The organism is Prauserella sediminis (genome assembly GCF_014195435.1).
GTDB classification, from domain to species: domain Bacteria; phylum Actinomycetota; class Actinomycetes; order Mycobacteriales; family Pseudonocardiaceae; genus Prauserella; species Prauserella salsuginis.
This window is the reverse complement of the sequence record NZ_JACIBS010000001.1, coordinates 1,180,515-1,235,876: the sequence shown is the minus strand read 5'-3', so window position 1 is coordinate 1,235,876 and position 55,362 is coordinate 1,180,515. Positions and strand designations below refer to the sequence as shown.

Sequence of the window (55,362 nt, the reverse complement as noted above, 5' to 3'; positions counted from 1 at the left end):
GATGCCGTGCTCGAGCGCCCACTTGCCGATGGCCTCGACCTGCTCGCGCGGGTAGACGGCACCGGTCGGGTTGGACGGCGAGTTGAACAGCAGGACCTTCGTCTTCTCGGTGCGAGCGGCCTCCAGCTGCTCGACCGTGACGAGGTAGCCGGTCGTCTCGTCGGCCGTCACCTGCACCGGAACACCGCCCGCGAGCGTGATCGACTCGGGATAGGTCGTCCAGTACGGCGCGGGCAGCAGCACCTCGTCGCCCGGATCGAGCAGTGTCGCGAACGCCGAGTACACGGCCTGCTTGCCGCCGTTGGTCACGAGCACCTGGGCCGGATCGCAGCGGAAGTCGGAGTCGCGCAGCGTCTTCTCGGCGATCGCCTCGCGCAGCTCGGGCAGTCCTCCCGCGGCGGTGTAGCCGTGGTTGACCCGCTCGCGGGTGGCCTTCGCCGCGGCCTCGACGATGTAGTCGGGCGTGGGGAAGTCCGGCTGCCCCGCACCGAATCCGATCACCGGGCGGCCCTCGGCCTTGAGGGCCTTCGCCTTCGCATCCACCGCGAGCGTCGCGGACGGCGTGATGCCCGCGATCCGCGCGGACACTCGGGAACGGGGACGGGTGGATGTGGTTCCAGGTGTGGGCATGGCTACAGTTTTCCACGCGCCCGTCCGTCCCGCGTCACCTGGGGCGACGCGGGTGCGCGGGGAGTGGTCGGCGGTGAAACGGGCCTCGGTTGCAGAGCGCGATCGGCCTTGCCGTAGACTACTGCACTTGGAACGTTCGACGGTTGTTCCTGCCCTCGTTCTCGCGGTCGGATAAGGGTCGCGATGGGATGGAGGCATGAACTGCGTGAACGTTCGAAGGGGTGTAGCTCAGTTGGTAGAGCAGCGGTCTCCAAAACCGCAGGTCGCAGGTTCGAGTCCTGTCGCCCCTGCGTTGATGTGTCAGGTTAGGCAGAGGAGTGGCTCGTGAGCGAGGACGGCGAGAAGGACCCGGGGGAGGGGCAGAAGAGCTCCGCCTCCCGTCCGAACACCGCCGCCGCTCGCCGCGAGCGGCGCCGCGCTGCCTCTGGCACGGGCAGTGACGCCAAGGCGGGCAAGTCCGCCCCCAAGGGGAAGGCGGGCTCCGGTCCCGGCAAGGGCACCACCGCCGGCAAGGACCGGCCCACGCCGAAGCGGAGCGGCACGACAAAAGAGAAGACCGAGAAGCATTCGCTCTTCGCCCGGATCGTGCGGTTCCTTCGCGAGGTCTGGGGCGAGCTGCGGAAGGTCATCTGGCCGACCCGCAAGCAGATGATCACTTACACCGGCGTTGTGCTGGTGTTCGTGGCCTTCATGATCGCCCTGGTCTACCTGCTCGACTTCGTCTTCCTCGAGGGAGTCGACTTCGTATTCGGCAACTAGCGCCTTGGCCAGGCCTCGCGGGTGGCGGGAGCGGATCGCCGCGCCCGTGACGACACACGCGATCAACTGAGAGGACGGAAAGTGACCTCCGAGAACGGCTCAGACGAGCAGGTGCTCGCGGCCACCGACGTGGACCCGGCCGAGGCCGCCGACACGCCTGCGCCGGCCGCCGAGACTGCAGAGGTCGACGAGCACGCGGAGGCCGGCACCGCCGAGACGGCCGGTGCTGACGAGTCCGCCGGTGAGGCCGACGCCGCGAGCGCCGACGACAACGCAGAGTCCGACGACAACGCCGACGCGGCCGAGGTCGCCGACGGTGCTGCGGCTTCGGCCGAGAGTGCCGACCAGGCCGGTGCCGACGCGAGCGAAGCCGACGACCCCGTGGCCCAGCTGCGCGCCGAGCTGAAGTCGCTGCCAGGCGAGTGGTACGTCGTGCACTCGTACGCCGGTTACGAGAACCGCGTGAAGAACAACCTCGAGACCCGGCGGCAGACGCTGGACGTCGAGGACTACATCTTCCAGATCGAGGTGCCGACCGAAGAGGTCACCGAGATCAAGAACGGCCAGCGCAAGCAGGTGAACCGCAAGGTCCTGCCCGGCTACATCCTGGTCCGCATGGAGCTCACGGACGAGTCCTGGGGCGCCGTGCGCAACACGCCCGGTGTGACGGGGTTCGTCGGTGCCACGTCGCGGCCGTCGCCGATCACGCTGGACGAGGTGCTGAAGTTCCTCGCGCCGCAGGTCGAGAAGGAGGCGCCCGCGAAGGCCGCGAAGGGCGAGTCCGCCGCGCCGGACACGCAGGCCGCGCCGTCGTCGTCCGGCTCCGCGGTGCAGGTCGACTTCGAGGTCGGCGAATCGGTCACCGTCATGGACGGTCCGTTCGCGACGCTGCCCGCGACGATCAGCGAGGTCGACGCCGGCGGCCAGAAGTTGAAGGTCCTGGTTTCGATCTTCGGCCGGGAAACGCCGGTCGAGCTGTCGTTCAACCAGGTCTCCAAGATCTGACGGCCGCTCCCGCAGTCGGGAGCACGCCGGAAGGCCCCCGCGCCACGGCAGGTGCGTGGGGAGAGCAACGCTGAACTAGGAAACGGAAATGCCACCCAAGAAGAAGAAGCTTGCAGCGATCATCAAGCTGCAGATCCAGGCGGGTGCCGCGAACCCGGCGCCCCCGGTCGGCCCCGCGCTCGGTCAGCACGGCGTCAACATCATGGAGTTCTGCAAGGCGTACAACGCGGCCACGGAGAACCAGCGTGGCAACGTCGTGCCGGTCGAGATCTCCGTGTTCGAGGACCGCTCGTTCGACTTCAAGCTCAAGACGCCGCCGGCAGCCAAGCTGCTGCTGAAGGCCGCGGGTGTCGACAAGGGCAGCGGCGAGCCGCACAAGAACAAGGTCGGCAAGGTCACGATGGACCAGATCCGCGAGATCGCCGAGACCAAGAAGACCGACCTCAACGCCTACGACGAGGACCAGGCGGCCAAGATCATCGCCGGTACCGCCCGGTCGATGGGCCTGACCGTCGTCGACTGAGTCTCGACCGCCTCGTCTCGAGGCGCACCGTGGAAGGGCCAGGCGCTGGCCCGCACCACAACTGATCCACTTCGCATGTAAGGACAGAGCATGACCAAGCGCAGCAAGGCCTACCGTCAGGCCGCCGAGCTCGTGGACCAGACCCGGCTGTACGCCCCGCTCGACGCGGTGAAGCTGGCCAAGGAGACGTCCGGCAAGAACAAGCTGGACGCCACGGTCGAGGTCGCGATGCGGCTCGGCGTCGACCCCCGCAAGGCAGACCAGATGGTCCGCGGCACCGTGAACCTGCCGCACGGCACGGGTAAAACCGTCCGCGTCGCTGTTTTCGCCACCGGTGACAAGGCCGCAGAGGCCGAGGCCGCCGGTGCCGACGTGGTCGGTTCCGACGATCTGATCGAGCGCATCCAGGGTGGCTGGCTCGAGTTCGATGCCGCGATCGCGACCCCGGACCAGATGGCGAAGGTGGGCCGCGTGGCCCGCGTGCTGGGCCCGCGTGGCCTGATGCCGAACCCGAAGACGGGCACGGTGACGCCCGACGTCACCAAGGCCGTTTCGGAGATCAAGGGCGGTAAGGTCAGCTTCCGCGTCGACAAGCAGTCGAACCTGCACCTGGCCATCGGCAAGGCGTCGTTCGACACGGACAAGCTGGTCGAGAACTACGCCGCGGCCCTCGACGAGGTGCTGCGTGCGAAGCCGTCCGCCGCCAAGGGCCGCTACGTCAAGAAGGTCACCTTCACGACGACCATGGGCCCGGGCATCCCGGTCGACCCGACGCGTACGCGTGACCTCCTCGCGGAGGACGCCAACGCCTGAGGCGTCACCGGACGCACAGCGCCGATACGGGGCGGTTCACCCATTGCGGGTGGGCCGCCCCGTTCGCATGTGTGCCGCATCCCGGCCGCGGGCGCTGTGCCGCATCCCGGCTCCTCGGCGCCCGCGGGGGCGGCGCCGAGCCGGGATGCGTCCGTGGGGAACGTCGAGGGCGCGGACACGGTCGCCGCGGCCGTCGCAGGTGGGGGAGCGTCCGCGGGAAAGGGCTCAGTTACCCGGTTGCGGGGCCGAGTCCGACGGCTGCTGCTGTGACGGTGCGGCCTGGCCGGGACACGTTTCCGGTCCGCGTTCGTGTCCCGTGATCAGCCACTGGTCTTTCTCCACCTTGTCCACGGTGAACACGCCGAGCGCCGGCCCGCCGCTGACGGTGAACGAGCAGGAGTCGATCCGCTCGGTCGTCGACGTCGGCAGGTAACCGCGCGGATAGATGGACTCGGCGTAGGAGTTGACGTGCGTGACCTGTTCGTGCAGCGCGTTCACGGCCTGGCGGCAGTCGCCGAAGCCGAGGTTGTCGGCGAACCGTTGTTGCGTCGCCTCGTCGAACCGCCCGCACGCCTTGTCCGCGTCGGGCATACCGGTATCCGGATCGGCCTGCGCGATCGCGTCGTACACCGATCGCACCGCCGAGTACGGATTGTCGGCCAGCAGTTCGGTCGCGTGGTACGAACCGCCGCCCCCGCGGGCGTACTCCTCGGTCGTCTGATCGCTGTCGCCGCTGCCGAAGAAGTGGTTGTAGGCCCACGTCGCGGCGAGCGCCAGTAGCAGGAACGCGACCAGCCAGCCGAGGAGCTTCTTGCCCAGCCAGGTCAGCCATCGCGGCGGGCGCCTGCGCGGGCGCTGCGGCGGTTCGGGCAGCCGTTCGCCCGTGCTGGCGAGCGCCGCGTGGTCGGCGGCGGGACCCGCGGGGGGCTGCGGCGGTGTGTACGGGGCGGGCGGGTACTGGGCCGCCTGCGGCGAGCCCGGCACGAGTGGTGCGCCGGGCGTTCCGGGCACGACCTCACCGCCCTGCTGCGGCTGCCCGGTCTGCTGGGCCTGCTGGAACTTGAGGAACTCCTGGAACTGCTGAAACTGTTGGAACTGCTGAAACTGCCGCAGCTGCTCCTCGTCGGCGGAACCGGTGGCCGAACCGGCGGTGTCGACGGAACCGGCGGCCGACGGCTGGAGGTCCGTGCCGGACGGCGGCGTCGGCGCAGCGTCGTTCATGGCAACAGCGTCGTTCGTGGCAGCAGCGTCGTTCGTGGCCGCGGTGTGGTTCGTGGCCGCGGTGTCGATCGCGCCCGTACCTTCGACAGCATCCGTACCGGCGGGCGGCGTCCCACCGCCCGCGTCCGTGCCGCTGACGACACCACCGCCGCGGGCGACCTCCTCAGAGGTGGGCGCGCCGCCGGACGCATCGCTCGCACCTTCGGGAGCGGCCGGGGCGGTTGCCTCCGGAGGGGAGGAGGCGTCCGGGGAATCGCCGGGCCGGTCCGGTTCGCCACTCGCCGGATCGGTTCGCTGTTCCGTCACGCGCCCATGATGCCTGCTCACGCTCCGCGTGCGGGAGCCGTGTGCGGACCCGGGTGTCGGGGCCGCCGCCACGTGGGCGTATAGTCGGCGACGGTTCTACCGAAGACCGCTGGTCTTCCCGGGGCTACCTCGGGAACGAAGGTCCGCCGAACGGGCGGCGACCCGCGCAGGGAGGAACGAGGATCGCCACACGGGTACCCGTGTGTATCGACGCCCCGAGCCTGCTGCGCTGGATTTCGCCGCGCGCGCCGGGGCGTTTCGTCGTTTCCAGGGTAGTCGCGGGCAAGCTCAGTGGTCACCAGCCAAGAGAGGAGGCGACCATGGCGAAGCCCGAAAAGGTGGAGGCGGTCGCCGAGATTGCGGACCGGTTCCGCAACAGCTCGGCCACGGTCATCACCGAGTACTCCGGCCTCTCCGTGTCCAAGCTCAGCGAGCTGCGCCGCGCTCTCGGCTCCACCGTGAAGTACCGGGTCGCGAAGAACACCCTCACCAAGCGTGCCGCCGAAGAGGCGGGCGTCGAGGAGCTGAACGAGCTCTTCATCGGCCCCACCGCGATCGCCTTCATCGAGGGCGAGCCGGTCGAGGCCGCGAAGGCTCTGAAGAACTTCGCGAAGGACAACAACGCGCTCGTCATCAAGGGCGGCTACATGGATGGCCGCACGATGAGCGTCAGCGAGATCAACAAGCTGGCCGAGCTCGAGAGCCGCGATGTCCTGCTGTCCAAGGCCGCAGGTGCGTTCAAGGCCAAGCTGTCCGAGGCCGCGTCGCTGTTCGAGGCGCCGCTGTCGAAGATGGCCCGCGCCGCCGCTGCGCTCGAGGACAAGCAGAAGTCCGAATCCGGCTCCGCGTCCGACGCCGAGAGCTGACCGACACCACCCACCCGACTCCCGAGTCGCAAGCAAGGAAGGAACGCCACCATGGCGAAGATGAGCACGGACGAACTGCTCGACGCCTTCAAGGAGCTGACGCTGCTTGAGCTGTCCGAGTTCGTGACGAAGTTCGAGGAGACCTTCGACGTCACGGCCGCCGCCCCGGCCGCCCAGGTCGTGGCCGCCGCCCCGGGCGCCGACGCCGGTGCCGCCGCCGAGGAGGAGCAGGACGAGTTCGACGTCGTCCTCGAGGACGCCGGCGACAAGAAGATCCAGGTCATCAAGGTCGTCCGCGAGGTCATCTCCGGTCTCGGCCTGAAGGAGGCCAAGGAGCTCGTCGAGGGCGTCCCGAAGCCGCTGCTCGAGAAGGTCGACAAGGAGGCCGGCGAGGCCGCCAAGGCCAAGCTCGAGGAGGCCGGCGCCAAGGTCTCGCTCAAGTGATCTGACGCCTCACGGCGTTTTCGATTACAGCGAAAGCGGGCGGACATCCCACGGGGTGTCCGCCCGCTTTTTCATGTTCTCGTGGCATCCCAAAGATGCCCTCCGGGGCATTCCGCGGCGGCGGGCGTTTTCGTATGTCGGAAGAATTTGCGGCGGAATTCGATCACGGCGCACACGGGGTGTGTCCATTCATCACATTCGTGGGTGTGGGCGGTCGTCGGGTGCGTGGGGCGTGGGTTACCTTGCACATCCACATCACACGGTCTGTGTCCGGGATTACTCCGGGCGCGCGAACCTGATGTGAACTAGTGAGTAACTTACGCGGGCTTCGGTCGTTGCTCGTAGAAGGAAGACGCTGCGGACATGGCGGTCGACACCTCCCGGGAGGTGCGGTCCGCCGGGCGCACCCGCTGGAACGGGCGGGGCACCGGCCGCGGCCGCGGAACCGCTCCGGGAGGGTGCGATGGGTGCCGAGGTGGTCATCGAGGGCTTGACCAAGTCCTTCGGTAAGCAGGCCATCTGGCGTGACGTGACGCTGAACCTGCCGCCTGGGGAAGTGTCGGTGATGCTCGGCCCGTCGGGTACCGGCAAGTCGGTGTTCCTCAAGTCGATGATCGGTCTGCTCAAGCCCGACAAGGGAAAGTGCGAGATCAACGGCGTCGACATCGCCAGGTGCTCGGAGCGCAAGCTCTACGAGACGCGCAAACTGTTCGGCGTGCTGTTCCAGGACGGTGCGCTGTTCGGGTCGATGAACCTCTACGACAACGTGGCGTTCCCGCTGCGGGAGCACACCAAGAAGTCGGAAACCGAGATCCGCAAGATCGTGCTCGAGAAGCTCGAGCTGACCGGTCTGTCCGGGGCCGAGGACAAGCTGCCCGGTGAGATCTCCGGCGGTATGCGCAAGCGCGCGGGTCTCGCCCGCGCGTTGGTGCTCGACCCGGAGATCATCCTGTGCGACGAGCCGGACTCCGGTCTGGACCCGGTGCGCACGGCGTACCTGTCGCAGCTGCTGATCGACCTGAACGCGCAGATCGACGCGACGATCCTGATCGTCACCCACAACATCAACCTCGCCCGTACCGTGCCGGACAACATCGGCATGCTGTTCCGCAAGGAACTCGTCATGTTCGGCCCGCGCGAGGTGCTGCTGACCTCGGACGAGCCCGTCGTCGAGCAGTTCCTCAACGGCCGCCGACTCGGCCCGATCGGCATGAGCGAGGAGAAGGACTCGGCGCAGATGGCGCTCGAGCAGGAGCAGGCCGACGCGGGCCACCACGACGGGTCCACCGAGGACGTGCGCGGCATCGTGCCCCAGCTGCAGCCCACGCCGGGGTTGCCGGAGCGGCAGGGTGCGATCCGCCGCAAGGACCGTGTCGTGAAGATCCTCCACACGCTTCCCGAGCCCGCGCGCGAAGGAATCATCGCCTCGCTGAGCCCCGAGGAACGCAGGCACTACGGCATTCCCGAACCGGCCGTCACCGCAGGTGGCCGGACGCCGGCCCATCGCGGCAATCTGCCCGCGGGCGAGGTCGCCGACCTGCCCGGTTCGCCCGCCTGGCCGGGCGCCGAGCAGTCCGCACCGACCCGGCCGCTGCGACCGCGGCGAGGCGGGGCATGAGCGCACGGACGGCCACCGTCCCCGGCATGGGGATGTTGCGGGAGACGGGCAAGCTGTTCGCCCTCGGTCTCGACATCGGCCGGGGCATCTTCCAGCGCCCGTTCCAGCTGCGGGAGTTCATCCAGCAGGCCTGGTTCATCGCCAGCGTCACGATCCTGCCGACCGCGCTCGTGGCGATCCCGTTCGGCGCGATCATCTCGTTGCAGTTCGGGTCGCTGGCGAGCCAGCTCGGTGCGGAGTCCTACACCGGTGCGGGCAGCGTGCTCGCCACCGTGCAGCAGGCGGCGCCGCTGGTGACGGCGTTGCTCGTCGCCGGTGCGGGCGGGTCGGCGATCTGTGCCGACATCGGCGCGCGCACCATCCGCGAGGAGATCGACGCCATGGAGGTGCTCGGCGTCTCCGCGGTGCAGCGCCTCATCGTGCCGCGCGTGCTGGCGTGCATGCTCGTCGCGGTGCTGCTGAACGGCATGGTCAGCGTCATCGGTGTGCTGGGCGGCTACTTCTTCAACGTCGTGCTGCAGGACGGCACGCCCGGTGCGTACCTGGCGAGCTTCTCCGCGCTGGCCCAGTTGCCGGACCTGTGGGTCGGCGAACTCAAGGCGTTGATCTTCGGCTTCCTCGCCGCCGTCGTGGCCGCTTACCGGGGCCTGCACCCGCCACCCGGGCCGAAGGGCGTCGGCGATGCGGTCAACCAGTCCGTCGTCATCACGTTCCTGCTGCTGTTCGTGGTCAACGTCGTCATCACGTTGATCTACCTGCAGCTCGTCCCGCCGAAGTTGGGCTGACCGATGGCCTCCGTGACCCAGCGCGCGAAAAAGATCGCGAACCGCCCGCTCGAGACGCTCGACGATCTCGGCGACCAGATGTCGTTCTACCTGCGCGCCCTCGCGTGGGCGCCGCGGACGATCCGGCGGTACATGAAGGAAGTGCTGCGCCTGCTGGCCGAGGTGAGCTTCGGCTCCGGTTCGCTGGCCATGATCGGCGGCACCGTCGGCGTGATGGTCGGCCTGACGCTGTTCACCGGTGTGCTGGTCGGTCTGCAGGGCTTCTCGGCCCTGGACTCGATCGGCACGTCGGCGTTCACCGGCTTCCTCACGTCGTTCTTCAACACCCGTGAGATCGCACCACTGGTGGCGGGTCTCGCGCTGTCGGCGACCGTCGGTTCCGGCTTCACCGCGCAGCTCGGCGCGATGCGCATCTCCGAGGAGATCGACGCGCTCGAGGTGATGGCGGTGCCGAGCCTGCCGTACCTGGTCACGACGCGGATCATCGCCGGGTTCGTCGCGGTCATCCCGCTGTACGTCATCGGCCTGATGGCGTCGTATCTGGCCTCCAGGGCCGTGGTCATCTACGTCTACGGCCAATCGGCGGGTACCTACGACCACTACTTCGACATGTTCTTGCCACCGCAGGACGTGCTGTATTCGTTCATCAAGGTGCTGATCTTCAGCGTCTTGATCATCCTCACGCACTGCTACTACGGCTACAAGGCCAGCGGCGGCCCCGCGGGTGTCGGTGTGGCCGTGGGCCGTGCCGTGCGGTTGTCGATCGTCACGGTCGCGGTGGTCAACTTCTTCGTCGGGTTCGCGCTCTGGGGAACCGACACGACGGTGAGGATCGCGGGATGACGGCGACAGGGATGTGGGCAACGCTGCGTCGCAGGCTGCTGGGACTGCTGCTGGTCGGACTGCTGGTCGGCGGCGTGGCCCTGAGCGTGGCGATCTACAACAAGGCCTTCAGCTCGTACGTCACGGTGACGCTCGAGGCGGACGAGCTCGGCAACCAGCTGTCGGAGAACTCCGACGTGAAGGTGCGTGGGCTGATCGTCGGTCACGTCGGCGAGATCACCCCCGTCGCGGGCGGCGCCACGAAGATGACGCTGAACCTCGACCCGGAGCACGCCGACCTGGTGCCGGCGAACGTCTCGGCCCGATTCCTGCCGAAGACGCTCTTCGGCGAGCGTTTCGTCAACCTGGAGATCCCGGACGGTGCCGAGGCGACGGCACTGCGGTCGGGGGACGTCATCCCGCAGGACCGCACCGAGAGCGCCATCCAGCTCGAACAGGCGCTGGAGGATCTGATGCCGGTGCTGCAGGCGGTGCAGCCGCAGAAGCTCTCGACCACCCTGAGCGCGATCTCGACGGCGCTGGAGGGGCGCGGTGAGCAGCTGGGCCAGACGCTGTCGGACCTCGGCAGCTACCTCGGCGAGCTGAACCCGCATGTGCCGAAGCTGCAGGAGAACCTGCGGGAACTGGCGAAGTTCTCGCACAACCTCTCCGACGTCACCCCGGATCTGGTTCAGACGCTCGACAACTTCACCACGACGAGCAAGACGATCGTGGAGAAGCGGCAGGCGCTGTCGAACATGTACACCAGCATCACGGGCGCCTCGACGGATCTGCACTCGTGGCTGAAGGCGAACTCGTCCAACCTCATCCAGCTCGGCGAGACCGCGAGGCCGACGGCTGAACTACTCGCCAAGTACGCGCCGTCGTACCCGTGCTTCCTCGGGCAGATGGCCGAGCTGGTGCCGCGGATCGACAAGGCGTTCGGCAAGGGCACCAACGAGCCCGGCCTGCACGCGACGATCGAGATCACCAACAACCGCGGTCCGTACAAGCCGGGGCAGGACGAACCGGAGTGGAACGACCACCGCGGCCCGCGCTGCTACGACTTCGCCGAGCGGCCGGATCCGTTCCCGCAGTACCCACCGGACGGGCCCGTCAAGGACGGCAGCACGGCGCCCCCGCCTGCGCGCTCGTCCAACAACGGCCTCAGCCAGGCCGACGACCAGGCGAACGCGGGCGGCTACAACAACAACGGTGGCGGCGGCGCCGCTCCCGGTATCGCGGGCGGCGACCCGGCCGGTTCGCCGGGTGAGCTGCGGCTGATCTCGCAGCTGACCGCGCCGCGGCTCGGCATGGACGCCGACGAGATGCCCGGCTGGGGCTCCCTGCTCATCGCCCCGATGTACCGCGGAGCGGAGGTGACGGTCGAATAATGCGCGGACTCACCGCACCACTGGTCAAACTCGGTGCCTTCATCGCCGTCACGGTGCTGGTCACGGGTGTGCTCGCGGTCAGCATCGCGAACATCAACCTGTCCGACACCGTGACGTACAAGGCCCGCTTCACCGACGCGACGATGGTGATCCCCAACGACGACGTCCGGATCGCGGGCGTGCGCGTCGGCCAGGTCAGCTCCGTCGAGATCGTGGACCGCAGGCTCGCCGAGGTGGAGTTCGAGATCGACGCCGCCCGCGAGCTGCCCGCGAACGTGCAGGCGTCGATCAAGTACCGCAACCTCGTCGGCCAGCGCTACATCGCGCTCGAACGCGCCGGCCAGGGCGAGGTGCAGCAGGCCGCGTACCAGGGCGGCGGCAATCAGCCGGGCGGCGGGAGTCCGCAGGGCACGCTGCAGCCGGGCGAGACGATCCCGCTGGATCAGACGACGCCCGCGCTGGACCTGAACGAACTGTTCAACGGGTTCAAGCCGTTGTTCCGGGCGCTGTCGCCGGACGACGTCAACAAGCTGTCGTACGAGATCATCCAGGTCCTGCAGGGCGAGGGCGGCACTGTCGAGAGCCTGCTGTCGCACACGGCGTCGCTGACGACGAAGCTCGCCGAGAAGGACCAGGTGATCGGCCAGGTCATCGACAACTTGAACACGGTGCTGACGACGGTCAACGAACGCACGCCGCAGCTGGACCAGCTGATCGTGCGGCTGCAGAAGCTGGTGTCGGGACTGGCCAAGGACAAGGAGCCGATCGGGCAGTCGATCGACGCGCTCGGTGGGCTGGCGCAGACCACGGCTGGCCTGCTGAAGGAGGGCCGCGAGCCGCTGAAGCAGGACGTCAAGGCCCTCGGTGAGCTGGCAGGAAACCTCAACGACCAGGAACAGGTCGTCGAACACTTCATCCAGTTCCTGCCGGAGAAGGCCAAGCGGATGGCTGCGACCGCTGACTACGGCTCGTGGTTCAACTTCTACCTGTGCAGTGCGAGCGGCGACGTCCGGATCCCGGGGCTGATGTCCGAGCCCGTCAACGTGCCGATCGCGCCGGTCAATAGGGAGCGGTGCACCAGCGAATGAAGAGCTTCCAGAAGCGCAACCCGATCCCCATCGCGATCACCGGCATCATCGTGATCGTGCTCGGCATCGTGGCGGCGCTGAACACCGAGGACCTGCCACTCATCGGCGGTGGCACGACGTATCAGGCCGAGTTCAGCGAGGCGGCCGGACTCAAGCCCGACGACGAGGTGCGCGTGGCCGGCGTGAAGGTCGGCAACGTCAGCGACGTCGAGCTCGACGGCGACCGGGTGAACGTGTCGTTCAAGGTGCGCGACGCCTGGCTGGGCGACCGCACCTCCGCGACGATCAAGATCAAGACGTTGCTGGGGCAGAAGTACGTGGCACTCGACCCGTTGGGGGAGAACCCGCTCGACCCGGGGTCGACGATCCCGCGCGAGCGCACCACGGCGCCCTACGACGTGCTCGAGGCGTTCCGCGACCTGTCCGGCACCGTCGACGAGGTCGACACCGACCAGCTGGCGCAGAGCTTCGACGTGCTGTCCGAGACGTTCTCCGACACGCCCGACGAGATGAGCGGCGCATTGGACGGGCTGTCGAAGCTGTCGAACACCATCGCCAAGCGCGATCAGCAGCTCAAGAGCCTGCTGAAGAACACCAAGCAGATCTCGGGCACGCTCGCCGGCCGCGACGAGCAGCTGGTGAAGCTGATGGAGGACGGCTCGTCGCTGCTGGGTGAACTGCAGCGACGCAAGCAGGCCATCACCACGATGCTGCAGGGCAGCCAGGAGCTGTCGACGCAGCTGCGGGGCCTGGTCGCCGACAACAACGAGCAGATCGGCCCTGTGCTGAACAAGCTCGACCGGCTGACCGGCATGCTGCAACGCAACGAGGAATCGTTGAGCGAGGGCATCCGCCAGTTCGCGCCGTTCGTCCGCGTCTTCAACAACACGATCGGCAACGGCCGCTGGTTCGACAACTACATCTGCGGCTTCCTGCTCCCGTCCGTCGGGCCGGTGAACGAAGAGGGGTGCAACGTCAAATGATCACCACTCGATTCGGTCAGCGGCTCGCCCAGGGCGTCACGATCGCCATCGTGCTCGCGCTCGTCGTCGCGGGCGGACTGTGGTGGACGCTCAAGGACGCGGGCAGCAAGCGGGTCAGCGCCTACTTCCCGAGCGCGATCGGCCTGTACGAGGGCAACACCGTCCGCGTGCTCGGTGTCGAGATGGGTGAGGTCACGAAAGTCGAGCCGCAGGGTGAGCGCGTGCTCGTGGAGATGACCTACGACCGTGACGTGCAGATCCCGGCGGACGCGAAGGCGATCCTCGTGGCGCCGTCGCTGGTCTCGGACCGGTACGTGCAGCTCGCACCCGCCTACACCGGCGGTCCGACGCTCGACGCGGGCGCGACGATCAGCCAGGACCGCACCGAGGTGCCGCTCGAGGTCGACGAGCTCGCCGAGAGCCTCAGCCGGGTGTCCGAATCGCTCGGCCCGAACGGCGCCAACAAGAACGGTTCGCTGTCGGACCTGCTCGACACCTCCGCCGAGAACCTCGACGGCAACGGTAAGGCGCTGCACGACACGATCACCGAGCTCGGCAAGGCCTCCGGCACGCTGTCGGGCAACTCGGGTGATCTGTTCGCCACGGTCGAGAACCTGGGGAAGCTGTCCACGACGCTCGCCGGCAGTGACCAGACGGTGCGCAGGTTCGAACAGCAGCTCGCCGACATCAGCGGCTACCTCTCGAGCGAGCGGGAGAACCTGTCGGCGACCGTCAAGCAGCTCGGCACGGCGCTGACCTCGGTCAAGGGGTTCGTCGAGAACAACAGGGGCAAGCTCAAGTCCAACGTGGACAAGCTGGCGAGTGTCACGCGGGTGCTCGTCGAACAGCGCGGCGCCCTCGCCGAGACGCTCGACATCGGTCCGCTGGCGCTGACGAACCTCGCCAACACCTACAACGCCTCGTCGGGAACCCTCGACGCCAGGGCGAACCTCAACGAGCTCACGCAACCGCCGGCGACGATGGTGTGCAACCTGCTGAAGCAGACACCGGACGCGCTCGACGCCGTCGGCAACGTGTGCCAGGGCGTGGCCGACGTCGTGGACAACAACGTGCCGCTGCCGTCGTTGGCGCAGTCGGTGCACGCGCTGAACAACGGTGAGCTGCCGCCGCTGCCGCTCCCGATCACGCAGCAGGTGCTGTCCTCGGGAGGTGGCCAGTGAAGTTCCGCAAGCTGCTGTCCGCGGGTGCGGCCGCCACGATGCTCGCCGTGTCCGGCTGCGGGTTCTCCGGCGTGTACGACCTCCCGCTGCCGGGTGGCGCCGACCTGGGCGACGACCCGTACCGCGTGAAGGTGCAGTTCCGCGACGTCCTCGACCTCGTGCCGCAGTCCGGCGTCAAGGTCAACGAGGTGTCGGTGGGCAGGGTCGAGCAGATCGGCCTGGCCCGCGACGGGTGGACGGCCGAGGTCACGCTGCTGATCAACAACGATGTCGAACTGCCGGCCAACGCGATCGCGAACCTGCGCCAGTCGAGCCTGCTCGGCGAGAAGTACGTCCAGCTGAGCCCTCCGGGCCAGGATCCGGCCGAGGCCGAACTGGCCGAGGGCGACACGATCCCGGTGGAGCGCACCGACCGCAGCGTCGAGGTCGAGGAAGTGCTCGGCGCGCTGTCGATGCTGCTCAACGGCGGCGGCGTGGAACAGCTGAACAACATCACCAAGGAACTGAACACCGCGCTGTCCGGCAACGAGCAGGACGTCAAGGGCCTGCTGCGCAACGCCAATCAGTTGGTGTCGGCGCTCGACGCACAGTCGGGCGACATCACCAGCGCATTGGACGGTCTGAACCGGCTGTCGATGAACTTGAAGGGGCAGAAGGACCGCATCGCGGGTGCCATCGACAACCTGGGCCCCGGCCTGGAGGTCCTGGAGCAGCAGCGCGGCCAGCTGGTGACGATGCTGCAGGCGCTGAACCGCGTGTCCGGTGTCGCGACGAGGACGATCAACCAGAGCCAGGAGGACCTGGTTGCGAACCTGAAGTCGCTCATGCCGGTGCTGCGCAAGCTCGGTGAGGCGGGCTCGGACCTGCCGAAGGCGCTCGAACTGATGCTCAGCTACCCGTTCACCGACCAGGCCGTGAAGGGCGCCAAGGGCGACTACTTCAACCTCTACGTCGACCTGGATCTGGACCTGCAGGAAGTGCTGGCCAACCTCGGCCGCAGCAGGCAGAACCCGCTCCAGGACGCCTCGTTGCCGGGCAACCTCACGTCACCGCGAGAGGGAACCGGCGACAACCCGCCGCCGCTGCCGCTGGGCGAATCGTCCGGACAACCCGGGTCGCAGCAGTCCGGGGGCCAGGACGGGCGGACCTCGCAACAGTCGTCGTCGGGCGTCGAGGGGATCTTCGAGAGCCTGTCAGGGGGCGGTAGCTGATGCTGGTGCGCAAGACCAAGATCCAGCTCGTGGTGTTCGTGATCATCTCGGTGGTCGCCGTCGTGTACGCGCTCGTGCGGTTCACCGACGTCGAGGAGACCTTCGGTCAGGGCGGCTACAGCGTGCAGCTGCAGCTGGCCGAGTCCGGCGGGATCTTCACCGGTGCCGAGGTGACCTACCGCGGCTTCAACATCGGTACCGTCGGCCCACTGAGCCTGACCGAGGACGGCACCGAGGCCGAGCTGGACATCGAAGCGGACGCGCCGCCCGTGCCCGCCGATCTGAAGGCCGTCGTGGCGAACCGGTCCGCGGTCGGTGAGCAGTACGTCGACCTGCAGCCGCGGAGTTCCGGTGGACCGTTCCTGGAGGCCGGTTCGGTCATCGACTCGCGGAACGCGACCACGCCCGTGCCGACGGAGAAACTGATCGGCGATCTGTCGTCGCTGGCCAAGTCGGTGCCGACCGATTCGCTGCGCACCGTCGTCGACGAGTCCTACGACGCGTTCAACGGCACCGGCCGCGACCTGCAGCAGCTGATGGACACCACGCAGGAGTTCACGAAGGTGGCCTCCGAGCATGTTCCGCAGACGGTGGAGCTGCTTGACTCGGGCACGAAGGTGCTGCGCACGCAGAACGAGATGGCCGGGTCGATGCGCTCGTTCAGTCGCGACCTGCGCAAGCTGTCGCAGACGCTGAAGGACTCCGACGCCGACGTCCGCAAGCTCGTCGACGTCGCTCCGCAGGTCGGCGACCAGGTGCAGCGGGTGCTGGCCGAGACCGGTCCGGGCCTGTCGGCGCTCACGGCGAACCTGCTGACGACGTCGAACCTGCTGGTCCCCCGGCAGGACGGGCTGGAGATGATGTTCATCGCCTACCCGATGGTGACCGGCGGCGCCTACTCGGTCACACCCGGTGACGGCACCGCGCACCTCGGCCTCGCGCTGAACCTGTTCAACCCGCCGTCATGCACCAAGGGCTACCGTTCGCCCGACGAGTACCGTCCCGGCAACGACACCTCCGAGCGGGATCCCAAGGGCGATGCGTACTGTGCCGAGCCGGTCGGCAGCCCGATCAACGTGCGCGGTTCGCAGAACGCGCCGTACCACGGCGTCCCGGTCAAGCCGAGCCAGCAACAGCTGGAGGAGAACTCGACGCGGGACGAGGAGGAGCTGGCCTCGCTGCGCGGCACCCCCGGCGTGGCCGGCAGCCCGGGGCTCGACATCACGAGCCTCGACCAGCTCGCAGGCCTGGCCCGGCCGTGAGCCGGTCAGGGCGACAAACAGCAAGCTGACACGACCGCAATACCCTGGAGCGTTATGAGTTCGGACGAGCCGGAGAAGGCCCGCGCCACCGGCGAGACGGAAGACGGCACCGGCGCGGCCGGGGCCGACGTTCCGGGGACCGCGGACGGCGACGTCGACGGTGCGGAAACGGTGGCGGCCTCGGAGTCGGCGGAGTCGGCGGAGTCGTCCGCCGACTCGGCGGCGGAGAAGCCGGCCGACACCGACGGCGATGACGACGTCGACAGCGGTGCCGACGACGGTGTCGCCGACGACGGCACCGAGGGCGGCAGCACCGAGGGCGACAGCACCGAGGGCGACGGCACCGAGGCCGAGGACGAGGCCGAGGACGAGGCCGAGGAGGGCCGGTCGGTGCCGCCGCGCTGGGCACTGCTGGGTGCGGCCGCGTTCGCGACGGCCGCGTTCATCGTGGCGGCGGTGTTCGGCGTGTGGTGGCTGGTGAGCGCGACCGGGGACGACGCCGAGGTCGCCGCGCAGCGGCAGGACGTCACGCGCGTCGCCGGACAGGCCGTCACGGCGTTCACCGAACTCGACCACACGAAGCTGGACGAGTACTTCAGCAGGCAGAAGGAACTCAGCACCGGCGAGCTGGCAAACCAGATCCAGCAGGCCGAGAAGACCTATCGCGAGGCGATCACCAAGGCGAAGTCGAAGGTGACCACGACCGTCCACGACGTCGCCGTCAGTGAGCTGAACGACCGCGAGGGCAAGGCGAGTGCCATCGTCGCCGCGAGCGCCGACATCAAGCGCGGCGACCAGGAGGGCATGAAGACCATGCGACTCGAGGTGCAGCTTTCGCGGGACGGCGAGGACGGCCCGTGGAAGGTGTCGCAGATCGGCGACGTGCCCGTCACCGGCGGCGGCCAGCAGTAAGCGCATCGCCCGGCGCCCACGAACCGCGCAGCAGCGCCCAGAACGGAGTCCTACCGTGTCACCGAACCGTCGTAAGCCCACCCCGCAGCAGCGGCCGACGCCGACGCGCCGTCCCAAGGTCGCGGGCCTGCGCAAGCCGGGTTCCACCGAGGACGTGGAGACATCTGAGCAGGCCGAGGCCGCCGACACCACCGACGCCACCGACGCCGCAGACACCACCGACACCGCGGAGGCCGCTGAAGCGGGCCAGTCCGCCGGGGCCGGCGACGCGGGTGGCGCCGGTCGAGCGGGGCGCGGTGCGTCGGCGGCATCGGAGCCGGAGGACGAGACGGGCCCGGTCGGTGACCGCGACAATGACAGCACCGACAGTGACAGCACCGGCGAGGACGGCGCCGGCGAGGACGCGGGGAAGCCGGCGCCGAGGCCGGGGCCGCGCCGGAAGGCCAAGGACGACGGGCGTGCGAAGCCGGCGAGTCTCGACGAGGCCGAGAGCATCGACGCCGAAGAGCCGGGAACGCCCGCGGTCGCGACGTCGGCACGCGGCAAGAACGGTAAGGGCGGCAAGGGCGGTACCTCGCGCAGGCGGCCGGGATACGCCGTGCTCGCGGTGCTGGTGGTCGCGGGCCTGCTGTTGGCGGGCGCCGCGGTGTTCTTCCAGATCAAGGGCAGTGAGGCGCGCGCGGCGACGTCGAACTCCGCACTGGTCGACGGTCCGGCCACGGCGGAGGTGAAGGAGGCGATGGGGAAGGCGGCCGAGCGTCTGTTCTCCATCGACCACAACAACCTCGACAAGACCGAGAAGGCCGCCGACGAGCTGCTGGCCGGTGGTGAGGTCAAGCAGAAGTACGACGCGCTCATGGGCGAGATCAAGCGGCTCGCGCCGGAGCAGAAGATCGTCGTCACGGTGCACGCCACGCGCAGCGCGGTCGTCAATCTCGACGACGAGCGCGCACGGGTCATGGTGTTCATCGACCAGGCGGCCACGCGGCCGTCCGACGAGCAGCCCGCCGTGGGCGGCGCGGCGATGTGGCTGGAGACACAGAAGCAGGGCGACACGTGGAAGGTGACCAACCTCGACACGTACGCCGCGCAGCAGCCGGCGCCCGCACCCGGACAGTCGCAGGACCCGTCCGGCGCGCCGCTGCCGGGAGATGGCCAGCAGGGCGGCCAGAACGGTGGTCAGCAGGGTGGTCAGGACGGCCAGAACGGCGGTGAGCAGGGCGGGAACTGATTCGGCTCGCTCCGGCGGCCGGACTGCCATACCGGTGGTCCGGCTGTCCAGAGCCGGGCACAGGTGATCTATTTCGTACTCGTCCGCCAGGCGCAACCGGCGTGTGAATGCTTGACTCAGCGCTCACGGGGGTTCACGCTTACAGGCAATGGCGAGCCTTGCGGGAGGCGAGCCGGAGACGAGCGAACGAGGCTGGGCCCCACGTCTTGGGCGTGCCCCCTCGACAACTCGCCGTCTTCCGGGCTAGACTGCTTCTTTGCGCTGCCCACTTTCAGGCTGCCCATTCGTGGTAGCTAGGATGGTCGGCACTACCGCACCCTTGACAGTTCGTGTTGCTCGTCGCTACGCGGCTGCTCAACCGCTTATGTCCCCGGAAGGACGCATCTTGGCAGTCTCTCCCGCGAATCAGGCCACTGCTGCGACCACCTCGACGCGCTCGTCAACGGGAATTCCAGGAGCACCGAAGCGGGTCTCATTCGCGAAGATCCGTGAACCGCTGGCTACTCCTGACCTGCTCGACGTGCAGATCCGGTCTTTCGAATGGTTCACCGGTTCCGAGGCGTGGTTCGAACGCGCCGTCAACGATGGCGACGAGAACCCGCTCGGTGGCCTCGCAGAAGTTCTGGGCGAGATCTCGCCCATCGAGGACTTCTCCGGTTCGATGTCCCTCTCCTTCTCCGACCCGCGCTTCGACGAGGTGAAGGCCTCGGTCGAGGAGTGCAAGGACAAGGACATGACGTACGCGGCGCCGCTGTTCGTCACCGCCGAGTTCGTCAACAACAACACCGGCGAGATCAAGAGCCAGACGGTCTTCATGGGCGACTTCCCCGTGATGACCGACAAGGGCACGTTCATCATCAATGGCACCGAGCGTGTCGTCGTCTCGCAGCTCGTCCGGTCGCCCGGCGTCTACTACGACCAGGCCATCGACAAGTCGACGGACAAGGACGTCTTCAGCGTCAAGATCATCCCGAGTCGTGGTGCGTGGCTCGAGTTCGACGTCGACAAGCGCGACACCGTCGGCGTGCGCATCGACCGCAAGCGCCGCCAGCCGGTCACCGTCCTGCTGAAGGCCCTTGGCTGGACGACCGAGCAGATCCGCGAGCGTTTCTCGTTCTCCGAGACGCTGCTCGCGACGCTCGAGAAGGACTCGACGGCCGGCACGGACGAAGCGCTGCTGGACATCTACCGCAAGCTGCGCCCTGGTGAGCCGCCGACGAAGGAGAGCGCGCAGACGCTCCTGGAGAACCTGTTCTTCAAGGACAAGCGCTACGACCTCGCCAAGGTCGGCCGGTACAAGATCAACAAGAAGCTCGGTATCGACCTGCCGTACGAGACCGGCACGCTGACCGAGGAAGACATCGTCACGACGATCGAGTACCTCGTCCGCCTGCACGCGGGCGAGGAGACGATGCAGCCCGGCGAGACCGAGGTTCCGGTCGAGACCGACGACATCGACCACTTCGGCAACCGCCGCCTGCGCACGGTCGGCGAGCTGATCCAGAACCAGATCCGCGTCGGCCTGTCCCGTATGGAGCGGGTGGTCCGCGAGCGGATGACCACCCAGGACGTCGAGGCGATCACGCCGCAGACGCTGATCAACATCCGCCCGGTCGTCGCCGCGATCCGCGAGTTCTTCGGCACCTCGCAGCTGTCGCAGTTCATGGACCAGAACAACCCGCTGTCGGGTCTGACCCACAAGCGCCGCCTCTCGGCGCTGGGCCCGGGTGGTCTGTCCCGTGAGCGCGCCGGCATGGACGTGCGAGACGTCCACCCCAGCCACTACGGCCGCATGTGCCCGATCGAGACCCCTGAGGGTCCGAACATCGGCCTGATCGGCTCGCTGTGCTCCTACGGGCGCGTCAACCCGTTCGGCTTCATCGAGACGCCGTACCGGAAGGTCGTCGACGGCCGGGTCACCGACGAGGTGCACTACCTGACCGCCGACGAGGAGGACCGCTACGTCAAGGCGCAGGCCAACGCGCCGCTGAACGAGGACGGTTCGTTCGCCGAGGAAGGCGTCCTCGGTCGCCGTAAGGGCGGCGAGGTCGAGCTGATCGACCCGCAGGACATCGACTACATGGACGTGTCGCCGCGGCAGATGGTCTCCGTCGCGACCGGCATGATCCCGTTCCTCGAGCACGACGACGCCAACCGTGCGCTCATGGGCGCCAACATGCAGCGGCAGGCGGTGCCGCTGCTGCAGTCCTCGTCGCCGCTGGTCGGCACGGGTGTCGAGCTCACCGCGGCCGTCGACGCCGGTGACGTGGTCGTCGCCGAGCAGGCGGGCGTGGTCGAGGAGCTGTCCGCCGACATGATCACCGTCATGCACGACGACGGGACGCGGAAGACCTACGGGCTCTACAAGTTCCGCCGCACCAACGCGGGTACGTGCTTCAACCACCGCCCGGTGGTCACCGAGGGCGACCGCGTCGAACAGGGCCAGGTGCTGGCCGACGGCCCGTCCACCGAGAACGGTGAGATGGCGCTCGGCAAGAACCTGCTCGTGGCGGTCATGCCGTGGGAGGGCCACAACTACGAGGACGCCATCGTCATCTCGCAGCGGCTGGTCCAGGACGACGTGCTCACCTCGATCCACATCGAGGAGCACGAGATCGACGCCCGCGACACCAAGCTCGGTGCCGAGGAGATCACCCGGGACATCCCGAACGTCTCCGAGGACGTGCTGGCCGACCTCGACGAGCGCGGCATCATCCGCATCGGTGCCGAGGTCCGCGACGGCGACATCCTGGTCGGCAAGGTCACGCCGAAGGGCGAGACGGAGCTGACGCCGGAGGAGCGCCTGCTGCGCGCGATCTTCGGGGAGAAGGCCCGCGAGGTCCGCGACACCTCGCTGAAGGTGCCGCACGGCGAGACCGGCAAGGTCATCGGCATCCGCGTGTTCTCCCGCGAGGAGGACGACGAGCTGCCCCCGGGCGTCAACGAGCTCGTCCGCGTGTACGTGGCGAAGAAGTCGAAGGTCCAGGACGGCGACAAGCTCGCCGGCCGGCACGGCAACAAGGGCGTCGTCGGCAAGATCCTGCCGACCGAGGACATGCCGTTCCTTCCGGACGGCACGCCGGTCGACGTCGTGCTGAACACGCACGGTGTGCCCCGTCGTATGAACATCGGGCAGATCCTCGAGCTGCACCTCGGCTGGCTGGCCTCACAGGGCTGGAAGGTCGAGGGTGCCCCCGAGTGGGCCGCGCAGCTGCCGGAGGACCTGTTGGATGTCGAGCCGGGCACCAACACGGCGACGCCGGTGTTCGACGGTGCGCGCGAGGCCGAGCTGATGGGTCTGCTGTCGTCGACCAAGCCGAACCGTGACGGCGAGCGCATGGTCGGCGAGGACGGCAAGGCGACGCTGCTGGACGGCCGTTCCGGCGAGCCGTACCCGTACCCGGTGGCCGTCGGCTACATGTACATGCTGAAGCTGCACCACATGGTGGACGACAAGATCCACGCGCGGTCGACGGGTCCGTACTCGATGATCACGCAGCAGCCGCTCGGTGGTAAGGCACAGTTCGGTGGTCAGCGCTTCGGTGAGATGGAGTGCTGGGCGATGCAGGCCTACGGCGCGGCGTACACGCTGCAGGAGCTGCTCACCATCAAGTCCGACGACGTGCTCGGCCGCGTGAAGGTCTACGAGGCCGTCGTCAAGGGCGAGAACATGCCGTCCCCGGGCATTCCGGAGTCCTTCAAGGTGTTGCTGAAGGAGCTCCAGTCGCTGTGCCTGAACGTCGAGGTGCTCTCCAGCGACGGTGCCGCCATCGAGATGCGCGACTCCGACGACGAGGACCTCGAGCGCGCCGCGGCGAACCTCGGCATCAACCTGTCCCGCAACGAGGCGCCGTCCGCCGACGAGATCGTCCAGGGTTAACGGCCCGCCATGGCCGCGGGGCGGTTCCACTGCGGATCCGCCCCGCGGCCGGCCAAAGGAAAGCCATGTGTCGTAACACTTTCTTCGTATTGCAACGTTCCGGAGGGGCGGACTAGTGCTGGACGTCAATTTCTTCGATGAGCTTCGAATCGGACTGGCCACCGCCGACGACATCCGCCAGTGGTCCTTCGGCGAGGTCAAGAAGCCCGAGACCATCAACTACCGCACCCTCAAGCCGGAGAAGGACGGGCTCTTCTGCGAGAAGATCTTCGGCCCGACCCGGGACTGGGAGTGCTACTGCGGCAAGTACAAGCGCGTGCGCTTCAAGGGCATCATCTGTGAGCGCTGCGGCGTCGAGGTGACCCGCGCCAAGGTGCGGCGTGAGCGCATGGGCCACATCGAGCTGGCCGCCCCGGTCACGCACATCTGGTACTTCAAGGGCGTTCCCTCCCGGCTGGGCTACCTGCTTGACCTGGCGCCGAAGGACCTCGAGAAGATCATCTACTTCGCGGCGTACGTGATCACGAGCGTGAACACGGAGCTGCGCCACAACGACATGCCGACGCTCGAGAGCGAGATCGGCGTGGAGCGCAAGAACATCGAGGCCAAGCGCGACTCCGACATCGAGGAGCGCGCGCAGAAGCTGGAAGCCGACCTGGCCGAGCTGGAGAACGAGGGCGCGAAGTCCGACGTCAAGCGCAAGGTCAAGGAGGGCGGCGAGCGTGAGATGCGCCAGCTCCGCGACAAGGCTCAGCGCGAGCTGGACCGCCTCGAGGAGGTCTGGAACACCTTCACCAAGCTCGAGCCGCGGCAGCTGATCGTCGACGAGCTGCTCTACCGCGAGCTCATCGACCGCTACGGCGAGTACTTCACCGGTGGCATGGGCGCCGAGGCCATCCAGAAGCTGGCCGAGGACTTCGACGTCGACGCCGAGGCCGAGTCGCTGCGCGAGGTCATCCGCGGCGGCAAGGGCCAGAAGAAGCTGCGTGCCCTCAAGCGGCTGAAGGTCGTCGCGGCCTTCCAGGCCACGGGCAACGACCCGCGCGGCATGGTGCTCGACGCGGTGCCGGTGATCCCGCCGGAACTGCGCCCGATGGTGCAGCTCGACGGTGGCCGCTTCGCCACGTCCGACCTGAACGACCTGTACCGCCGGGTCATCAACCGCAACAACCGCCTCAAGCGACTGATCGACCTCGGCGCGCCCGAGATCATCGTCAACAACGAGAAGCGGATGCTGCAGGAGTCCGTCGACGCGCTGTTCGACAACGGCCGTCGCGGTCGCCCGGTGACCGGTCCCGGTAACCGGCCGCTGAAATCGCTGTCCGACCTGCTCAAGGGCAAGCAGGGCCGTTTCCGGCAGAACCTGCTCGGTAAGCGCGTCGACTACTCGGGCCGTTCGGTCATCATCGTCGGCCCGCAGCTGAAGCTGCACCAGTGCGGTCTGCCGAAGGACATGGCGCTCGAGCTGTTCAAGCCGTTCGTCATGAAGCGGCTGGTGGACCTCAACCACGCGCAGAACATCAAGTCCGCGAAGCGCATGGTGGAGCGGTCGAAGCCGGCCGTGTGGGACGTGCTGGAAGAGGTCATCAGTGGCCACCCCGTTCTGCTGAACCGTGCTCCGACGCTGCACCGTCTCGGTATCCAGGCCTTCGAGCCGCAGCTGGTGGAAGGCAAGGCCATCCAGCTGCACCCGCTGGTCTGCGAGGCGTTCAACGCCGACTTCGACGGTGACCAGATGGCCGTGCACCTTCCGCTGTCCGCGGAGGCGCAGGCCGAGGCGCGCGTGCTGATGCTGTCGGCGAACAACATCCTGTCGCCTGCCTCGGGTCGTCCGCTGGCGATGCCGCGACTGGACATGGTCACGGGCCTGTTCCACCTCACCCGTCTCGACGAGAACGCGACCGGTGCGGGCAACGCGTACTCCTCCGAGGCCGAGGCGATCATGGCCTTCGACATGCAGCAGCTGGGCCTGCACGCGCCGATCAAGATCCGTGTGACGGACCGGCAGCCCTCCCGCGAGGACGAGCCGAAGCTGCGCGAGGCGGGCTGGGAGCCAGGTCAGTCGTGGCTGGCCGAGACGACGCTGGGCCGGGTCATGTTCAACGACCTGCTCCCCGCGGATTACCCGTTCGTCAACGAGCCGCTGGCGAAGAAGCGCCAGGGTGCGATCGTCAACGACCTCGCCGAGCGGTACTCCATGACGCAGGTGGCGCAGACCCTGGACCGGCTCAAGGACGCCGGCTTCCACTGGGCCACGCGCTCGGGCGTCACGGTCGCCATCTCCGACGTGCTCGTGCCGCCGGAGAAGAAGGAGATCCTGGACGACTTCGAGTCGAAGGCCGCCCAGGTGGAGAAGCGCTACCAGCGCGGTCAGCTCTCGCACTCCGAGCGCAACAACGAGCTCGTCAAGGTGTGGGGCCAGGCGACCGAGGACGTCGCCAAGGTCATGGAGGACCACTTCCCGGACGACAACCCGATCTCGATGATCGTGAAGTCCGGTGCGGCGGGCAACATGACGCAGGTCCGGTCGCTGGCCGGTATGCGTGGTCTGGTGTCCAACCCGAAGGGTGAGTACATCCCGCGCCCGATCAAGGCCAACTTCCGTGAGGGCCTGTCGGTGGCGGAGTACTTCATCGCCACGCACGGTGCCCGTAAGGGTCTGGCCGACACGGCCCTCCGTACGGCCGACTCGGGCTACCTGACCCGTCGGCTGGTGGACGTCTCGCAGGACGTCATCGTCCGCGAGGTCGACTGCGGCACGAACCGCGGCATCAACATGGTCGTCGGTGAGGACCTCGGCGACGGCCGCATCGTGCGCGGGCAGAACGTCGAGACGAGCGCCTACGCCCGTAGCCTCGCCGCCGACGCGGTGGACGCCTCCGGCAACGTGGTGCTCAACGCGGGCGACGACCTCGGCGACCCGGCGATCGAGAAGCTGATCGCCAGCGGCATCACCAAGGTCAAGGTGCGCAGCGTGCTGACCTGTGAGTCGTCGGTCGGTGTGTGCGCGACCTGCTACGGCCGTTCGATGGCCACCGGCAAGCTGGTGGACGTCGGCGAGGCCGTCGGCATCGTCGCCGCCCAGTCGATCGGTGAGCCGGGTACGCAGCTGACGATGCGTACGTTCCACCAGGGTGGTGTCGCCGGTGACGACATCACGACCGGTCTGCCGCGTGTCACGGAGCTGTTCGAGGCCCGTGTCCCGAAGGGCAAGGCGCCGATCGCCGACGTCGACGGCCGGGTGCGCATCGAGGAGAGCGAGCGGTTCTGGAAGATCACGCTTGTGCCGGACGACGGCAGCGAGGAGATCGTCTTCGACAAGCTGTCGAAGCGTCAGCGCCTCGCCGTCGGCCCGAACGGCCCGCTCGCCGACGGCGACCACGTCGGTGTCGGCCAGCCGCTGCTCGAGGGCACGCCGGACCCGCACGAGGTGCTCCGCGTGATGGGCCCGCGCGAGGCGCAGATGCACCTCGTCGAAGAGGTGCAGAAGGTCTACCGGGCGCAGGGCGTGGGTATCCACGACAAGCACATCGAGGTCATCGTGCGGCAGATGCTGCGCCGCGTGACGATCATCGACTCGGGTGCCACCGAGTTCCTGCCGGGCGAGCTGCCGGAGCGCACGCGCTTTGAGCAGACCAACCGGCAGGCGGTGGCCGAGGGCGGCGAGCCGGCCTCGGGTCGCCCGGTGTTGATGGGTATCACGAAGGCCTCGCTGACCACGGACTCGTGGCTGTCGGCGGCGTCGTTCCAGGAGACCACGCGGGTCCTGACCGACGCGGCGATCAACGGCCGTAGCGACTCCCTGGTCGGCCTGAAGGAGAACGTGATCATCGGTAAGTTGATCCCGGCCGGTACGGGCATCAACAAGTACCGCAACATCCAGGTGCAGCCGACCGAGGAGGCCCGGGTCGCGGCGTACGCGATCCCGTCCTACGACGACGGCTACTACACCCCGGACGTGTTCGGTACGGGTACCGGTGCCGCGGTGCCGCTGGACGACTACGACTTCGGTCGCGACTTCCGGTAAGCAGTAGCGAGAACGGCCCTCGGTCCACATCGGACCGGGGGCCGTTTCTCTTGTTGTGGGGCCGATTCTCTTGTGGCGGCCTTCCCGTACGCGGCTGTTTTCGTTCGCACGGTTGGTCAGCGGTGCTGTCGCAGGCGAGGGGCGTCCACGCCGAAACACAGCCAGTCGGGCTACGGTCGCGTCCGGCAGGGACGCGCTGATGGCGCTATCCCGCCGCGCGTCGCCGGGCGCGGTAGGCGGCGGCCTTGACGCGGTTGCCGCATTCGGCCATGCCGCACCAGGTGCGCCGCGCACCGCGAGAGCGGTCCAGGTAGAGGCGGGTGCACTCGGGGCGCGCGCATTCCTTGATCGGAGTCGTGGCGTCGGCGAGCACGGTGATGCCGCTGCGGGCGACGTGGGCCAGCGCAGCACGGATGCCACCGGTGATGCACATGCCGTCGTTGACCAGTTCGAGAGCCAGCGCCGGTCCGTTCGCGGCGGCATTGAGCACCTCCACGTCGCCGGGGTCGAACGGATGACCGCGGGTGCGTGCGAGTGCCAGGCTGTACACCGCCTCGCGCAAGGTGATTGCCGCGTCGAAACTCTCCAGGTCTGCCGCGATCTCCGCCGGGAGTTCCTCGCAGGCGCGCACCCATCGTTCCAGGTCAGCAGGGCCTTGCACGAGGTCGACGGGTTCCGTCCGCCGATACCCGATGGTCGCCGCCAGGTCGAGTGCCGGATCGCCGCTGACGAAGGAGAAGTGCACGTCACCATCTTGACCGGTGACGCGGGGGAACGCAAAATCGTCACCAGTTGAAGCGGTGACGGTGGGAGGGTGGCATGGAGGATGTCGATGCGGTGGTCTTCGACGTGCTGGGCACGTTGGTCGACGAACCGGGAGGGATCCGGCGAGCGATCCGCGAAGCGGTTCCGGACGCGGGAGACGACCGGGTCGCCGAGCTGCTGGCGACGTGGCAGCGGCACATCGAGGGCGAACAGCACCGGATCGTTGCCGGTAAGCGTGGCTATGCGAGCAGTGCCGCCCTGGATCGAGAAGCGGCCGAACGGGTGGCCGGCGACGCGAACATCGCCGATGGTGCGCTCGTCGACCGGTTGGCTCAGGCAAGCCGTAGCCTGACGCCGTGGGCGGACTCGGTCGACGCGCTGGCCCGGATCGCGTCGCGAAAGCTGGTCATCGGACTGTCCAATGCGGACCGTTCGACATTGCTGTGGCTGAGTGCCGATGCCGGATTGCAGTGGCATCAGGTGCTGTCGGCCGACGAGGCCGGGACGTACAAGCCGGCGGCGGAGGTCTATCGCATGGCTGTCGACGTGGTGGCCCGCCTGCCGGAGCGTGTGCTGATGGTCGCCGCGCACGCGTGGGACCTTCGAGCAGCGCGGGCCGTCGGCATGCGCACGGCGTACGTCGCGCGTCCGGTGGGCGATCCGCCCGCGGAGACCGACGTCCTCGATGGCGAATTCGGTGGACTCCACGAACTCGCCGCGGCGCTCGGCACGTGATCAGGGCGGCCGATCATTCCGGTCGCGTCGTGGGCTCTTGGCTCGGATCCCGAGGTGCGGAGGAGACCTGTGGCTGCGCCGACGAGCCGCGGGCGAGGATGAACGGCAGCACCAGGAAGGCGAAGCAGACCAGGCCGACCACGATGGACCAGAACGGCCCCCAGCCCGTCATCGGTTCGTCGGGGAATCCGACCCAGTCGATCGGTAGTGCCGGGAAGTGTCCCTCGATTACGTCGCCGACCTCGCCGCCGCCCAGGCCGACCTGGTGTGTCCGGCCCTCGACCGTGTACTCGCCGACGGCGTTCGGAGATTTGCGGTCCTGGGCGGAGGTCCATTCGAGCTCCGAGATGACGCGCACGTCGACGCTCTTGGTCAGTCCGGCCGCCGTGGCGACGCCGTTGATCAGGTTCACGCTGCCGTAGCCGAACAGTCCGAGCAGCAGCGCCACCCCGGCGATCGCGATGCCGATGAAGCCCAGGGTGGAGATCTGCGAGGACTTCTGTTCGTCGACTTCGGCCGCCGACGGCGGGGGTTCGGCGATCAGGTGGTTCTCGCCCTCGACCTGAGCCTGCACGGTTGTCGCATGATCCGCCTGAGCAGGCATCGCCCCGGTCACTGCCCCGGCCACGGCCCCGGCAGGTGCCGCTCCCGGGATGCAGTCGAGGAGTCCGAGCATCGTGTTGACGGTCTCGGTGGCCTCGAAGGGATCGATGCGGCCGGGTGACGTGGTATAGAGCAGGCCGGATTCGAACGTGTATCTGTGCGGTTGCCTGCGCTGCCGGTCGAGCAGCCACGACGTGGCATGGGCGTTCAGCATCCGTGCTGCCGCGGCGTGGTCAGTGGTGAACGCGGCGAGGTGTTGGTTCGCCGGGGCGGAGATCGCGGCCTGAACCCAATGATCCTGCCGCTGGGCGACCGTGGCAGGCGGTTCCTTGATGATCGGGGCGCCGAGCAGGGCTACCTCGCTGTTCGGGTCCAGCGGCTTGCCCATCAAGTCCGTGTCCCGCCGCTCGGCGACCTTGAGAGGTGGGAGGTCGGCCGTAACGATGTCGATGCGGTGCTCGTAGTGCGTGTTGACGTGGCGGCTGGCCGACCGCTGGCGTATCGACGCCTCGCTGATGCGCACCCGCCACGGGCCGCGGGTGAACTCCACGGCAACGTCGAATCGCGGCTTGCGCCGCACCGAGAACCGGCGCAGACCACGGGTCGTCATCTCGAACGGCGGCCATAGCGCGGCCGACCAGCCGTCGGCCTGGCCGCGGGTCAGCACGGCGCCGTTCAGCGGCGCGGCCATCTCCCGGAGTGCGGCGACGTGGACGTCGTCCTTCCGCCGGTCCTTTCGCGTGGCGAGGTACTGGCCGCCGAAGCCGATGGCCGCCAGGCCGAGCAGCAGCGGCCACATTTTGAGCAGAGTTTCCATGCCTCAGATGTCCAGGTGGTCTTCGGTCTCGCTCTTCGACTGGTCTTCGCCGATTCCCTCACCCTCAGCGGCTCCGGCGATCTTGCCGAGATTGCCGACCAGCTTGCCCTTGCCGTTCGGACCCATTCCGACCTGGTCTTTGAGCGAATCCGTGCCCGCTTCCCACATGGACCTGCCCAAGCCCTGTTGCAGTTGTTCCCCGACCAGGCCGTTGCTGCTCAGTAGTTTCTCCCGGGCACCGGCGCTACCGTCTCTGACCGCCAGGTCGGCCAGACCGCTCCGCATCCTCCGATGGTCCATCGCCTGGCGAACGCCCTGCTTGAGGTTGCCCATCCTGGTCCGCATCCTGCGCAGGAAGTCCATGACCTTGTTCAGCACGTCCTTCAGCTTCTGGACCATGCGGGACACCCGGCTGCCCGTGCTCGCCGCACGGACCCCGGTGGCCGTTCCCGCGGCGGCGGTGGAGGCGCCCGCGGTGGGCACCGCGGCAGCGAGTGCCGGAACCCAGATCATGATCAGCCAGGTGATCAGCTCCGTCAGGATGGCCTTGATGAACTCCTCGATGACCGTCATCACCATGCTGGACATCTGGAGCATCGACGAGAGGTCGCCCGCCTGACCGGCGACACCGTCGATGCCCTTGGCGAAGTCGGCGAGCTTGGTGCCCGCCGCCTCGGATGCCTCGCCGCCCCAGTTCTGCAGCGACGATTTCAGTTCCTCACTGAACTTGTCGCTCAGCTTCTGGACGCCTTCGCCGATGGCCTTGAAGTTGTCGGCCGCCTGCTGCAGCGCGGGGCCGTCGCCGCTGACCATGTGGATGGCGTCCTGGATCGGCTGGCAGACGGAGATGAGGAAATCCAGGCCCTGCCCGACCAGCCAGCCGATCGGATCAGCTGCGATCGACGCCGCGCCGGTGCACGAGGAGATGAAGCTCGTGCCCTCGGAGAGCAACCCGCCGATCTCGGAAGGGTCCGCACCGTCGGTGAGCTTGCCGCCCGCTTCGAAGGTCTTGAGCGCTCCGCCGACGAACGGGGTGGACTCGAGCGCCGTCTTGCCCACACTCTTGTCGCCGGTCGTGATTTCGACGCCGCCGGCCTCGGTCTTCTCCTCCGCCATGGCTACTTGCCCCCCATGTCGATGTCGAACGTGTCCAGGAGTTCCTTCACGGCCTGCTCCTTGTCGCGATAGCCCTTGGCCGCGTTCTTGAACTTGTCCTCACCGGACGCGAAACCCTCGTCGAGGCTGGTGAACAGGTCTTTGAGATCGCCGAGCATCTCCTTGTAGTTGTCGAAGACGAAGATGCCGACGACGCCCCAGGACTCGTTCGAGACATCGGCTTTGTCGACGAGGCCGGAGATCTGGTTCGCGGTCTGCCGCTGACCGCCCAGCTTTCCGGCATAGGTATCCAGTTCGTCCGCATTGACGTCGAAGCCGCTCATGGCCCCCTCCTCGTTGCCTGCCGTCGCGCGCGGCGCCTGCGGCGGCTCGGCGCGCGTCTGCCAGGACATGATGCCGTTTCGGTCTCGGACGCGACAGCCGACCGTGCCCATCGGCGGTGCAGACCTCGGACGTGTGGTGCTCGTCGGCCGGACGGAGGAGTGTGTACGCCGACACCCACCCGCACCTACCGGACCGTGCCGCGGGACGAATATGCGTCAGCCGCTGACGGCGTGAACGCCGAAAGGGCGGCGCCCGCCAGCTGCGAGCGCCGCCTCGAAAGGGTGGTGGCGATTCCCGGCCGTCGTCACGAGCGGTGGGCCGGGAGCCGTGGGTTGTCGATGCCGATCCGGTTGCCGATCTCGCCGTGGGCGAGGTCGGCTCAGCGGTCGTCCTCGTCGAACAGGTTCTTGAGGAACTCGTCGCCCGCCGAACCGCCGCCTGATGCGGCCGGGGGAGCGGCGCGGCCGTCGTCCTCTTCGCCGAAGACGCTCTGGCGGGAGTAGTCCTCCTGGTACTCCTCCTCGACCGGAACCTCCCTGCGCACCGGCTGTTCCTCGGCCATGCGCTGGCGCAGTTCCTCGGCCGGGATGCCGAATGCCTCCGCCTGGGTCTCGATGACCTGGTCGGTGGCGTTGATGCCCATGCCGCCCATGTGGTTGTCGACGATGCCCGCCTGCTTGCGCGCGGCCTCGGCGACGGCCTCGGAGAGGGTCGACTTGATGGCGGCCGCGAGCGCCTGCGGCGGCTGGTTCATCGCCTTGTCGGTGAGCTGCAGATCCTTGATCGCACCGCCCGGACCGGCGACGACGGTGACCGAACGGTCGGCGTTCGAGGCCGTCGCCTCGAGCTCGGCCAGTTCGCTCTGCATGTCTGCGACGCCGGCCATCTGCTGGTCGACGTGCTTCATCTTCGACTGGAACTTCTCGAACTCCGCGACGAGCCGGTCGAACTCAGCTGACACGTTGCTTCTCCCTCGACGAAAGGTGTGGACGGCGACTACGGGATGGGACGCCTCATCCGGGGCGGCAGGTTCCATCTTCCCCGGTATGCCGCTCGTGAGCGGGGTGGCCCGGGCACATCGTGCCCGACCGGCCGGCGGGCACGGACGGAGCGTACGCCCGCGACACCGTCGTGGCCGGGATGCGAGACGGCCGTCCTCCCACCGCCGTGGGGTGCGCAGCGCGCGCCGGAAGGTCGGGGGAGGACGGCCGTGGTGGTGCGGACGTCACATGCGCAGGTTGTCCTCGGTCTCCTCGGCCGACGCGCCACTGCCCGTGTTCGAGCCGTCTGCGGCTTCCTTCAGACCCTGCGTGTTGTCGGTGAGCTTGCCGTAGTGGTCGTTGACGAGCTTGGCAGCCTGGAGCGGATCGTCGCCGGGAGGGCTCGTCGGGTCGATACCGATGGTCTCCTGCGCCAGCTTGCCGGCTCCCGCCTTGCCTGCCTCGGCGGCGATCTTCCCGATCTTGCCGGCGTTCGTGGTGATCTCGGCGAGTTCGTCGGCCTTGCCCGCGAGGGTGTTCGGTTTGACGCCGAGCCGCTTGCCCAGCTTGACCATCGTCGACCCGAACTTCTGGAAGAACGCGAAGATGTCGTCGAGGATCTTGCCCAGCTTGCCCAGCTTCGAGGTCACCTTCGAGATCGTGGCGGCCGCCTTCGGGGCCGTGGCCGCGCCTGCCGCCGCCGTCGAGGCACCCGCCGTCGGCACCGCGGCCGCGAGTGCGGGCACCCACAGTGCGATGAGCCAGCTGACGATCTCGGTGATGATGGCCTTGATGACCTCCTCGATGACCTTCATGAGCATCGAGGACAGCTTCAGGATCTCCACGACGCCGCCCGCGCTGGTCGACACGCCGTCGATGCCCTTGGAGAAGTCGGCGAGCGCGTTCTTCGCCGCGCCGGCCGCGTCACCGTTCCAGTCGGCCAGGGCCTCGTCGGCGACCCGCCGGAACTCGTCCGCGTACTCGACGAGTCCGTCACCGATGCCCTGGAAGTCCTGTGCGGCCTTCTCGAGTGCGGGGCCGTCGCCGGTGACGGCGTGCAGTGCGTCCTGCAGCGGCGTGATCAGGTTCAGCAGGAAGTCCAGGCCGTGACCCACGAGCCAGCCGACCGGGTCGAGCACCGCAGTCGCCGCCTCGGTGCCGCACTCGGCGATGAACGCCGCCGTGTCGGTGGCGCAGTTGGCCCCGTGCAGCATGACGTCGGCCGCGTCCGGGTCGTCGGGAAGGCCCTGCCAGTAGTTGCTGACGGTGTCGACGCCCTTGATGGCGGTCTCGACACCGGGAGTGTTCTTGGCGACGTCCATCGCGTAGTCGCCGAACCCCGATTCCTTGTCCGCGTTCAGGCTGATGTCGCCTGCGACGTCGTTGACCTCGGTCATGGCCGTCCTCCTCAGACCCGCGGGGTGTCGGTCGTGTCGATGCTGCCCTGGTAGTCGCCGAGGGTCACGACGTGCTGATCGTCGTTATCGCGATACGCCTTCGCGGCCGTGGAGATCTTCTCCGACGTCGTGTCGAGGCCCGTCTTGAGCGCGTCGATCAGGTTCTTCAGTTCGGCGAGGGCCTCGTCGTACTTGCCCTTCGTCATGATTCCGACGACGCCCCACGACTCGTCGCCGACATCGGCGCGGCCGGTGAGCTCTTCGAAGGTGCTGGCCTGGTCCTTGAACGACTTGAGGTTGTTGCCGTAGCCCTCGAGGGCTTCGATCTCGACGTTGAATCCCGTCATACCCGCCTCCTGGAAACTCTGACCGTTTCGACCGCCGTGTCCGGTGAACGGTTCCCTCGGGATGGAAATTCGTCGGCCGTGCCCGCCTCGGACGGTCGCGAGCACGGCCGCGACGGCCGTTCCTGGCCGGGCGGCGTTCAGCGGGGTGGTTGCTGTTGCGCGGCGAGGAGTCGCGCGATCTGGGTGAGCAGTTCGGCGTTCCGGAACAGTCCGTCGGGGTCGAGCCGCTGCGCGGCCAGCGTGTGGATCACGCCGCCCTCGAACGTGACCCGCGGCATCATGCGACTGCGCCGGTTCGCGGTGAAGATCGCGGCGAGTTCGGGTGTGACGATCCGGCGGGCGAACGCCTCGTCGGGACACAGCACCCGCAGCCGCTCGTCGGCGAACCCTTTCAGTGCCGGCAGCCTGCCGCCGGTTTCCGGGTCGACCCCGTAGCGCATGTACTCGCCGATCATGAGGTACGGGGCGTCGGCGGGCAGACCGCTCGGCACCTGGATGTTGCCGGTGTATCGCATCTGAACGTTGGCCCCACCCGTGCGCCACTCGGCTGCGACGACGGGGTAGCCCGCATACGGGAACTCCACCGCGTAGGTGAACGGCTTGCCGGTCACGCGGTCCTTCTCCGGGAAGACGCCGAAGCTGGGCTGAGTTCCCTGGTCGTAGTAGTGCTCGACCGCCCCGATTCGGCGGGCGAACTCCTCCCTGCTGACCTTTTTCTTGCCCGCGTTCCGCCGGGAAACGGCGAACGCGACGACCGCGCCCACGGCGCACAGCCCCAGTAGAATGATCATCAACGTCGCCGGATGCATGCCCCTGAGACTCCCCTCGGTTCCGATGCGTTCCGCCCGTGCCGGCGCGCGGATCGGCCCGAGATGCTCGAAACCGGCGGCCTGTCGCGTTAAGCTGAGCGTCGGCATCTCCGCGTCTGCGCGTACACGAATCTCACGCCGACCCGAGCGGTGATCGCGGTACCGTACCCGATGACCACCGCCGTCGTAGCCGGCCGCCGGGGCCGTTAGGGACCCCCGAGTCGTCGCTGTCGGCACGGGCGGGTATCTTTGACATCTGTGCCCGGCACGCTGCCGGGCTGCTCCGTGCGCCGAAGTGCTCACGGGCCGGATTTTCATGTCCGGACCGCGTCAGCAGCACTCTGCAGCACAACGGTGGATCGGAGCTCCGGAAGTCGTAACTCCGGAAACCTCGACGGGAGTTCACGGGTCATCATGACCCTGATGCGGGCCGACACGCCCGACCGCGGGGACCGGGGAGACAGAGCCACACACAGACAGAGCCACAGTAAAGCTGCAGAAGCTTTTACAGACGCGAGAGAAAGCTGGTCCATTGCCCACGATCCAGCAGCTGGTCCGTAAGGGCCGCCAGGACAAGGCTGCCAAGCAGAAGACCGCGGCGCTCAAGGGGAGCCCGCAGCGGCGCGGCGTGTGCACCCGCGTCTACACCACCACGCCGAAGAAGCCGAACTCCGCGCTCCGCAAGGTCGCGCGTGTCCGGCTGACCAGCGGCATCGAGGTCACCGCCTACATCCCGGGCGAGGGCCACAACCTGCAGGAGCACTCGATGGTGCTCGTGCGTGGTGGTCGTGTGAAGGACCTCCCCGGTGTCCGCTACAAGATCGTCCGCGGTTCGCTCGACACGCAGGGCGTGAAGAACCGTAAGCAGGCGCGCAGCCGGTACGGCGCTAAGAAGGAGAAGAGCTAATGCCCCGCAAGGGTCCGGCCCCGAAGCGGCCGCTGATCGCTGACCCGGTCTACGCATCGCCGCTCGTCACGCAGCTGATCAACAAGGTGCTGACCGACGGCAAGCGCTCGCTGGCCGAGCGCATCGTGTACGGCGCCCTGGAAGGCGCTCGCGAGAAGACCGGCACCGACCCGGTCGTCACGCTGAAGCGCGCCCTCGACAACGTGAAGCCTTCCCTCGAGGTGAAGAGCCGTCGTGTCGGTGGTGCCACGTACCAGGTGCCCATCGAGGTCAAGCCCGGTCGCTCGACGACCCTTGCGCTCCGCTGGATGGTCACGTACTCGCGCCAGCGCCGTGAGAAGACGATGGTCGAGCGCCTGCAGAACGAGCTGCTCGACGCGAGCAACGGCCTCGGTGCCAGCGTGAAGCGCCGCGAGGACACGCACAAGATGGCCGAGTCCAACAAGGCCTTCGCGCACTACCGCTGGTGAATCGCCACCACTGAAGCAAACCGACGCCCGGTCGACGTGAATGATCGAGCCAGTGCCGGGCCCCACGCTTGAGACAGGGGAACATTCAAGTGGCACGTGACGTGCTGACCGACCTGAAGAAGGTCCGCAACATCGGCATCATGGCCCACATTGACGCCGGTAAGACCACCGCTACCGAGCGGATCCTGTTCTACACGGGGATCAACTACAAGCTCGGTGAGACCCACGACGGTGCGTCGACGATGGACTGGATGGAGGAGGAGCAGAACCGGGGTATCACCATCACCTCGGCTGCCACCACCACGTTCTGGGGCGACTACCAGATCAACATCATCGACACCCCGGGCCACGTCGACTTCACCGTCGAGGTGGAGCGCAGCCTCCGCGTGCTCGACGGCGCGGTCGCCGTGTTCGACGGCAAGGAGGGTGTCGAGCCCCAGTCCGAGCAGGTCTGGCGTCAGGCGGACAAGTACGAGGTCCCGCGCATCTGCTTCGTCAACAAGATGGACAAGCTGGGCGCCGACTTCTACTTCACCGTCGGCACGATCGAGGACCGCCTCGGCGCGAAGCCGCTCGTGCTGCAGCTGCCGATTGGCGCGGAGTCGGACTTCGAGGGCGTCGTCGACCTCGTCACCATGAAGGCTCTGACCTGGCGTGGTGACGTCAAGAAGGGCGAGCAGTACGAGATCGAGGACATCCCGGCCGACCTGGCCGATCGTGCCGCGGAGTACCGCGAGAAGCTGATCGAGCAGGTCGCCGAGTCCGACGAGGAGCTGCTCGAGAAGTACTTCGGCGGCGAGGAGCTGACCGAGGCCGAGATCCGTGCGGGTATCCGCACGCTGACGATCGCCCGCGAGGCCTTCCCGGTGCTCGCAGGCTCCGCGTTCAAGAACAAGGGCGTGCAGCCCATGCTCGACGCGGTCGTCAACTACCTGCCGTCGCCGTTCGACGTGCCGCCGGTTCAGGGCACGCTGCTCGACGGCGAGACGCCCGCCGAGCGCAAGCCGTCGACGCAGGAGCCGTTCGCGGCGCTGGTGTCGAAGATCGCGGTCCACCCGTTCTACGGCAAGCTGACCTACATCCGCGTGTACTCCGGCAAGGTCGGCTCCGGCACCCAGGTCATGAACGCGACGCGGGAGCGCAAGGAACGCATCGGGAAGATCTTCCAGATGCACTCCAACAAGGAGAACCCGGTCGACGACGCGCAGGCCGGCCACATCTACGCGGTTCAGGGCCTGAAGGACACCACCACCGGTGACACCCTGGCGGACCCGCAGAACCCGATCGTGCTCGAGTCGATGACCTTCCCGGAGCCGGTCATCAAGGTCGCGATCGAGCCGAAGACGAAGTCCGACCAGGAGAAGCTCTCGACCGCGATCCAGAAGCTCGCGGAGGAGGACCCGACCTTCCGGGTCAGCCAGGACGACGAGACCGGTCAGACGATCATCGAGGGCATGGGCGAGCTCCACCTCGAGGTCCTCGTCAACCGGATGAAGAGCGACTTCAAGGTCGAGGCGAACATCGGTAAGCCGCAGGTCGCTTACCGTGAGACCATCCGCAAGACGGTGGACAAGTTCGAGTACACCCACAAGAAGCAGACCGGTGGTTCCGGTCAGTTCGCGCGGGTGATCGTCAAGCTCGAGCCGCTGACCACCGGCGATGGTGCTCTCTACGAATTCGACAACCAGGTGACCGGTGGCCGCATCCCGCGGGAGTACATCCCGTCCGTGGACGAGGGCGCGCAGGACGCCATGCAGTACGGCGTGCTGGCCGGCTACCCGCTCGTCGGGTTGAAGCTCACCTTGTTGGACGGTGCGTACCACGAGGTCGACTCTTCGGAGATGGCCTTCAAGGTCGCCGGCTCCGTGGCTCTCAAGGACGCCGCGCGGCAGGCGAACCCGGTACTGCTGGAACCGATGATGGCCGTCGAGGTCACCACACCCGAGGACTACATGGGTGACGTCATCGGTGACTTGAACTCCCGCCGTGGCCAGGTCCAGGCCATGGAGGAGCGGTCTGGCACGCGCGTCGTCAAGGCGCTCGTGCCGCTGTCGGAGATGTTCGGGTACGTGGGCGACCTGCGGTCGAAGACCCAGGGTCGTGCCAACTACACGATGGTCTTTGACTCCTACGCCGAGGTTCCGTCGAACGTCGCGAAGGAGATCATCGCCAAGGCGACAGGGGAGTAACTCCCACCAGCACCCAAAGCGGGCGGAAAAGGGGCCTCCCCTACGGTCCGCACAACCGACCAGATCGAGTCGCAATCGGCGCAGCCACGCCGGGAGCGAGCAAGTACAGTCCAGGAGGACATTCCAGTGGCGAAGGCGAAGTTCGAGCGGAGCAAGCCGCACGTCAACATCGGGACCATCGGTCACGTTGACCACGGCAAGACCACGCTGACCGCGGCGATCACCAAGGTGCTGCACGAGCGCTACCCGGAGCTCAACCAGTCGCGTGCGTTCGACCAGATCGACAACGCGCCGGAAGAGAAGCAGCGCGGTATTACGATCAACATCTCGCACGTCGAGTACGAGACCGAGAAGCGTCACTACGCGCACGTCGACGCCCCGGGTCACGCCGACTACGTGAAGAACATGATCACGGGTGCCGCCCAGATGGACGGTGCGATCCTCGTGGTCGCCGCCACCGACGGCCCGATGCCGCAGACGCGTGAGCACGTGCTGCTCGCCCGTCAGGTCGGTGTGCCCTACATCGTCGTGGCGCTGAACAAGGCCGACATGGTCGACGACGAGGAGATCCTCGAGCTCGTCGAGATGGAGGTCCGTGAGCTGCTCTCCGAGCAGGAGTTCCCGGGCGACGACGCCCCGGTCGTGAAGGTCTCGGGCCTGAAGGCGCTCGAGGGCGACGAGCAGTGGTCCGACGCCGTCATCGAGCTGATGAACGCCGTCGACGACAACATCCCGGACCCGGAGCGTGAGGTCGACAAGCCGTTCCTGATGCCGGTCGAGGACGTCTTCACGATCACCGGCCGCGGCACGGTCGTCACCGGCCGTATCGAGCGTGGCGAGATCAAGCTCAACGAGGACGTCGAGATCGTCGGCATCCGCGAGAAGGCCACCAAGACCACGGTGACCTCGATCGAGATGTTCAACAAGCTGCTCGACGCCGGCCAGGCCGGTGACAACGCGGCGCTGCTCCTGCGCGGTATCAAGCGTGAGGACGTCGAGCGTGGTCAGGTCATCGTCAAGCCGGGCACCACGACCCCGCACACGGAGTTCGAGGGCTCGGTCTACATCCTGTCCAAGGACGAGGGTGGCCGTCACACGCCGTTCTTCAACAACTACCGTCCGCAGTTCTACTTCCGGACGACCGACGTGACCGGCGTCGTGACCCTCCCCGAGGGCACCGAGATGGTCATGCCGGGCGACAACACCGAGATCTCGGTCAGCCTGATCCAGCCGATCGCCATGGACGAGGGTCTGCGGTTCGCCATCCGTGAGGGTGGCCGTACCGTCGGCGCCGGCCAGGTCACCAAGATCAACAAGTAATTCGCACCCCCGGGTGCGGGAGCCATATTTCGGTATGGCATCCTATTTAGGTTGCTCGACGCGGGGCGGCCGATTCTACGAGTACACGGGAATCGGCCGCCCCGGCGCGAGCGTCCTGGGCTCACAGCGGCAGTAGTCGAATGTGAGTCGGGAGTGATCCGCCTGCCTTTCCGGCAGTGATCACTTCATAGAGCAAAGACCTAGGGCACAACAATGATCCTGCGGGATCCGTCTGCGCGACAAGGGCGACACGCCCGACCGCGTGGACCGGAGGCCGGATCGTTGACGTGCGGAAACCTCCAACTGGGTCCGATAAGGACCTTGCGAGGCTTCAGACAAGCGGCACGAGACGAAGGAACGAGCTGCCACCATGGCGGGACAGAAGATCCGCATCCGGCTCAAGGCCTACGACCACGAGGCGATCGACTCGAGTGCGCGCAAGATCGTCGAGACGGTCACGCGCACCGGCGCCTCCGTGGTTGGGCCGGTGCCGCTGCCCACTGAGAAGAACGTTTACTGCGTCATCCGCTCGCCGCACAAGTACAAGGATTCGCGCGAGCACTTCGAGATGCGCACGCACAAGCGGCTGATCGACATCGTGGACCCGACGCCGAAGACGGTCGACGCGCTCATGCGCATCGACCTGCCGGCCAGTGTCGACGTGAACATCCAGTAAGCGTTGGGCGAGCGGCGGAGATAAGAGACTCATGTCTGACAGGCAAGTGAAGGGCATTCTGGGCACGAAGCTCGGCATGACGCAGGTCTTCGACGAGAACAACCGGGTCGTCCCGGTGACCGTCGTGCAGACCGGGCCGAACCTCGTGACGCAGGTGCGCAATCAGGAGAAGGACGGCTACTCGGCCGTGCAGCTGGCCTACGGCGCCATCGACCCGCGCAAGGTCAACAAGCCGGAGACGGGCCACTTCGACAAGGCCGGTGTGACGCCGCGGCGTCACGTCGCCGAGCTGCGCACGTCCGACGCGGACACCTACGAGGTCGGTCAGGAACTGACCGCCGAGGTGTTCGAGGACGGCGCGGTCGTCGACATCACCGGCACGACGAAGGGCAAGGGCTTCGCCGGCACCATGAAGCGCCACGGCTTCTCGGGCCAGGGCGCCAGCCACGGTAACCAGGCGACGCACCGCAAGCCGGGCGCCATCGGCGGCTGCGCCACGCCGGGCCGTGTGTTCAAGGGTGTCCGCATGTCCGGCCGGATGGGCAGCAACCGCGTCACCACCCAGGGCCTCAAGGTCCACCAGGTGCGTGCCGACGACGGTCTGCTGCTGATCAAGGGCGCGGTTCCCGGCCCCAGGGGCGGCCTTCTCTTCGTCCGTAGCGCCGCGAAGGGTGGTGTGACCGCATGACCGCGACGATCGAGGTGAAGACCCCGGCCGGAAAGGCAGACGGCTCCGTCGAGCTGCCCGCGGAGATCTTCGACGTCCAGGCGAACATCCCGCTGATGCACCAGGTCGTGGTGGCTCAGCTGGCCGCTGCCCGGCAGGGCACGCACGACACGAAGACGCGTGGCGAGGTGTCCGGCGGTGGCCGCAAGCCGTACCGCCAGAAGGGCACCGGCCGTGCGCGTCAGGGTTCGGAGCGCGCGCCGCAGTTCACCGGCGGTGGCACCGTCCACGGTCCGACGCCGCGTGACTACGCGCAGCGCACCCCGAAGAAGATGAAGGTCGCCGCGCTGCGCGGTGCCCTGTCGGACCGGGCGCGCAACGACCAGGTCCACGCGGTGACCGCCCTGATCGACGGTGACACGCCGTCGACCAAGGAGGCCAAGAAGACGCTGGCCGCGCTGACGAGCGGCAAGCGCGTCCTCGTGGTCCTGCACCGCGACGAGGAAACGCAGTGGCTGTCGGCCCGCAACCTCGAGAACGTCCACCTGATCACGGCGGACCAGCTCAACACCTACGACGTGCTGGTCAACGACGACGTGGTCTTCAGCAAGGCGGCGCTGGACGCCTTCCTCGCCGGCCCGGTCAAGGGCAAGGGCGCGAAGGCGACGGCGACCTCCGGCGAGGTCTCGGAAGGGAGTGACCAGCAGTGAGCTCGGTGGCCATCCCCGACCCGCGTGACATCCTCATCGCGCCGGTGATCTCCGAGAAGTCCTACGGGCTGCTCGAGGACAACAAGTACACGTTCGTGGTCCGCCCGGACGCCAACAAGACCCAGATCAAGATCGCGGTCGAGAAGGTCTTCGGCGTCAAGGTGATCAGCGTGAACACGATCAACCGGCAGGGCAAGCGCAAGCGCACCCGCTACGGCTTCGGCAAGCGCAAGGACACCAAGCGCGCGATCGTCACGCTGTCGCCCGAGAGCAAGCCGATCGAGATCTTCGGCGCAGGCGCGTAAGGGACTGAGTAGACATGGGTATCCGTAAGCACAAGCCGACCACTCCGGGCCGTCGCGGCTCGAGCGTGGCCGACTTCTCCGAGATCACTCGGTCGACGCCGGAGAAGTCGCTCGTCAAGCCGGTGACGAAGACCGGTGGTCGTAACTCCGGCGGCAAGATCACCACCCGTCACAAGGGCGGTGGCCACAAGCGCGCCTACCGGATCATCGACTTCCGTCGCAACGACAAGGACGGCATCCCCGCCAAGGTCGCGCACATCGAGTACGACCCCAACCGGACGGCTCGTATCGCGCTCCTGCACTACGCGGACGGCGAGAAGCGCTACATCATCGCGCCGGACAAGCTGAAGCAGGGCCACACGGTGGAGAACGGCCCGTCGGCCGACATCAAGCCGGGCAACAACCTGCCGCTCCGGAACATCCCGGTCGGCACCGTGGTGCACGCGATCGAGCTCCGCCCCGGTGGCGGCGCGAAGATCGCGCGTTCGGCAGGCGCCCGCGTGCAGCTCGTCGCCAAGGACGGCCCGTACGCCCAGCTGCGGATGCCTTCGGGCGAGATCCGCAACGTGGACGTGCGTAACCGCGCCACGGTCGGCGAGGTCGGCAACTCCGAGCACTCCAACATCAGCTGGGGCAAGGCGGGCCGCAACCGCTGGCGTGGCAAGCGCCCGACGGTGCGTGGTGTCGTCATGAACCCGATCGACCACCCGCACGGTGGTGGTGAGGGTAAGAGCTCCGGTGGTCGCCACCCGGTGAACCCGAACGGCAGGCCGGAAGGCCGCACCCGCCGTCGCAAGGAAAGCGACAAGATGATCGTCCGCCGCCGGAAGACCGGCAAGAAGAAGCGCTGAGCAGGGAGGTAGAAGAACATGCCGCGTAGCCTGAAAAAGGGCCCCTTCGTGGACGACCACCTGCTCAAGAAGGTGGACGCGCTCAACGAGTCGGGCAAGAAGACCGTGATCAAGACCTGGTCTCGCCGGTCCACGATCATTCCGGACATGCTGGGCCACACGCTCGCGGTGCACGACGGCCGCAAGCACGTTCCGGTTTTCGTCACCGAGGCCATGGTCGGCCACAAGCTGGGCGAGTTCGCCCCGACGCGGACCTTCAAGGGTCACGTCAAGGACGACCGCAAATCTCGTCGCCGCTGAAGCAGCGCACCTTAAGAGAAGGAAGTAACGATGAACGCGCGTAACGACGCGGTAGCCGAGCAGGAGACCCTGCCGACGGCTTTCGCGCGGGCTCGCTTCGTCCGGGACTCGCCGACCAAGGTGCGCCGGGTGATCGAGCTGATCAAGGGTCAGAACGCGAACGACGCTCTGACGACGCTGAAGTACTCGCCGCAGGCCGCGGCGTACCAGCTGTCCAAGGTCCTCGCGAGCGCGATGGCCAACGCCGAGAACAACCTCGACCTGGACCCCGACACGCTGTGGGTGAAGAACGCCTACGCGGATGACGGTCCGACGCTCAAGCGCATCCAGCCGCGCGCCCAGGGGCGGGCGTTCCGGATCCGCAAGCGGACGAGCCACATCACCGTCGAGGTCGAGTCCCGTCCTGAGGCGAAGAAGAGCAAGAAGGCAGGTGGCCGGTAGTGGGCCAGAAGATCAACCCGCACGGCTTCCGGCTCGGGATCACCACGGACTGGAAGTCTCGCTGGTACGCCGACAAGCAGTACTCGGACTACGTGGCCGAGGACGTCAAGATCCGCAAGCTCCTGTCCACGGGCATGGAGCGGGCGGGCATCTCCAAGGTGGAGATCGAGCGCACCCGTGACCGGGTCCGCGTCGACATCCACACCGCGCGGCCGGGCATCGTCATCGGCCGCCGCGGCGCCGAGGCCGACCGCATCCGCGGTTCGCTGGAGAAGCTGACCGGCAAGCAGGTGCAGCTCAACATCCTCGAGGTGAAGAACTCCGAGGCCGACGCCCAGCTGGTTGCGCAGGGCATCGCGGAGCAGCTGTCCAACCGTGTCGCGTTCCGGCGTGCCATGCGCAAGGCGATCCAGACGTCCATGCGGTCGCCGCAGGTCAAGGGCATTCGCGTGCAGTGCAGCGGTCGTCTCGGCGGCGCCGAGATGTCCCGCTCCGAGCACTACCGCGACGGCCGGGTCCCGCTGCACACGCTGCGTGCCGACATCGACTACGGCTTCTTCGAGGCCAAGACGACGTTCGGTCGCATCGGCGTGAAGGTCTGGATCTACAAGGGCGAGCTCGTCGGCGGACTGAAGGCCAAGGCCGAGCGTGACGCCGCCGCGGCGGCCGAGCGCCAGCCGCGCCGCGAGCGTCCGCAGCGGCGTCGTGGTGGTGCCTCCGGTACCACGCCGACGTCGACCGAGGCCGGCCGTGCCGCCAAGGCCGACACAGACGTCGCGTCCGCAAGCGCCCCCGAGGTGGCTTCGCCGGACGCTGCAGAGAAGACGGAGGGCTGAGGCGTGCTCATCCCACGCAAGGTCAAGCACCGTAAGCAGCACGCGCCGAAGCGCAAGGGTGCCGCCAAGGGCGGCACGAAGGTCACCTTCGGTGACTACGGCATCCAGGCGCTCGAGCACGCCTACGTGACGAACCGGCAGATCGAGTCCGCTCGTATCGCCATGACGCGCCACATCAAGCGTGGCGGGAAGATCTGGATCAACATCTTCCCGGACCGTCCGCTCACGAAGAAGCCGGCCGAGACCCGCATGGGTTCCGGTAAGGGTTCGCCCGAGTGGTGGGTCGCCAACGTCAAGCCGGGCCGCGTGATGTTCGAGATGAGCTTTCCGAACGAGGCCGTGGCCCGTGAGGCCATGCGCCGCGCGATCCACAAGTTGCCGATGAAGTGCAGGATCGTGAGCCGTGAAGGTGGTGAGTTCTGATGGCGGCAGCTGGAGTTGCTGCGTCGGAGCTGCGTGAGCTTACTGCGGAAGAGCTCGTGCTGCGTCTGAAGGAATCCAAGGAGGAACTGTTCAACCTCCGGTTCCAGATGGCGACCGGCCAGCTCGACAACAACCGCAGGCTTCGCACGGTCCGCGCGGACATCGCGCGCATCTACACCGTGATGCGTGAGCGCGAGCTCGGTCTCTCGATCGCGCCTGACGAGACTGACGAGAGTGAAGGTGCCGCATGAGCGAGCCGGTACAGAAGGCTGACTCCGGTCGGAACTACCGGAAGGTCCGTGAGGGCCTGGTCGTGTCCGACAAGATGGACAAGACGATTGTCGTGGAGCTCGAGGACCGCAAGAAGCACCCGCTGTACGGCAAGGTCATGCGCTCGACCAAGAAGGTCAAGGCGCACGACGAGCAGAACACGGCCGGCGTGGGCGACCGCGTCATCGTGATGGAGACCCGCCCGCTGTCCGCCACGAAGCGGTACCGGCTGGTCGAGATCCGCGAGAAGGCCAAGTAATCAGGGGGCAGAAGCAGCCCCATTCGTTCCGCCAGGCTCGGTATCAACCCCCGAGAACCGGCGCGACATACAGGAGTTGACGTGATCCAGCAGGAGTCGCGACTGCGAGTCGCCGACAACACGGGTGCCAAGGAGATCCTGACCATCCGCGTGCTCGGTGGCTCGGGGCGGCGCTACGCGGGCCTCGGCGACGTCATCGTCGCCACCGTCAAGGACGCCATCCCGGGCGCCAATGTGAAGCGTGGTGACGTCGTCAAGGCGGTCATCGTCCGTACAGCGAAGGAGAGGCGTCGCCCCGACGGCTCCTACATCCGCTTCGACGAGAACGCCGCGGTGCTCATCAAGAACGACAACGAGCCGCGAGGCACGCGCATCTTCGGACCGGTCGGTCGCGAGCTGCGCGACCGCAAGTTCATGAAGATCATCTCGCTGGCGCCGGAGGTGCTCTGAATGAAGGTCAAGAAGGGCGACACCGTTCTCGTCGTCGCGGGCAAGGACAAGGGTGCGAAGGGCAAGGTCATCAAGGCCGACCCGGAGCGCAGCAAGGTCCTCGTCGAGGGCGTGAACCGGATCAAGAAGCACACGCGGATCTCCCAGAACCAGCGTGGTGCCGAGTCCGGCGGCATCGTCACCCAGGAGGCCCCGATCCACGTGTCGAACGTGATGGTCGTGGACTCCGACGGCAACCCGACCCGGGTCGGCTACCGCTTCGACGAGGACGGCAAGAAGGTTCGGATCTCGCGTAAGACGGGCAAGGACATCTGATGACGACCGCAGAGACGACATACCCGACCCCGCGGCTCAAGGTCCGCTACCGCGAGGAGATCGCGGGCCAGCTGCGCGCGGAGTTCGACCTCAAGAACGTGCACCAGATTCCCGGTGTCACGAAGGTCGTCGTGAACATGGGCGTCGGCGACGCCGCCCGCGACAGCAAGCTCATCGAAGGCGCCGTGCGTGACCTGGCCGCCATCACCGGGCAGAAGCCCGAGGTGCGCAAGGCCCGCAAGTCCATCGCGCAGTTCAAGCTGCGTGAGGGCATGCCGATCGGTGCGCGCGTGACGCTGCGCGGCGACCGCATGTGGGAGTTCCTGGACCGGCTGCTCAACATCGCGCTGCCGCGTATCCGCGACTTCCGCGGACTGTCGAGCAAGCAGTTCGACGGGCACGGCAACTACACGTTCGGCCTGTCGGAGCAGTCGATGTTCCACGAGATCGACCCCGACTCCATCGACCGCCCGCGCGGCATGGACGTCACGGTCGTGACCACCGCCAACAACGACGACGAAGGCCGTGCGCTGCTCCGCAAGCTCGGCTTCCCCTTTAAGGAGGCGTGAGCCATGGCTAAGAAGTCCCTCATCGCCAAGGCCGCTCGGAAGCCGAAGTTCAAGGTGCGGGCCTACACCCGTTGCCAGCGTTGCGGCCGGCCGCACTCGGTCTACCGCAAGTTCGGCCTCTGCCGTATCTGCCTGCGGGAAATGGCGCACGCGGGACAGCTTCCCGGCGTGAGCAAGTCCAGCTGGTGAAGGCGCCCCGATAACTCCCACTTCGCCACAGGCCCCGGCCGCGCCGGGGAACCAGGGCGAGAAAGGTTGACAGGTCACCATGACGATGACCGACCCGATCGCAGACTTCCTGACACGTCTGCGGAACGCGAACTCGGCGCACCACGACGAGGTGACGCTCCCGCACTCGAAGATCAAGGAGAACATCTCCGAGATCCTCAAGCGTGAGGGCTACATCGCGGACTACAGCACCGAGCCCGGCGAGAAGCACAAGAACCTCGTCGTGAACCTCAAGTTCGGGCCGAACCGTGAACGCAGCATCGCCGGCCTTCGCCGCGTGTCGAAGCCGGGTCTGCGTGTGTACGCGAAATCCAACAACCTGCCGAAGGTTCTCGGCGGCCTCGGCGTCGCGATCATCTCGACGTCCGGCGGCCTCCAGACCGACCGTCAGGCCATGCGCAACGGCGTGGGCGGCGAAGTCCTCGCCTACGTCTGGTAAGGGAGGGGACAAGGCAATGTCACGCATTGGAAAGCTGCCGATCACCGTCCCCTCCGGGGTCGAGGTGAACATCGACGGCCAGCACGTGTCGGTGAAGGGCCCGAAGGGCACCCTTGAGCACACCGTGCCGGAGCCGATCGTCGTCGAGCGCGACGAGGACAGCGCGATCGTGGTGAAGCGCCCGGACGACGAGCGTGAGAACCGGTCACTGCACGGCCTCACGCGGACGCTGGTGAACAACCTGGTCGTCGGCGTCAGCGAAGGCTACGAGCGGAAGATGGAGATCCACGGGGTCGGTTACCGCGTGCAGGCCAAGGGCTCGGACCTCGAGTTCGCCCTCGGCTACAGCCACCCGGTACTGATCAAGGCTCCGGAGGGCATCACGTTCAGCGTGGAGAGCCCGACGAAGTTCTCGGTGGCCGGCATCGACAAGCAGAAGGTCGGCCAGACCGCTGCGGTCATCCGCAAGCTGCGGCGTCCGGACCCGTACAAGGGCAAGGGCCTGCGCTACGAGGGTGAGCGCATCCGTCGCAAGGTCGGAAAGACGGGTAAGTGATCATGAGCGAAACGGTTACGAAGCGCAGGCCGATCGGCAAGGACGTCTCGACCCGTCGCCGCGTGAGCAAGGCTCGCCGGCACAACCGGCTGCGCAAGAAGATCTTCGGCACCGCGGAGCGTCCGCGGCTGTCGGTGAAGCGCTCCTCCCGGCACATCTACGTGCAGCTGATCGACGACGTGACGGGCCACACCATGGCCTCGGCGTCGACGCTCGAGGCCGACGTGGCCGCCGTCGAGGGCGACAAGAAGGCCAAGGCCGCCAAGGTCGGCGAGCTGGTGGCCTCCCGCGCCAAGAACGCGGGTGTCGAGTCCGCGGTGTTCGACCGGGGCGGCAACGCCTACCACGGCCGGATCGCGGCGCTGGCCGACGCCGCTCGCGAAGCGGGGTTGGAATTCTGATGGTGAACAAGTTCGAGAACGGAAGGAACGCCTGATGCCGGGACGTACGCGGCAATCCGGCGGCCAGGGCGGGCCCGGCGAGCAGCAGAACCGCGAGCGCGGTGGCGGCCGGGACCGCAGGGACCGTCGTGACGGTGGCCGTGGCGGGGCGGCCCAGGACAAGAACCCGCACCTCGAGCGCGTCGTAGCGATCAACCGCGTGGCCAAGGTCGTCAAGGGCGGTCGTCGCTTCAGCTTCACCGCTCTGGTCGTGGTCGGTGACGGCGACGGTCAGGTCGGCGTCGGCTACGGCAAGGCCAAGGAGGTGCCCTCGGCGATCGCCAAGGGTGTCGAGGAGGCCAAGAAGAACTTCTTCCGCGTGCCCCGCATCGGCGGCACCATCCCGCACCCGGTTCAGGGTGAGGACGCCGCCGGCGTGGTGCTGCTCCGTCCGGCCTCCGCCGGTACCGGTGTCATCGCCGGTGGCCCGGTGCGTGCCGTGCTGGAGTGCGCGGGTGTGCACGACGTGCTGTCGAAGTCGCTGGGCTCCGACAACGCGATCAACATCGTGCACGCGACCGTGGCCGCGCTGAAGGGTCTGTCCCGTCCGGAAGAGGTGGCGGCCCGTCGCGGTCTGCCGCTCGAGGACGTCGCGCCGGCGCGGATGCTGCGCCAGCGTGCGGGTCAGGAGGTCTGAGATGGCGCAGCTGAAGGTCACCCAGATCAAGAGCACGATCGGCACGCGGCAGAACCACCGGGAGACCCTGCGTACCCTGGGACTGCGGAAGATCCGCCAGTCCGTGGTACGTGAGGACACTCCCGACGTTCGCGGCCTGGTTCGCACGGTGCGGCACCTGGTGAGCGTGGAGGAGGTCAACTCATGACCATCAAGATCCATGACCTGAAGCCCGCCCCCGGCGCCAAGCGCGAGAAGATGCGTGTCGGCCGTGGTGAGGGTTCGAAGGGCAAGACCGCCGGTCGCGGTACGAAGGGCACCAAGGCCCGGAAGAACGTGCCCGCCGGCTTCGAGGGTGGGCAGATGCCCATCCAGATGCGGCTCCCGAAGCTGCGTGGCTTCAAGAACCGCTTCCGTACCGAGTACCAGCCGGTGAACGTGGGTGACATCGCCCGCGTGTTCGCCGACGGCGGCAAGGTGGGCAAGGACGAGCTCGTCGGCAGCGGCCTCGTCCGCAAGGGCCACCTGGTCAAGGTCCTCGGCAACGGTGACGTCGACGGCGTCAAGCTCGAGGTTTCGGCCGACGCGTTCTCCAAGAGCGCGAAGGAGAAGCTCGAGGCCGCGGGTGGCTCGGCCACCACGCTCTGACGTTCGAAGGTTCGCGGCAGCGGCCCGTCCGGCAACAGCCGGGCGGGCCGCTGTTGTGTGTGCGCCTGTTGTGTGTGCGCCTGTTGTGTGCGCCGGTTGTGTGTGGCGTGACGGGTTGTGCGTGGTGTGGCGGGTTCGTGGTGTGGCGGGACGGCGACGGCCCGTGGGTGTGAGCGCGGTCGGCGTGGTGCGTACGTGCGCGCGGTGACGAGGTGTCCGCGTGCGTGCGGGAATCCTGGCGCGTGCGGACCGAACACGCGGGGCTGAGTGACCGGCACCCAGTGAGAGGGACCCAGTGAGTGGGGCGCGGCAGGGCGCGTGCGGCCGCGGTGTAGGTCGGGAGACGGCAGGCGGCGAGAGGCCCGGCGGGCGGCGCGGTGTGGCGTTCGTCGCGTCGACGGCGCCGGGCGGGACCGCTGCGCAACTTCCGTAGGTAGCCTGCGGTCAGTTCGGCAACTCGGTGAATCGCCAGCCTGAGCGGCTGTTAGAGTCGTCGAGGCGCCTGGGGACGTCCCCTGTCTTCAAGCGTCCGTCTGGCCAGTCCGCCAGCGAAGTGAGTCGTCCCGCCGGCGTCCGAGACCGTCGGCCAAGCCGTTCGCCGGAACCGCCGGCGACGCCTGAGGAGGTCCCCCGCGTGCTCAGCGCCTTCCGCTCGGCTCTCGCCACGCCGGACCTGCGCAAGAAGATCCTGTTCACGTTGATGATCGTGGCCGTGTACCGGCTCGGCGCGGTCATTCCAGCACCTGGCGTCTCGTACAACAGCGTTCAGGCTTGTCAGGCGCAGGTCGAGGGTCAGAGTTTCTTCACGCTGCTGAACCTGTTCAGCGGCGGTGCGCTCCTTCAGCTCTCCGTCTTCGCGACGGGCATCATGCCGTACATCACGGCGAGCATCATCGTGCAGCTACTCACGGTGGTCATTCCGCACTTCGAGGAGCTGAAGAAGGAGGGCCAGTCCGGTCAGGGCAAGCTGACGCAGTACACGCGCTACCTGACGATCGCGCTGGCCATCCTCCAGGCCACCGGCGTCATCGCGCTGGCAGAGCGCGGCGGGATGTTCCCGAACTGCACCGAGTCGATCTTCCCCGACGGCGGCGTCGCTACGTTGGCCATCACGGTCCTGACGATGACCGCCGGTACGGCCATGATGATGTGGCTCGGCGAGCTGATCACCGAACGCGGTGTCGGCAACGGTATGTCGCTGCTGATCTTCCTGAACATCGCGGCGCAGATCCCGGCCGAGGGCGCCAACATCCTGAACCAGAACTCGCCTGCGGTGTTCGCGTTCGTCTGCCTGCTGGCGCTGGTGATCATCGCGAGCGTCGTCTTCGTCGAGCAGGGACAGCGCCGGATCCCGGTGCAGTACGCCAAGCGCATGGTCGGCAGGCGGATGTACGGGGGCACGTCGACCTATCTGCCGATCAAGGTCAACCAGGCCGGTGTCATTCCGGTGATCTTCGGCTCGTCGCTGCTGTACCTGCCGGACCTGCTGGTGAACCTCACCGGCGACCCGCAGAACCCGGGCGGCTTCACGCAGTTCATCCAGACGTACCTGAGTGATCAGAGCAGCTGGCTGCACATGGTGCTGTACTTCGCTCTGATCATCTTCTTCACGTACTTCTACATCACGATCACCTTCAACGTTGACGATCGCGCCGAGGAGATGAAGAAGTTCGGCGGCTTCATCCCGGGTATCCGTCCGGGTAGGCCGACCGCCGAGTACTTGCGCTTCGTGCTGAGCAGGATCACGTTGCCCGGATCGATCTACCTTGGCATCGTGGCAATCCTGCCGAACTTCTTCCTGTCCCTCACCGGCGAAGGCCAGAACCAGAACTTCCCGCTCGGCGGTACCGCGGTTCTGATCATGGTCGGTGTCGGACTGGACACGGTGAAGCAGATCGAAAGCCAGCTCATGCAGCGCAACTACGAAGGGTTCCTCCGATGACGCGTGTGCTCCTTGTGGGTCCTCCCGGAGCGGGCAAGGGGACGCAAGCGGTCTCTCTCTCCGAGCGACTGGGCGTTCCGCACATCTCGACAGGTGATCTGTTCCGCGCCAACGTCGGCAACGAGACGCCGCTGGGTCTCGAGGCGAAGCGGTACATGGACGCCGGCGAGCTCGTCCCCGACTCGGTGACCAACGAGATGGTGCGCGAACGGCTGGAGGAGCCGGACGCCAAGGCCGGTTTCCTGCTCGACGGTTTCCCGCGCAACACCAAGCAGGCCGACGTGCTGGGCGAGATGCTCGGGGCGCAGAACACGGCGCTGGACAACGTGATCGAGCTGAAGGTCAGCGAGGACGAACTGGTCGAGCGCCTGCTGGCCCGTGGCCGCAGCGACGACACCGAGGAGATCATCCGCCGGCGCCAGGAGATCTACCGCGAGGAGACGGCGCCGCTGCTCGAGTACTACGCCGACATCCTGGTGACCGTGAACGGCATCGGTGATGTCGACGAGGTTTCGCAGCGCGTGCTGGACGCGCTCGGCAAGAGCTCGTGAACCTGCTCGGCCTGCGGATGCCGCGGTGGATGCGCCGCGGCGGTTCGATCGAGACGAAGTCGCGTGGTGAGCTGGAGGCCATGCGCGCGGCCGGCCTCATCGTCTCGCGCACTCTGGCGGCCGTCACCGACGCGGCCAAGCCGGGGGTGAGCACGCTCGAGCTCGACGCTCTGGCCGAGCAGCTGATCCGGGATGCCGACGCCGTTCCCTCGTTCAAGGGTTACCACGGTTTCCCGGGGTCGATCTGTGCGTCGGTGAACGACCAGATCGTGCACGGTATCCCGTCGTCGGAGCTGGTCCTCGCGGATGGTGATCTGCTGTCGGTGGACTGCGGCGCCATCCTCGAGGGCTGGCACGGCGATTCGGCCGTGACGATCTCCGTCGGCGAGGTGAGCGAGCCCGACGGGAAGCTGTCGGCGGCGACGAAGGCCGCGATGCAGGCCGGGATCGACGCGGCCCTGCCGGGGTCGCGACTCACCGACATCTCGCACGCCATCGAGATGGAGGCGCTGGGCAAGATCCTCGACGACGGGATCGAGTACGGCATGATCGAGGAGTACGGCGGGCACGGCATCGGCCGCGAGATGCACATGGAGCCGTTCTTGCCGAACGTCGGCAAACCGGGCCGCGGGCCCGAGCTCCGCCCGGGGGTCACCCTGGCGATCGAGCCGATGTTGACCGGTGGCTCCGGTGGCACGGTGGAGCTTGACGACGGCTGGACCGTCATCACCGACGACGGTTCCCGCGCGGCTCACTGGGAACACACCGTGGCGGTCACCGAGGACGGCCCGTGGGTGCTCACTGCTCCGGAGTCCGCTTCGGCCGAATAGCCGAGCTGCACTCCGTGGCCGTACCTGGCCGGTGGTCTTCCCGGCTCGGTGCTCGTCGCGGTTCGGTGGCGACGTCCCGGATGCCCCGGAGCACGAATAATCCGGACGAAGCACGATCCGGACGATGCGCAAACCGGCCGGGCGTGCAGCCTCCCCCGGCCGGGTGGGGGTTCACTCACGCGGCGCACACTTGCCGCACGCACCTATCACAACCGGCCCCGGTTTGGGAGTCGTGACACGAGGTGCGTAGACTGTACAGCTGGCGTGCCTTCCATGCTGTTCTCCGACGCCCGACAGGGGCAGGTGCGGATTTCCGGTTCCGGAATCCTCCCGGCCACTCGACGTGTTCGGACGCAGCGTGGAGCGTGCGTCAGTCCAGGTAAGCACCATCGCTCAACCAATCACGAATTGCGGAGTACATGGCGAAGAAAGACGGGGCCATTGAGGTAGAAGGCCGCGTGATCGAGCCGCTCCCCAACGCGATGTTCCGTGTCGAGTTGGAGAACGGCCACAAGGTCCTGGCCCATATCAGCGGCAAGATGCGGCAGCACTACATCCGCATCCTGCCTGAAGACAAGGTGGTCGTGGAGCTGTCGCCCTACGACCTGTCTCGTGGTCGCATCGTCTACCGCTACAAGTGATCACGGAGGGCGTGGCGGATGCCTGAGGTGCCCTCCCCGGTAGGGCGCGCGGTTATTCGACACGACGAAAGCAGGAGACGTGAAGGTCAAGCCGAGCGTCAAGCGAATCTGCGACAAGTGCCAGGTGGTCCGGCGGCACGGCCGGATCATGGTGATCTGCGACAACCTGCGGCACAAGCAGCGGCAGGGCTGAGCAGCTCGTCCACTTGTCGACAGTGACCTGACACTGTGACATCAGAGCACTGGCACGTCACAGGAACACTGTGACGGCCACAGCCTCCCCGAACCTGCGCTGTCCGGCGACGAGCCGGACAGGGCCGACCCCCGGACTTCAGGCCGGGGCCGGGACACCGCCCGCGAGAGCGGGTGGAGACGCGAGTCGTCCCGGAAGTGGTCGGGGAGAAGACCTGAAGACGAATCAGAAGGAGCACAAGCGCCAATGGCACGACTCGCTGGCGTCGATCTCCCCCGCGAGAAGCGGCTGGAGATCGCGCTGACCTATATCTACGGCATCGGCCGTACCAGCGCCAAGCAGATCGCCGTCGCGACGGATCTGAACCCGGACACCCGGGTCAAGGACCTCGGCGACGACGACCTGGTGAAGCTGCGTGACCACATCGAAGAGAACTTCAGGGTCGAGGGTGACCTCCGCCGCGAGGTGAACGCCGACATCCGTCGGAAGATCGAGATCGGGTGCTACGAGGGTCTCCGCTGGCGCCGTGGCCTGCCGGTCCGCGGACAGCGCACCAAGACCAACGCGCGTACGCGCAAGGGCCCGAAGAAGACGGTCGCAGGCAAGAAGAAGGCGGGCCGCTGATGACCGTCGTACGGACCAAGCGGCGCGCGATGCGCGCGGGCGTCGGCTCGCGTCGCAACCACGCGACGTCGCCGAAGTCGCTGTACGCCCGTCCGATGGCGCTGCGCGAGCTGTACTCCGACGCCGGAACGATCATCCGGCGCGGGCAGCAGGAAGCCGCCGCGGCCGCCGACGAGAAGCACTCGCGCTAACGAGGAGATCACCCAATGCCACCCCGCAGTGGCGGCGCCAAGAAGGTGCGCCGCAAAGAGAAGAAAAATGTTGCCCACGGGCATGCTCACATCAAGAGCACGTTCAACAACACGATCATTTCGATCACCGACCCGAACGGTGCTGTGATCTCGTGGGCTTCGTCCGGTCACGTCGGCTTCAAGGGCTCGCGTAAGTCCACGCCGTTCGCCGCCCAGATGGCCGCCGAGAACGCGGCCCGCAAGGCCGCCGAACACGGCATGAAGAAGGTCGACGTGTTCGTGAAGGGCCCGGGCTCGGGCCGCGAGACCGCGATCCGTTCGCTGCAGGCCGCCGGCCTCGAGGTCGGCACCATCCAGGACGTGACCCCGCAGCCGCACAACGGCTGCCGCCCGCCGAAGCGTCGTCGGGTCTGAGGAACGGGGAGGAGTAGACACAAATGGCTCGTTACACCGGCCCCGCGACGCGTCTGTCGCGTCGTCTCAAGACCGACCTCATCGGCGGCGACCAGGCCTTCGAACGTCGTCCCTACCCGCCGGGCCAGCACGGCCGCGGCCGGGTCAAGGAGAGCGAGTACCTGCTTCAGCTGCAGGAGAAGCAGAAGGCCCGCCACACCTACGGCGTGCTCGAGCGCCAGTTCCGCCGCTACTACG

64 protein-coding genes and 1 tRNA gene (2 of these 65 running past the window's edge) are annotated in these 55,362 nt (G+C 67.4%); 55 read left to right on the top strand and 10 right to left on the bottom strand.

Features of this window, described 5'->3' with window-relative positions; all coding sequences use genetic code 11:
• On the bottom strand, positions 1 to 630 hold the 5' portion of the coding sequence (locus FB384_RS05480) for a pyridoxal phosphate-dependent aminotransferase (RefSeq protein ID WP_183779742.1). It extends 603 nt beyond the left edge of the window; the window shows 630 of its 1,233 coding nt (coding positions 1-630); the start codon lies at positions 628 to 630; its stop codon lies off the left edge, out of view.
• Between the two features lie 217 nt (positions 631 to 847).
• Between FB384_RS05480 and FB384_RS05475 the strand changes: the two genes are divergently transcribed.
• The 5 genes from FB384_RS05475 to rplA all read left to right on the top strand — a co-directional run bounded on the left by FB384_RS05475 (position 848) and on the right by rplA (position 3,730).
• Positions 848 to 920 (top strand) — tRNA-Trp (locus tag FB384_RS05475).
• A gap of 34 nt (positions 921 to 954) precedes the next feature.
• The gene (secE, locus tag FB384_RS05470; RefSeq protein ID WP_183779739.1) at positions 955 to 1,389 is read left to right on the top strand and encodes a preprotein translocase subunit SecE; all 435 of its coding nucleotides are present in this window, start codon (positions 955 to 957) and stop codon (positions 1,387 to 1,389) included.
• Between the two features lie 81 nt (positions 1,390 to 1,470).
• Complete coding sequence (nusG, locus tag FB384_RS05465) at positions 1,471 to 2,394, top strand: transcription termination/antitermination protein NusG (RefSeq protein ID WP_323985126.1); 924 nt, start codon at positions 1,471 to 1,473, stop codon at positions 2,392 to 2,394.
• An 88-nt stretch (positions 2,395 to 2,482) separates the two neighbouring features.
• On the top strand, positions 2,483 to 2,917 hold the full coding sequence (gene rplK / locus FB384_RS05460) for a 50S ribosomal protein L11 (protein ID WP_183779736.1): 435 nt from the start codon (positions 2,483 to 2,485) through the stop codon (positions 2,915 to 2,917).
• Between the two features lie 90 nt (positions 2,918 to 3,007).
• Positions 3,008 to 3,730, top strand: coding sequence for a 50S ribosomal protein L1 (gene rplA, locus FB384_RS05455; protein ID WP_183779733.1), 723 nt, complete (start codon positions 3,008 to 3,010; stop codon positions 3,728 to 3,730).
• A 225-nt stretch (positions 3,731 to 3,955) separates the two neighbouring features.
• On the opposite strand, the gene FB384_RS05450 is transcribed toward rplA, so the two are convergent.
• Complete coding sequence (locus FB384_RS05450; RefSeq protein ID WP_323985125.1) at positions 3,956 to 5,257, bottom strand: hypothetical protein; 1,302 nt, start codon at positions 5,255 to 5,257, stop codon at positions 3,956 to 3,958.
• A 320-nt stretch (positions 5,258 to 5,577) separates the two neighbouring features.
• On the opposite strand from FB384_RS05450, the gene rplJ reads away from it, so the two are divergent.
• The 15 genes from rplJ to FB384_RS05375 all read left to right on the top strand — a co-directional run bounded on the left by rplJ (position 5,578) and on the right by FB384_RS05375 (position 26,961).
• The gene (gene rplJ, locus FB384_RS05445) at positions 5,578 to 6,123 is read left to right on the top strand and encodes a 50S ribosomal protein L10 (protein WP_183779730.1); all 546 of its coding nucleotides are present in this window, start codon (positions 5,578 to 5,580) and stop codon (positions 6,121 to 6,123) included.
• A 51-nt stretch (positions 6,124 to 6,174) separates the two neighbouring features.
• The gene (gene rplL / locus FB384_RS05440; protein ID WP_183779727.1) at positions 6,175 to 6,567 is read left to right on the top strand and encodes a 50S ribosomal protein L7/L12; all 393 of its coding nucleotides are present in this window, start codon (positions 6,175 to 6,177) and stop codon (positions 6,565 to 6,567) included.
• 463 nt (positions 6,568 to 7,030) lie between these two features.
• Entirely contained in the window at positions 7,031 to 8,185 is a 1,155-nt protein-coding gene (locus FB384_RS05435) for an ABC transporter ATP-binding protein (protein ID WP_183779724.1), read from the top strand.
• Between the two features lie 32 nt (positions 8,186 to 8,217).
• Positions 8,218 to 8,970, top strand: a complete 753-nt coding sequence (locus FB384_RS05430; protein ID WP_221212993.1) for an MlaE family ABC transporter permease — start codon at positions 8,218 to 8,220, stop codon at positions 8,968 to 8,970.
• Positions 8,971 to 8,973: 3 nt separating this feature from the next.
• On the top strand, positions 8,974 to 9,813 hold the full coding sequence (locus tag FB384_RS05425) for an MlaE family ABC transporter permease (RefSeq protein ID WP_183779707.1): 840 nt from the start codon (positions 8,974 to 8,976) through the stop codon (positions 9,811 to 9,813).
• Positions 9,810 to 11,186, top strand: coding sequence for an MCE family protein (locus tag FB384_RS05420; RefSeq protein ID WP_183779704.1), 1,377 nt, complete (start codon positions 9,810 to 9,812; stop codon positions 11,184 to 11,186). The genes FB384_RS05425 and FB384_RS05420 overlap by 4 nt, the downstream gene beginning before the upstream one ends.
• The gene (locus tag FB384_RS05415) at positions 11,186 to 12,274 is read left to right on the top strand and encodes an MCE family protein (RefSeq protein WP_183779702.1); all 1,089 of its coding nucleotides are present in this window, start codon (positions 11,186 to 11,188) and stop codon (positions 12,272 to 12,274) included. Before FB384_RS05420 ends, FB384_RS05415 begins: the two co-directional genes overlap by 1 nt.
• Positions 12,271 to 13,257, top strand: a complete 987-nt coding sequence (locus FB384_RS05410) for an MCE family protein (protein WP_183779700.1) — start codon at positions 12,271 to 12,273, stop codon at positions 13,255 to 13,257. The genes FB384_RS05415 and FB384_RS05410 overlap by 4 nt, the downstream gene beginning before the upstream one ends.
• Positions 13,254 to 14,438 (top strand): MCE family protein, encoded by a 1,185-nt coding sequence (locus FB384_RS05405; protein WP_183779698.1) that lies wholly within the window; start codon positions 13,254 to 13,256, stop codon positions 14,436 to 14,438. The genes FB384_RS05410 and FB384_RS05405 overlap by 4 nt, the downstream gene beginning before the upstream one ends.
• 38 nt (positions 14,439 to 14,476) lie before the next feature.
• Positions 14,477 to 15,649, top strand: coding sequence for an MCE family protein (locus tag FB384_RS05400; protein WP_183785006.1), 1,173 nt, complete (start codon positions 14,477 to 14,479; stop codon positions 15,647 to 15,649).
• On the top strand, positions 15,649 to 16,911 hold the full coding sequence (locus FB384_RS05395) for an MlaD family protein (RefSeq protein WP_183779696.1): 1,263 nt from the start codon (positions 15,649 to 15,651) through the stop codon (positions 16,909 to 16,911). The genes FB384_RS05400 and FB384_RS05395 overlap by 1 nt, the downstream gene beginning before the upstream one ends.
• Before the next feature lie 54 nt (positions 16,912 to 16,965).
• Positions 16,966 to 17,823 (top strand): hypothetical protein, encoded by an 858-nt coding sequence (locus FB384_RS05390; RefSeq protein WP_183779694.1) that lies wholly within the window; start codon positions 16,966 to 16,968, stop codon positions 17,821 to 17,823.
• Between the two features lie 55 nt (positions 17,824 to 17,878).
• Entirely contained in the window at positions 17,879 to 19,054 is a 1,176-nt protein-coding gene (locus FB384_RS05385; protein WP_183779692.1) for a hypothetical protein, read from the top strand.
• A 385-nt stretch (positions 19,055 to 19,439) separates the two neighbouring features.
• Positions 19,440 to 22,934 carry a DNA-directed RNA polymerase subunit beta gene (rpoB, locus tag FB384_RS05380; RefSeq protein WP_183779690.1) on the top strand — a complete coding sequence of 1,165 codons (3,495 nt, stop codon included), beginning with the start codon at positions 19,440 to 19,442 and terminating at the stop codon, positions 22,932 to 22,934.
• A 115-nt stretch (positions 22,935 to 23,049) separates the two neighbouring features.
• Positions 23,050 to 26,961 carry a DNA-directed RNA polymerase subunit beta' gene (locus tag FB384_RS05375; RefSeq protein WP_183779687.1) on the top strand — a complete coding sequence of 1,304 codons (3,912 nt, stop codon included), beginning with the start codon at positions 23,050 to 23,052 and terminating at the stop codon, positions 26,959 to 26,961.
• 205 nt (positions 26,962 to 27,166) lie between these two features.
• On the opposite strand, the gene FB384_RS05370 is transcribed toward FB384_RS05375, so the two are convergent.
• On the bottom strand, positions 27,167 to 27,706 hold the full coding sequence (locus FB384_RS05370; RefSeq protein WP_183779685.1) for a CGNR zinc finger domain-containing protein: 540 nt from the start codon (positions 27,704 to 27,706) through the stop codon (positions 27,167 to 27,169).
• A 74-nt stretch (positions 27,707 to 27,780) separates the two neighbouring features.
• On the opposite strand from FB384_RS05370, the gene FB384_RS05365 reads away from it, so the two are divergent.
• Entirely contained in the window at positions 27,781 to 28,461 is a 681-nt protein-coding gene (locus tag FB384_RS05365; protein ID WP_183779681.1) for a haloacid dehalogenase type II, read from the top strand.
• A 13-nt stretch (positions 28,462 to 28,474) separates the two neighbouring features.
• Here the strand turns inward: FB384_RS05365 and FB384_RS05360 are convergent, their stop codons facing one another.
• The 7 genes from FB384_RS05360 to FB384_RS05330 all read right to left on the bottom strand — a co-directional run bounded on the left by FB384_RS05360 (position 28,475) and on the right by FB384_RS05330 (position 34,854).
• Positions 28,475 to 29,881: a hypothetical protein gene (locus FB384_RS05360; protein WP_183779678.1), complete on the bottom strand. Its 1,407-nt coding sequence runs from the start codon at positions 29,879 to 29,881 to the stop codon at positions 28,475 to 28,477.
• Between the two features lie 3 nt (positions 29,882 to 29,884).
• On the bottom strand, positions 29,885 to 30,997 hold the full coding sequence (locus FB384_RS05355) for a WXG100 family type VII secretion target (RefSeq protein ID WP_183779675.1): 1,113 nt from the start codon (positions 30,995 to 30,997) through the stop codon (positions 29,885 to 29,887).
• A gap of 2 nt (positions 30,998 to 30,999) precedes the next feature.
• Entirely contained in the window at positions 31,000 to 31,320 is a 321-nt protein-coding gene (locus FB384_RS05350) for an ESX-1 secretion-associated protein (RefSeq protein WP_183779673.1), read from the bottom strand.
• Between the two features lie 380 nt (positions 31,321 to 31,700).
• On the bottom strand, positions 31,701 to 32,282 hold the full coding sequence (locus tag FB384_RS05345) for a YbaB/EbfC family nucleoid-associated protein (protein ID WP_183779671.1): 582 nt from the start codon (positions 32,280 to 32,282) through the stop codon (positions 31,701 to 31,703).
• A gap of 264 nt (positions 32,283 to 32,546) precedes the next feature.
• Positions 32,547 to 33,698 (bottom strand): hypothetical protein, encoded by a 1,152-nt coding sequence (locus tag FB384_RS05340; RefSeq protein WP_183779669.1) that lies wholly within the window; start codon positions 33,696 to 33,698, stop codon positions 32,547 to 32,549.
• 11 nt (positions 33,699 to 33,709) lie between these two features.
• On the bottom strand, positions 33,710 to 34,045 hold the full coding sequence (locus FB384_RS05335) for a type VII secretion target (protein ID WP_183779667.1): 336 nt from the start codon (positions 34,043 to 34,045) through the stop codon (positions 33,710 to 33,712).
• Positions 34,046 to 34,182: 137 nt separating this feature from the next.
• Positions 34,183 to 34,854, bottom strand: a complete 672-nt coding sequence (locus FB384_RS05330) for a hypothetical protein (protein ID WP_183779666.1) — start codon at positions 34,852 to 34,854, stop codon at positions 34,183 to 34,185.
• Between the two features lie 532 nt (positions 34,855 to 35,386).
• Here FB384_RS05330 and rpsL point away from each other — a divergent pair.
• From rpsL to rpsD, 34 genes are all read left to right on the top strand, one after another.
• Positions 35,387 to 35,761, top strand: coding sequence for a 30S ribosomal protein S12 (gene rpsL / locus FB384_RS05325; protein ID WP_030532894.1), 375 nt, complete (start codon positions 35,387 to 35,389; stop codon positions 35,759 to 35,761).
• On the top strand, positions 35,761 to 36,231 hold the full coding sequence (gene rpsG, locus FB384_RS05320; RefSeq protein ID WP_183779664.1) for a 30S ribosomal protein S7: 471 nt from the start codon (positions 35,761 to 35,763) through the stop codon (positions 36,229 to 36,231). Before rpsL ends, rpsG begins: the two co-directional genes overlap by 1 nt.
• Positions 36,232 to 36,320: 89 nt before the next feature.
• Positions 36,321 to 38,420 carry an elongation factor G gene (gene fusA / locus FB384_RS05315; protein WP_183779662.1) on the top strand — a complete coding sequence of 700 codons (2,100 nt, stop codon included), beginning with the start codon at positions 36,321 to 36,323 and terminating at the stop codon, positions 38,418 to 38,420.
• 126 nt (positions 38,421 to 38,546) lie between these two features.
• Positions 38,547 to 39,740: an elongation factor Tu gene (gene tuf, locus FB384_RS05310; RefSeq protein ID WP_183779652.1), complete on the top strand. Its 1,194-nt coding sequence runs from the start codon at positions 38,547 to 38,549 to the stop codon at positions 39,738 to 39,740.
• A gap of 370 nt (positions 39,741 to 40,110) precedes the next feature.
• A complete protein-coding gene (rpsJ, locus tag FB384_RS05305) occupies positions 40,111 to 40,416 on the top strand; it encodes a 30S ribosomal protein S10 (protein ID WP_028848712.1) in 306 nt (101 codons plus the stop codon).
• 31 nt (positions 40,417 to 40,447) lie between these two features.
• Positions 40,448 to 41,104: a 50S ribosomal protein L3 gene (rplC, locus tag FB384_RS05300; RefSeq protein ID WP_183779650.1), complete on the top strand. Its 657-nt coding sequence runs from the start codon at positions 40,448 to 40,450 to the stop codon at positions 41,102 to 41,104.
• Positions 41,101 to 41,793, top strand: a complete 693-nt coding sequence (gene rplD / locus FB384_RS05295) for a 50S ribosomal protein L4 (protein ID WP_183779648.1) — start codon at positions 41,101 to 41,103, stop codon at positions 41,791 to 41,793. Before rplC ends, rplD begins: the two co-directional genes overlap by 4 nt.
• Positions 41,790 to 42,098, top strand: a complete 309-nt coding sequence (gene rplW, locus FB384_RS05290; protein WP_183646171.1) for a 50S ribosomal protein L23 — start codon at positions 41,790 to 41,792, stop codon at positions 42,096 to 42,098. The genes rplD and rplW overlap by 4 nt, the downstream gene beginning before the upstream one ends.
• 14 nt (positions 42,099 to 42,112) lie before the next feature.
• Positions 42,113 to 42,949, top strand: a complete 837-nt coding sequence (gene rplB, locus FB384_RS05285; protein ID WP_183779646.1) for a 50S ribosomal protein L2 — start codon at positions 42,113 to 42,115, stop codon at positions 42,947 to 42,949.
• 18 nt (positions 42,950 to 42,967) lie between these two features.
• Positions 42,968 to 43,249, top strand: coding sequence for a 30S ribosomal protein S19 (gene rpsS, locus FB384_RS05280; RefSeq protein WP_075849106.1), 282 nt, complete (start codon positions 42,968 to 42,970; stop codon positions 43,247 to 43,249).
• Between the two features lie 30 nt (positions 43,250 to 43,279).
• Positions 43,280 to 43,690: a 50S ribosomal protein L22 gene (rplV, locus tag FB384_RS05275; RefSeq protein WP_183646167.1), complete on the top strand. Its 411-nt coding sequence runs from the start codon at positions 43,280 to 43,282 to the stop codon at positions 43,688 to 43,690.
• Complete coding sequence (gene rpsC / locus FB384_RS05270; protein ID WP_183779644.1) at positions 43,690 to 44,526, top strand: 30S ribosomal protein S3; 837 nt, start codon at positions 43,690 to 43,692, stop codon at positions 44,524 to 44,526. Before rplV ends, rpsC begins: the two co-directional genes overlap by 1 nt.
• 3 nt (positions 44,527 to 44,529) lie before the next feature.
• Positions 44,530 to 44,949 (top strand): 50S ribosomal protein L16, encoded by a 420-nt coding sequence (gene rplP / locus FB384_RS05265; protein WP_183779642.1) that lies wholly within the window; start codon positions 44,530 to 44,532, stop codon positions 44,947 to 44,949.
• Complete coding sequence (rpmC, locus tag FB384_RS05260; protein WP_030532883.1) at positions 44,949 to 45,200, top strand: 50S ribosomal protein L29; 252 nt, start codon at positions 44,949 to 44,951, stop codon at positions 45,198 to 45,200. The genes rplP and rpmC overlap by 1 nt, the downstream gene beginning before the upstream one ends.
• Positions 45,197 to 45,478 (top strand): 30S ribosomal protein S17, encoded by a 282-nt coding sequence (gene rpsQ, locus FB384_RS05255; RefSeq protein ID WP_030532882.1) that lies wholly within the window; start codon positions 45,197 to 45,199, stop codon positions 45,476 to 45,478. Before rpmC ends, rpsQ begins: the two co-directional genes overlap by 4 nt.
• An 81-nt stretch (positions 45,479 to 45,559) precedes the next feature.
• Positions 45,560 to 45,928, top strand: coding sequence for a 50S ribosomal protein L14 (rplN, locus tag FB384_RS05250; RefSeq protein WP_183779640.1), 369 nt, complete (start codon positions 45,560 to 45,562; stop codon positions 45,926 to 45,928).
• Positions 45,929 to 46,243: a 50S ribosomal protein L24 gene (rplX, locus tag FB384_RS05245; RefSeq protein WP_183646142.1), complete on the top strand. Its 315-nt coding sequence runs from the start codon at positions 45,929 to 45,931 to the stop codon at positions 46,241 to 46,243.
• The gene (gene rplE, locus FB384_RS05240; RefSeq protein ID WP_183779638.1) at positions 46,243 to 46,812 is read left to right on the top strand and encodes a 50S ribosomal protein L5; all 570 of its coding nucleotides are present in this window, start codon (positions 46,243 to 46,245) and stop codon (positions 46,810 to 46,812) included. Before rplX ends, rplE begins: the two co-directional genes overlap by 1 nt.
• Before the next feature lie 3 nt (positions 46,813 to 46,815).
• Entirely contained in the window at positions 46,816 to 47,001 is a 186-nt protein-coding gene (locus tag FB384_RS05235; RefSeq protein WP_183646137.1) for a type Z 30S ribosomal protein S14, read from the top strand.
• Positions 47,002 to 47,080: 79 nt separating this feature from the next.
• A complete protein-coding gene (rpsH, locus tag FB384_RS05230; RefSeq protein WP_183779636.1) occupies positions 47,081 to 47,479 on the top strand; it encodes a 30S ribosomal protein S8 in 399 nt (132 codons plus the stop codon).
• A 16-nt stretch (positions 47,480 to 47,495) separates the two neighbouring features.
• Positions 47,496 to 48,035 carry a 50S ribosomal protein L6 gene (gene rplF, locus FB384_RS05225; protein WP_183779634.1) on the top strand — a complete coding sequence of 180 codons (540 nt, stop codon included), beginning with the start codon at positions 47,496 to 47,498 and terminating at the stop codon, positions 48,033 to 48,035.
• Positions 48,036 to 48,037: 2 nt separating this feature from the next.
• Positions 48,038 to 48,436: a 50S ribosomal protein L18 gene (rplR, locus tag FB384_RS05220; protein ID WP_183779632.1), complete on the top strand. Its 399-nt coding sequence runs from the start codon at positions 48,038 to 48,040 to the stop codon at positions 48,434 to 48,436.
• Between the two features lie 34 nt (positions 48,437 to 48,470).
• Complete coding sequence (gene rpsE / locus FB384_RS05215) at positions 48,471 to 49,112, top strand: 30S ribosomal protein S5 (protein WP_183779629.1); 642 nt, start codon at positions 48,471 to 48,473, stop codon at positions 49,110 to 49,112.
• Position 49,113: 1 nt separating this feature from the next.
• Complete coding sequence (gene rpmD, locus FB384_RS05210) at positions 49,114 to 49,299, top strand: 50S ribosomal protein L30 (RefSeq protein WP_183779627.1); 186 nt, start codon at positions 49,114 to 49,116, stop codon at positions 49,297 to 49,299.
• Entirely contained in the window at positions 49,296 to 49,739 is a 444-nt protein-coding gene (gene rplO, locus FB384_RS05205; protein ID WP_183779625.1) for a 50S ribosomal protein L15, read from the top strand. Before rpmD ends, rplO begins: the two co-directional genes overlap by 4 nt.
• A gap of 634 nt (positions 49,740 to 50,373) precedes the next feature.
• On the top strand, positions 50,374 to 51,681 hold the full coding sequence (gene secY, locus FB384_RS05200; protein WP_183779623.1) for a preprotein translocase subunit SecY: 1,308 nt from the start codon (positions 50,374 to 50,376) through the stop codon (positions 51,679 to 51,681).
• Entirely contained in the window at positions 51,678 to 52,232 is a 555-nt protein-coding gene (locus FB384_RS05195; protein WP_183779621.1) for an adenylate kinase, read from the top strand. The genes secY and FB384_RS05195 overlap by 4 nt, the downstream gene beginning before the upstream one ends.
• A gap of 29 nt (positions 52,233 to 52,261) precedes the next feature.
• The gene (gene map, locus FB384_RS05190; RefSeq protein ID WP_228726200.1) at positions 52,262 to 53,062 is read left to right on the top strand and encodes a type I methionyl aminopeptidase; all 801 of its coding nucleotides are present in this window, start codon (positions 52,262 to 52,264) and stop codon (positions 53,060 to 53,062) included.
• A gap of 419 nt (positions 53,063 to 53,481) precedes the next feature.
• Complete coding sequence (infA, locus tag FB384_RS05185; RefSeq protein WP_030532868.1) at positions 53,482 to 53,703, top strand: translation initiation factor IF-1; 222 nt, start codon at positions 53,482 to 53,484, stop codon at positions 53,701 to 53,703.
• A gap of 79 nt (positions 53,704 to 53,782) precedes the next feature.
• Positions 53,783 to 53,896 carry a 50S ribosomal protein L36 gene (gene rpmJ / locus FB384_RS05180; protein WP_005453284.1) on the top strand — a complete coding sequence of 38 codons (114 nt, stop codon included), beginning with the start codon at positions 53,783 to 53,785 and terminating at the stop codon, positions 53,894 to 53,896.
• Positions 53,897 to 54,142: 246 nt separating this feature from the next.
• Positions 54,143 to 54,520 carry a 30S ribosomal protein S13 gene (rpsM, locus tag FB384_RS05175; RefSeq protein WP_183779619.1) on the top strand — a complete coding sequence of 126 codons (378 nt, stop codon included), beginning with the start codon at positions 54,143 to 54,145 and terminating at the stop codon, positions 54,518 to 54,520.
• Positions 54,520 to 54,711 (top strand): hypothetical protein, encoded by a 192-nt coding sequence (locus tag FB384_RS05170; protein WP_183651247.1) that lies wholly within the window; start codon positions 54,520 to 54,522, stop codon positions 54,709 to 54,711. Before rpsM ends, FB384_RS05170 begins: the two co-directional genes overlap by 1 nt.
• Positions 54,712 to 54,726: 15 nt before the next feature.
• Positions 54,727 to 55,125 (top strand): 30S ribosomal protein S11, encoded by a 399-nt coding sequence (gene rpsK / locus FB384_RS05165; RefSeq protein ID WP_030532865.1) that lies wholly within the window; start codon positions 54,727 to 54,729, stop codon positions 55,123 to 55,125.
• Positions 55,126 to 55,148: 23 nt separating this feature from the next.
• Positions 55,149 to 55,362: the start of a 30S ribosomal protein S4 gene (gene rpsD, locus FB384_RS05160; RefSeq protein ID WP_183646118.1), read on the top strand. It continues 392 nt past the right edge of the window; only the first 214 of its 606 coding nucleotides appear in the window; it begins with the start codon at positions 55,149 to 55,151; the stop codon falls past the right edge of the window.

Coding starts and splice junctions, on each gene's coding strand:
- rpsG (WP_183779664.1), top strand. CDS start 35,761: ATGCCCCGCAAGGGTCCGGCCCCGAAGCGGCCGCTGATCGCTGACCCG.
- FB384_RS05195 (WP_183779621.1), top strand. CDS start 51,678: ATGACGCGTGTGCTCCTTGTGGGTCCTCCCGGAGCGGGCAAGGGGACG.
- rplC (WP_183779650.1), top strand. CDS start 40,448: ATGTCTGACAGGCAAGTGAAGGGCATTCTGGGCACGAAGCTCGGCATG.
- FB384_RS05435 (WP_183779724.1), top strand. CDS start 7,031: ATGGGTGCCGAGGTGGTCATCGAGGGCTTGACCAAGTCCTTCGGTAAG.
- rpsK (WP_030532865.1), top strand. CDS start 54,727: ATGCCACCCCGCAGTGGCGGCGCCAAGAAGGTGCGCCGCAAAGAGAAG.
- FB384_RS05400 (WP_183785006.1), top strand. CDS start 14,477: ATGCTCGCCGTGTCCGGCTGCGGGTTCTCCGGCGTGTACGACCTCCCG.
- rplJ (WP_183779730.1), top strand. CDS start 5,578: ATGGCGAAGCCCGAAAAGGTGGAGGCGGTCGCCGAGATTGCGGACCGG.
- FB384_RS05405 (WP_183779698.1), top strand. CDS start 13,254: ATGATCACCACTCGATTCGGTCAGCGGCTCGCCCAGGGCGTCACGATC.
- FB384_RS05340 (WP_183779669.1), bottom strand. CDS start 33,698: ATGACCGAGGTCAACGACGTCGCAGGCGACATCAGCCTGAACGCGGAC.
- rplO (WP_183779625.1), top strand. CDS start 49,296: ATGACCATCAAGATCCATGACCTGAAGCCCGCCCCCGGCGCCAAGCGC.
- FB384_RS05360 (WP_183779678.1), bottom strand. CDS start 29,881: ATGGAAACTCTGCTCAAAATGTGGCCGCTGCTGCTCGGCCTGGCGGCC.
- rplX (WP_183646142.1), top strand. CDS start 45,929: ATGAAGGTCAAGAAGGGCGACACCGTTCTCGTCGTCGCGGGCAAGGAC.
- rpsM (WP_183779619.1), top strand. CDS start 54,143: ATGGCACGACTCGCTGGCGTCGATCTCCCCCGCGAGAAGCGGCTGGAG.
- rpmC (WP_030532883.1), top strand. CDS start 44,949: ATGGCGGCAGCTGGAGTTGCTGCGTCGGAGCTGCGTGAGCTTACTGCG.
- rpsE (WP_183779629.1), top strand. CDS start 48,471: ATGCCGGGACGTACGCGGCAATCCGGCGGCCAGGGCGGGCCCGGCGAG.
- rplB (WP_183779646.1), top strand. CDS start 42,113: ATGGGTATCCGTAAGCACAAGCCGACCACTCCGGGCCGTCGCGGCTCG.
- FB384_RS05430 (WP_221212993.1), top strand. CDS start 8,218: ATGTTGCGGGAGACGGGCAAGCTGTTCGCCCTCGGTCTCGACATCGGC.
- rpsQ (WP_030532882.1), top strand. CDS start 45,197: ATGAGCGAGCCGGTACAGAAGGCTGACTCCGGTCGGAACTACCGGAAG.
- rplF (WP_183779634.1), top strand. CDS start 47,496: ATGTCACGCATTGGAAAGCTGCCGATCACCGTCCCCTCCGGGGTCGAG.
- FB384_RS05365 (WP_183779681.1), top strand. CDS start 27,781: ATGGAGGATGTCGATGCGGTGGTCTTCGACGTGCTGGGCACGTTGGTC.
- FB384_RS05355 (WP_183779675.1), bottom strand. CDS start 30,997: ATGGCGGAGGAGAAGACCGAGGCCGGCGGCGTCGAAATCACGACCGGC.
- FB384_RS05425 (WP_183779707.1), top strand. CDS start 8,974: ATGGCCTCCGTGACCCAGCGCGCGAAAAAGATCGCGAACCGCCCGCTC.
- rplK (WP_183779736.1), top strand. CDS start 2,483: ATGCCACCCAAGAAGAAGAAGCTTGCAGCGATCATCAAGCTGCAGATC.
- rplR (WP_183779632.1), top strand. CDS start 48,038: ATGAGCGAAACGGTTACGAAGCGCAGGCCGATCGGCAAGGACGTCTCG.
- FB384_RS05420 (WP_183779704.1), top strand. CDS start 9,810: ATGACGGCGACAGGGATGTGGGCAACGCTGCGTCGCAGGCTGCTGGGA.
- FB384_RS05170 (WP_183651247.1), top strand. CDS start 54,520: ATGACCGTCGTACGGACCAAGCGGCGCGCGATGCGCGCGGGCGTCGGC.
- rpmD (WP_183779627.1), top strand. CDS start 49,114: ATGGCGCAGCTGAAGGTCACCCAGATCAAGAGCACGATCGGCACGCGG.
- FB384_RS05415 (WP_183779702.1), top strand. CDS start 11,186: ATGCGCGGACTCACCGCACCACTGGTCAAACTCGGTGCCTTCATCGCC.
- rpsS (WP_075849106.1), top strand. CDS start 42,968: ATGCCGCGTAGCCTGAAAAAGGGCCCCTTCGTGGACGACCACCTGCTC.
- rplD (WP_183779648.1), top strand. CDS start 41,101: ATGACCGCGACGATCGAGGTGAAGACCCCGGCCGGAAAGGCAGACGGC.
- FB384_RS05350 (WP_183779673.1), bottom strand. CDS start 31,320: ATGAGCGGCTTCGACGTCAATGCGGACGAACTGGATACCTATGCCGGA.
- FB384_RS05390 (WP_183779694.1), top strand. CDS start 16,966: ATGAGTTCGGACGAGCCGGAGAAGGCCCGCGCCACCGGCGAGACGGAA.
- FB384_RS05410 (WP_183779700.1), top strand. CDS start 12,271: ATGAAGAGCTTCCAGAAGCGCAACCCGATCCCCATCGCGATCACCGGC.
- rplA (WP_183779733.1), top strand. CDS start 3,008: ATGACCAAGCGCAGCAAGGCCTACCGTCAGGCCGCCGAGCTCGTGGAC.
- rplL (WP_183779727.1), top strand. CDS start 6,175: ATGGCGAAGATGAGCACGGACGAACTGCTCGACGCCTTCAAGGAGCTG.
- rpsJ (WP_028848712.1), top strand. CDS start 40,111: ATGGCGGGACAGAAGATCCGCATCCGGCTCAAGGCCTACGACCACGAG.
- map (WP_228726200.1), top strand. CDS start 52,262: ATGCGCCGCGGCGGTTCGATCGAGACGAAGTCGCGTGGTGAGCTGGAG.
- FB384_RS05330 (WP_183779666.1), bottom strand. CDS start 34,854: ATGCATCCGGCGACGTTGATGATCATTCTACTGGGGCTGTGCGCCGTG.
- FB384_RS05395 (WP_183779696.1), top strand. CDS start 15,649: ATGCTGGTGCGCAAGACCAAGATCCAGCTCGTGGTGTTCGTGATCATC.
- FB384_RS05335 (WP_183779667.1), bottom strand. CDS start 34,045: ATGACGGGATTCAACGTCGAGATCGAAGCCCTCGAGGGCTACGGCAAC.
- rplE (WP_183779638.1), top strand. CDS start 46,243: ATGACGACCGCAGAGACGACATACCCGACCCCGCGGCTCAAGGTCCGC.
- rpsH (WP_183779636.1), top strand. CDS start 47,081: ATGACGATGACCGACCCGATCGCAGACTTCCTGACACGTCTGCGGAAC.
- FB384_RS05235 (WP_183646137.1), top strand. CDS start 46,816: ATGGCTAAGAAGTCCCTCATCGCCAAGGCCGCTCGGAAGCCGAAGTTC.
- infA (WP_030532868.1), top strand. CDS start 53,482: ATGGCGAAGAAAGACGGGGCCATTGAGGTAGAAGGCCGCGTGATCGAG.
- rplV (WP_183646167.1), top strand. CDS start 43,280: ATGAACGCGCGTAACGACGCGGTAGCCGAGCAGGAGACCCTGCCGACG.